The organism is Nostoc sp. ChiSLP03a (assembly GCF_034531215.2).
Classification (GTDB): Bacteria; Cyanobacteriota; Cyanobacteriia; order Cyanobacteriales; family Nostocaceae; genus Nostoc.
This window is the reverse complement of the sequence record NZ_JAVRBQ020000192.1, coordinates 1-41286: the sequence shown is the minus strand read 5'-3', so window position 1 is coordinate 41286 and position 41286 is coordinate 1. Positions and strand designations below refer to the sequence as shown.

Genomic DNA, 41286 nt, shown 5'->3' with positions numbered 1-41286 from the left:
AAGCAAGATTGCTTGGATCACTTTTTGCCGGAGGTCATAACTATAAGGTTTGGGCATCAGTTTCCCAGAGGTTCTACTGGAGCTTTCATCAAGGTCTACTTCCAGTTTATGGCTTAACCGCCTTGGCGGTTGCTATATCGCTATTTTCGTTGGGAACTGCAACGATAAAGCCTCGGTAATTTGGGAGGTTATTGATAATGATGTTACCGCCATTGCCACCTAATTTGTCTGTACCTGCGTTGGTGGAGATTTGACTGTTGCGACGGAGTAAAAGTAAGTCGCTATTGATGTTGATGTTACCGCCGTTACCGGATGCAGATTCGGCGTTGAGTTTACCTTGGTTGTCTAAAATAATTTTAGGTGAGTTGATTTCGATGTCGCCTGCGGTTCCTGAACCAGTAGAACTGACAAATAAGCCACTGCTAAAGCCGATATTTTCTACCCGATCGCTAAAGTTATTAACTAGGTCATCATAATTAAAATCACTACCACTAATTATTACTTTATCAGTAGCATTGACAGTTTTTTTACCTGCATCTCCTTGCCCTGAAGTACTAGCTGTCAGTGCAGCACCATCAGTGATTTCTAAGAAATTGGTGTATAAATTAATATCGCCGCCTTTTCCTGTTGAGTCTTTGCTGGTAGCAGTCGTTAACAGGCTCCGACCCACAACATCGTTGAGGTTGGAGCCTTCAAGTGAAGTTCCACTCAGTTTTATAGAAGTGGCATTAACAGTCAAGGAACCCGCATTCCCTTTCTCTACACTGGTTGTTGAAACTGATGCTTGTGCCCCATCTTGGATAAACAACTGTCCAGTCTTAATTACCAAGTTTCCAGCATTTCCTTGACCTGTAGTCCCTGTAATTATGCCACTAGGAAACGGACCATCCTTTACGACGTTAGAGACTAAGCCTCCACTAATTCCAATTAGTTGCTCTAAGACATCGGCGGACACTCCTTGCTTTGAGGTGCCGAGGAGTTCTACAGATTCGGAGGCGTTGATAGTTAAATCTCCGCCTTTTCCCAAGCTAGAAGTACCCGATGAGATGATTCCCCCATCACTGACTATTAACTTTTTAGTAGTAATAGCCATGCCGCCCGATTTTCCAGACCCCTGTGTTCCACTAGCTAAGACGCTAGGAACGTTATTGTCTCTGCCGATGCCTTTTATTTCTACTAACTTTGAAGCATTCACAGTTAATTTTCCTCCTGGCTTCTCTCCACCAGTACCTGCTGTCACCCAAGCCCCATCACGGACAATTAATCTTTCAGTATTAATAGTTAAGTCGCCTCCTGGCCCCAAACCTGTAGTTTCATTACGCAATCCACTGGGAACTCTATCGCCTATGGTGAACAGTCCTAGTCCTTGGGGAGCATCATTAGCTGAGGTGCCATTAAGTTCTATAGAGTCTTTTACGTTCACGAATAAATTTCCGGCTCGCCCTGGGGTAGTACTCCCTGCCGATATTACTGCCCCATTAGAGACAATTAACCGCCCAGTTTCAATGGTCAGGTTTCCGGCATTTCCACTTGCAGTAGGTAGAGAAGAAATTATAAAATTTTTTAAATAAGGAGGAGCATTACGAAGATTCTGGGCAAGAAGATTCTTGACATCCAAGGAAGCGGAAAACAAGCCAATTGGAACAGGAAAATTGGAAGAATTATCGGCGGAATTAATCGGAACATTGATGTCAATTGTACCGTTTGATGAGGAACTGCCAGTTAGTTCTATTGAGTCAGAGGCTTTCACAACTAGATTCCCAGCACTACCACTAGAAGTAGTAGCAGTCGCTACTATTCCATCTTGAATAATCAATTTTCCTGTGTCAACAAGTAAATCACCGCCATTCCCCCTATCAAAAACAGCATTGTAAACAAAGCTATTTTTACCGTTAATGCTCCTTTTGCACTAAGCATAATATCTCCTGCTTGAGCGTCATCGATACCTGCAAGTAGGCTGATGCCAGCACGCAGGCTACTTCTGTCTAAAATATCTATATTCTGAGCGTGGATAGCAATACTACCGCCACCGTTAGAGGCGACATTAACTTCAGCACCATTGGTGAGCGACACATCTGCTGGCGCTATGTGAGCCGGAAAATTTAAGCTGAAATTATCATCACTGATATTGAGATCAACTGTCCCCTCTTGTGCTAATCCTCCTAACTCCACTCGCCCACCAAAGGCATTCAAGGAGCCACCATCTATTCTCACGTTGCCACCCATTAGCAGCAAACTACGATTATTTTTGACCTTTAGGTTAGCTGAGTTATTTTGAATTGGGGCAGCAATTTGATTGAAAAAAAATGCAGAAGGATTTACATTCAACAGTCCGGTTGGCAGGTTTTTAACCGGATTTGCACTGAAAATGTCACCATTAGCCAACCCGATGGCATTTGCTGTTGTTCCTACAAACGAACCGTTGAGACTCAGGCTGGCATTTGGCCCAAAGATGATCCCATTGGGATTAATCAAAAACAGGTTAGCATTTCCCAATACTCCCAGAGTTCCTAGAATTTCAGAGCCTTTATCTCCTGTAACTCGACTCAAAATGTTCTTAATGCCCATAGGATTAATGAAATAGACTCCTTCTTTTTCTCCAATATTAAATTCCTTAAAACTATGCAAAAGATTAGCTCCTCTACGGACTCCGCCATCGATCAAAATACTAGATACATCTTTGTTTAACGGAATGATACTAGGTTTAACAATAGAATTTTTAGCTAAGGTATCATCAGCTATGGGTTGGGCAAGAGCACAATTGATAGAGGCTGAGATTGCACCATCAATAATTAACAAACTCCCTAACGCCAACAACCAGTTCCAATCTTTCCAGCTAATAAACATTCAGTAAACTTAACTCCATAAAGCAACAACACCTAGTGAACTACAGATGATTAGCACTAAGGATAAATGAGGAGCTAACACTGCTGAATTACTCATGATATGTTAAGAATAATCGTGATGCGATGGTTCGTGTTACTCCATCCTGGAAGTCATTGTGCGATTAGGCACACGCCGCCCAACCTTGTTGTGTTAAGCTGGCTTTGCTTCGGTATTGGAGGAAGCGAAGAGCATTGTAATACTTAAAAACTGTTACAGTTTGACAATCTCGCCGCAAAGGAAGTCGTACATTGCATTACAAAAAAACAGAAAACTGTCCAATAGCATTAAATGGAATGTTGAATTGTGTAATGTCAATAAAATCACCCGGAACCTGTCTTAAAAAAGTAACCCCCTCCACAATACCAACTAAGTCTCCCGATAATGTAGAGATGTTTAAACTTCCGTTTATTACTTGAGTGGTGTAGTTCTGTGCTGCTCCTTCTAGCACAATCTTGTCAATGCCTGGCTCAAAGTTCTGGATTAGAGCATAATCTGTATTACCGCCACCAACGTAAAATTGTTGAGGCGTGGAGGTTAATGAAGACAATGTAGGATGGCCAAGGAGGAATACATCTTGTGCTTGGGTGCCAATTAGGGTATCAATCTGACCGACTCCTGCAACTGTTGCTCCATTTGATAAAACGTCAAAACCAAGTCCAGCAATGAGTTTGTTACCTTCACCAAAGCCAGTTACGGTGTCATTCCCGTTGGTTCCAAAAAAAAAGCCAAAGCGATCGTTCTCAAATTGTCCAAACTGTTCATACTGTTGTAATCCTGAGGTAAAAGAGCTAGCATTAACAGCCGCTGCTACATCAGGGTATGCTAGCAAGTAAGCTTGTTCATTGAACATAGCAATAGCCTCCAGATAATAATGGGAATATTAATGAAAAAATACTATTTGATCGGAGTCTGGCAGTTACTTTCATGAAGTTAGAAGTTTAGAAATATTAGAAAAAGTGCTATCTGGAGTCAATTGAGCAAGCGCACAATTCCTAGCCAAAGCACTCTAAGGAGCAAAATCCAAATCACCGGACATTGTACCCTCCACCAAATAACAGCACTAAACTTCAGTCAACTAGGAATAAAGTTATTAGCTGTTTCCTATTTCATAATAAAACTGCAATGATTATTGGGTTGCTAAAAAATTTCTTATTCTTTACAAAGTTTATAACTAAACGCAATATCTGAACTATCTCCCCTGCTCCTTGTTCCCTTGCCTCTTTTTCAACCATTTAGTCTATGTTGCATCCAAAGGAGAACTGCTATATTTATTCAGCAATTTTCTTTACGGCAGATTGCACTTGCAGCACAACTTTTTTTGATAAAGGAATATATCCAAGTTCCAAACTGGATTTTTGCCCGTCAATCACAGCCCAATTTACAAAGTTTTTTAGTGCTTGAGCTTTGACTCGATTTGGATATTGGTGATAAGTTAAAAGCCAGCTGTAAGTGACGATGGGATAAGACTGGGTACCTGTAGGATCGGTGATAAAAGCAATCAAATTATCACCTGGTAATTTTACTGCTTCTAAAGTTTGTGCTACAGATTCTGGTGTCGGCGTAATATAATTACCAGATTTATTTTCTAAAGCAGCCACAGGAAGTTTATTTTGTTTGGCATAAATGTATTCTACATAGCCAATAGCTCCTGGTATCTGTTGAATCAGGGCGGTAACACCTTCGTTACCCTTTCCACCAATTCCTACTCGCCATGCTACAGATTTACCAGCCCCAATTTTGCTTTTCCATTCTGCACTTATGGCGCTTAGGTGTTGCGTGAATACGCTTGTAGTTCCACTACCATCAGTTCGGTTTACAACTTGAATTGGTAAATCGGGCAAACTTACACCTGGATTAGCTGCACCTATTCTAGGATGATTCCAATTCTTAATTTTTCCGAGAAAGATATCTACGTAAACTTGGCGTGGTAGCCTGAGAGTGGGTGGCACATTCACTTGAGGCGACTGCCCTATAGATGGTGTCAGGTTATAAGCTAACACAATAGAACCGGCAGTTATTGGCAAAGCAATGACTCCCCGTTTTACCTTGGCTGCTTGTTCCCTTGTAATTCCCACATCACTAGCTGCAAAATCTACAGTGCCGTCGATGAGCTGTTGCACTCCAGCACTGCTTCCGATAGCTTGATAGTTAATTTCTATATTGGGATTTTGCTGGTTGTAATCTGAAAGCCAACGCTCATACAAAGGTGCGGGAAAACTTGCTCCAGTACCAACAAGGGAAACACGCTTGATGTTTTTTTGCTCGGCAGTGCAAGAAGCAATACTCAACAAGATAGTGATTAAAGGTAGAAGGCAAACCCGTCCCTGAGATTGAAGTTTGGCAGACATAGAAATTTTTTGTTCCAATGTTTAATAAATACCTCTAGTAATTTCAATGTTTGTAGGCGTGTGGGTGTAATTAGTTGTAAATAATTTTGAAACGCAAAGGGACGCAAAGGTTAACGCAAAGGTACGCAAAGTAATCTTCTGCGTCTGCGTTCCTCTGCGATTTCCTTCTTTAAGAGACGCTGCGCGAACGCTAATGCGAATGCGCCTTTTTGTGTTTAAACTTCAATCGCTGTCTCTTTCTCTTCACCTTTTGGCTGTGAACTCAGCCGATCTAAAATCTCTAAAACTTCTTGTTCAAAAGCAACTTGGGCGCGATTAGTTTTGCCACCAATATATAAGCGATCGCCTTTTTGCAATGCCCAAATTTGCGAGTGTGAAAAGTAACTCATCACCACACCCAGCATGAGCAAACCAAACCCTGTGTAAACAATTGGGATGCCTGGATCGGCTTTAATTTGTAAGCCAGTGCTACCAATAACATCCAAAATTTTCAGCTTCACGCCATTAACTTCGGTGAACATCCCCGCGCGAACTGTATCAACAAGTTTGCCAGTGGCATCATAAATTAATACCATCCCTTGCAAGTCTTTCGCTAACAAAGAGACACCCTCGCTCAAATCTGGTTTAGTCGGAACCCAGGTTCCCCAAATGCGTCCGTTACCGTTGGTGTTCAATTGCGCCATTGGCAGCTGAAAAATCGGGCTGTTGTTAAATTGGACGCGAACACCTGCAATTCCCCAATCAGTTTGATAAAAAGTTATGCCATGATAGCGTAGAGGCTCGTTGACAAAAATCTTCTTATGGTCAACTTCCTCTCCCTGATTATTCAAGACAGACATATCCGAATAAAATTGATCGATGCCACCAGATGGAGTGTAGTCAATCCAAAAACGATTGACGCGCACAGACCAATCTTTCGGGACTTGCGCTGCGGCTAAAGGCCCAGCATCGACAATATTTGTCACTTGAAATGTATCGCCACTAGCAACCATTTCCTGAGCCAAAAACCCAGTCATCGCCCCCCAAATTCCCCCTAGCAAAATAGCAACGATCCCAATATGAACAATAATTGGGCCGATGCGTCCGACTATTCCTTTGCGGGCGTAAAGAAGATTTGCTTTTTCTGGATTTGGAAAAATTTTATAGCGGTGTTTTTGTAAGATTTCGCTGAGGGAATTTAGGGAACCAGTATCTAGTTCTGCACTTAAAGCTAATTTTTGAAATTGTCGTGGTTCTTCGTAATATTTCCAGCGCTGGGCAGCTTTTAAGGCTGGTAACTGACGAGTAAATGAACAAGCAGTTAAGCTAGTGCCAAATAAGATGAGTAATGCTAGAAACCACCAAGTTCGATATACGTGGTCTAATCCAACTACTTGAATTACTTTCCAAGTTAAGAAACCAAATAAAGCTGGATGTTCTGGGTAATTGGCTTGGTAAAATGCGGGTGATTGACCTTGCTCAATAACAGTACCAGTAGAGCTAAAGATGGCAATCAATAGCAGTAGTGCGATCGCTAATTTTAAGTTAGTCAGTACGGGCAAAAGCTCTTGGCGTAAGAACTGCCCAGGTAATGCCCACCATTTTATTTCTTTGGACGCTGAATCTTCTAAAGTCATTAGGTATAAAATCTAATACAACGTATTGATATTAAAAACTGCCAAGGGGAATCCGAGAAATTAAGGAAAATACACCGAATCCTACCAATAGTGCCCCACTAACTGGGTTAATCCAGCCAGACCAGCGACGCAATTCTAGTAATTTTTTAATTGAAGCTGTAAAAGTACCCGCCAAAATCAACGGTGCTACATAACCGGCTGTATAAGAAAGTAGCAAAACAGCGCCTAAAATTAAGTCTTGTGTACTAGCAATCCAACTTAACAAGCTCGCTAAAACAGGCGTGCTACAAGGAGATGCGACTAAACCGAAAGTCAGCCCCAGCAAATAAGAACGCAATCCTGCTGGCAAGTCTGGCGAAATCCAATTGGTTTCATTCAAGGATGGAAATTGTAGAGGCAGTGCTTCTAATAAGTTCAGCCCCATGAGAATGGCGATAATGCTGACGATAATCGGCAAACCAATTCCCACTTGACCGTAGACTTTTCCAACTAAACCTGCTATTATCCCTAGCCCTGCGAGTGTAGTTGCTAAACCTAAAGCAAACCAAGTTGATTGGGCAGCTGCTTGCAAGCGGCTTTTAGCTTCATAACCACCAATGTAACCAATGGTAATTGGCAGCATCGAAAGCATACAGGGTGTAAGACTGGTAAGCAAGCCAGCAACAAAGATGATGCCAACGCTTACCCCGCTAAGGTGTGTCAGTTGGTTAGAAACAAGGCTGTTGGCAAATTGTTCTAGTTGGTAAATTTGGGTTTGCAGGTTATCAAACATGGGGAGTCTCTGAGCGGGAAATGCTTACTCTGCTTGAATTGTAGCTTAGTTATTCCGTTAACGATATAGCCAAACACGCAATAGCGACAGCAATTGTTCAGTATCTACGGGTTTGGTGATGTAATCTGATGCGCCCGCTTCAATACACTTCTCGCGATCGCCTTGCATGGCTTTAGCGGTCAGTGCAATAATCGGCAAAGATTTAAATTGCTCGTTTTGGCGGATTAAGCGTGTTGTTTCGTAACCGTCCATTTCTGGCATCATTACGTCCATCAAAACAACATCAATATCTGGTGTAGTTTCCAACAGGGTAATCCCCTCTCTGCCGTTTTCAGCGTATAAAACCTGGATTTGATAGCGCTCCAGCATACTTGTCAGCGCAAAGATATTCCGCATATCGTCGTCTACAATTAGCGCTTTTTTGCCAGCGAGTAAGTAGTCTATAGAATGCAGTTGTTCGAGTATTTCTCGTTTGGGTGCTGGTAAATTTGCTTGGACTCGGTGTAAAAATAATGCTGTTTCATCGAGGAGACGTTCGGGCGATCGCACATCTTTAATGATGATTGTTTCGGCAATTCGTCTGAGTTCCGTTTCTTGAGCTTTGCTAATTTCTCTACCTGTGTAGACAATAATTGGTAAAGTTTTACCGTGAGGTAGAAGCTTTATTTGCTCGATCAGTTCAAACCCAGTCATATCGGGTAGCCCTAAATCGAGAACGAGGCAATCAAAATGCTGGGCGCGAATAGCTTCTAAAGCTGCTGCACCAGTACCCACTGCTGTGGTAGAAACATCGCTGTTACCAATCAACTCAACAATACTCAGCCGTTGAGTGTCGTCGTCTTCGACTACTAGCAAATTTTTCACTTGGCGCTCCACAAAACCTTTAATTTTGGTCAACGCCTCGGATATTGTCTCGCTGGTTAAGGGCTTTTGCAGATATGCGATCGCACCTAATTGCAAACCGCGTTGTCTTCCTTCCTCAACGGTCATGATATGTACAGGAATGTGGCGGGTATTTGGGTCATGCTTGAGACGATCTAATACCGTCCAACCATCCATTTCTGGCAACCTGATATCTAGCAAAATGGCTGAAGGTAAGAATTGCTGCGCTAGCATCAAACCTGTAGTGCCTGTTTGGGCAGCGATCGCCTTGAATCCTTGCTGTTGTGCCATCTCTAGCAGGATACGCGCAAAATTAACGTCATCCTCAACAATTAGTAACACGCGATCGTCTACGCCGATAGTAGTGCGATCGTCATTTAGGAGTGCTGAGTGCTGAGTGCTGAGTGCTGAGTGAGGAGTGAGGAGTGGGGAGTGGGGAGTGGGGAGTGGTTTTGATGTTGGCTCAGGACTCAAAACTCGGAACTCTGGACTTAATTGGGGGAAGTAGAATGTAAAGGTGCTGCCTTGACCGGGGTGACTGATTAGTTTAATTTCGCCGCCAAAGAGACGGGCGATTTCACGGCTAATTGATAAGCCCAATCCGGTACCGCCATATCTCCGACTGGTAGAGCCATCGGCTTGCTGAAATGCCTCGAAAATAACTTTCTGCTTGTCGGGAGCAATGCCAATGCCTGTATCGCTAACTGAGAAGGCGATGACATTTTGAGCGCGATTCAATGTTTCTTGGTCTTTGCTCCATCCCTGCTTCGCCACCGCAATCTGTAAGCGTACTTCTCCTTTTTCTGTAAATTTAAAAGCATTGGAGAGGAGATTTTTTAAGACTTGTTGTAAGCGTTTGACATCTGTATAGATGGTTGTGGGCAATTCGGGAGCCAATTCAATTGTGAAACCAAGTCCTTTGCTCTGAGCGATTTGTCGGAAGGTGCGCTCAATCTGATCGCCCAATTCTGTCAATGGCATTTGAGTTATGTCAATCGACATAGTTCCAGATTCAATTTTGGCCAGATCCAGAATGTCATTGATTAACGCCAGCAAATCAGTCCCGGCTGAGTAAATTGTCTGGCTGTATTCGACTTGTTTGGCGGTGAGGTTGCGATCGATGTTATCTGACAACAATTTCGCCAAAATCAACAAGCTGTTCAACGGTGTCCGCAGTTCGTGGGACATATTGGCGAGAAATTCTGATTTGTATTTTGAAGAAAGGGCGAGTTGTTCGGCTTTGTCTTCCAAAGAAAGTCTTGCTTGTTCAATTTCCCGATTTTTGCGCTCGACTTCTTTCTTTTGCATTGCCAACAACTCTGCCTTTTCTTCTAACTCAGCGTTGGTTTGTTGCAGTTCTTCTTGCTGTCCTTTGAGTAAATCTTCAGAGGCTTTGAGTGATTGGGCTTGTTGTTCTAAGCGCTTGTTAGTTTCCCTGAGTTCGCTTTGCTGGGTTTGGAGTTCTTCAGCCAAAGATTGCGATTGCTTGAGTAATTCTTCAGTTCGCATCGATGCGGCGATCGTGTTGAGGACGATCGCGATACTTTCGGTAAGCTGGTCGAAGAATGTCAGATGAATTTCGCTAAAGCGGCGGAAGGATGCTAATTCTATGACTGCTGTCACTTGTCCTTCAAAAAGTACAGGTAAGACCACGGCATTCAGGGGCGTGGCTTCTCCTAACCCAGAGGCAATTCTGACATAATCGCTGGGTACTTCCGTCAACAGTATTCGCTCTTTTTCTAAAGCGCATTGTCCCACCAAACCTTCACCCAAGTGGAAGCGGTTAGCTAGATGTCTGCGTTCGCGGTAAGCGTAACTACTAATTAATTTCAAATACGGTGTATGTTCAGCAGACTCCATCAAAAAGAATACGCCGTGTTGCGCTCCTACCAGGGGTGCAAGTTCTGAGAGAATTAGTTTCGATACGGTTTCCAAATCTCGCTGCCCTTGCAGCATTCGGGTAAATTTGGCGAGGTTAGTTTTCAACCAGTCTTGTTCGGTATTTTTCTGCGTTGTCTCGCGCAGATTAGCAATCATCTGGTTGATGTTGTCTTTGAGGATTGCGACTTCCCCTAGTGCTTCGACGGCAATTGAACGAGTTAAATCACCTTTAGTTACAGCTGTAGCAACTTCGGCGATCGCTCGCAACTGAGTTGTTAGTGTCGCAGCAAGTTCGTTCACATTATCCGTCAAATCTTTCCAAGTTCCAGCCGCGCCAGGGACTCTCGCTTGTCCGCCTAACTTCCCTTCAATTCCCACTTCTCGCGCTACTGTAGTTACCTGATTGGCAAATGTTGCTAGGGTATCAATCATCTCGTTGATTGTCTCTGCCAAGGTTTCGATTTCTCCTTTGGCATCTAACATCAGTTTCCGTTTCAAGTCACCGTTCGCAACTGCGGTTACAACTCTGGCGATACCGCGCACTTGTGCCGTTAAGTTCCCCGCCATCGAGTTCACGTTATCTGTTAAATCCTTCCAAGTCCCGGCAACACCTTGGACTTGGGCTTGTCCGCCTAACTTCCCTTCAGTTCCCACTTCCCGCGCTACCCGCGTTACTTCACTTGCAAAGGAACTGAGTTGATCCACCATTGTATTGGTGGTGTTCTTCAAGTCTAAAATTTCGCCTCTGGCATCGACGGTAATTTTCTTAGATAAGTCGCCATTTGCTACCGCCTTGGTAACTTCGGCGATGTTGCGAACTTGTCCGGTGAGGTTCCCCGCCATTGAGTTAACGTTGTCTGTTAAATCTTTCCAAGTGCCTGCAACGCCTCTGACGTAAGCTTGCACGCCCAATTTACCTTCGGTTCCCACCTCACGGGCAACCCTTGTTACTTCTGATGCAAAAGAATTTAGCTGATCCACCATTGTATTAATGGTGTTTTTGAGTTCCTGGATTTCACCTTTGACATCAACGGTGATTTTCTTGGATAAGTCGCCGTTTGCTACCGCCGTGGTAACTTCGGCAATGTTCCGCACCTGTGCCGTCAAGCTTCCCGCCATGAAGTTTACACTTTCGGTCAAGTCTTTCCAAGTACCTGCCACTCCTTTAACTTCTGCTTGTACGCCCAATTTACCCTCGGTTCCTACCTCCCGCGCCACCCGCGTCACTTCACTTGCAAAGGAATTGAGTTGATCCACCATTGTGTTAATGGTGTTTTTGAGTTCCAAAATTTCACCTTTGACATCAACGGAGATTTTTTTAGATAAGTCGCCATTTGCCACCGCCGTGGTGACTGTAGCAATATTTCGCACCTGTGCCGTTAAACTTCCCGCCATGAAGTTTACGCTGTCGGTTAAATCTTTCCAAGTGCCAGCTACGCCGCGCACATCTGCTTGTACGCCTAGTTTACCTTCGCTTCCCACTTCCCGCGCCACCCGCGTTACTTCACTGGCAAAGGAGTTGAGTTGATCCACCATTATATTGATGGTATTCTTGAGTTCGAGAATTTCGCCTTTGACGGCAACAGTAATTTTCTTCGATAAGTCACCATTGGCGATCGCAGTTGTCACTTCGGCAATGTTCCGCACTTGTGCCGTCAAGCTTCCCGCCATGAAGTTTACGCTATCGGTTAAATCTTTCCAAGTTCCGGCAACGTCTTTCACTTCCGCTTGTACGCCAAGTTTACCTTCAGTTCCCACCTCACGGGCGACTCGCGTCACTTCACTTGCAAAAGAACTGAGTTGATCCACCATTGTATTAATGGTATTTTTCAACTCCAGAATTTCACCTTTGACATCAACAGTGATTTTCTTGGATAAGTCGCCTGTTGCAACCGCCGTTGTCACTTCCGCGATGTTCCGCACCTGCGCCGTTAAGCTTCCCGCCATGAAATTCACGCTGTCGGTTAAATCTTTCCAAGTGCCAGCTACGCCGCGCACTTCTGCTTGCACGCCCAGTTTCCCCTCGCTTCCCACTTCACGCGCAACCCTCGTTACTTCTGATGCAAAGGAATTCAGTTGATCCACCATTGTGTTAATGGTGTTTTTGAGTTCCAGAATTTCACCTTTGACATCGACAGTGATTTTCTTGGATAAATCGCCGGTTGCAACCGCCGTAGTCACTTCGGCAATATTTCGCACCTGTGCCGTTAAACTTCCCGCCATGAAGTTTACGCTGTCGGTTAAATCTTTCCAAGTACCCGCGACACCGCGCACATCGGCTTGCACGCCCAATTTACCTTCACTTCCCACCTCACGCGCAACTCGTGTTACTTCACTTGCAAAGGAACTGAGTTGATCTACCATGATATTGATGGTGTTTTTGAGTTCCAGAATTTCACCTTTAACATCGACGGTGATTTTCTTCGATAAATCGCCATTGGCGATCGCAGTGGCAACTTCGGCAATATTTCGCACCTGTCCGGTGAGATTACCCGCCATTAAGTTAACGTTATCAGTTAAATCTTTCCAAGTCCCTGCAACTCCCCGCACTTCTGCTTGTACGCCTAACTTCCCTTCAGTTCCCACTTCACGCGCCACTCTTGTTACTTCTGATGCAAAGGAATTTAGTTGATCCACCATTGTATTAATGGTGTTTTTCAACTCCAGAATTTCGCCTTTGACATCCACAGTGATTTTCTTGGATAAATCGCCATTTGCTACCGCCGTGGTCACTTCCGCAATATTCCGCACTTGTGCCGTCAAGCTTCCCGCCATGAAATTCACACTATCGGTCAAGTCTTTCCACGTACCCGCTACCCCCCGGACTTCTGCTTGACCGCCTAATTTTCCTTCTGCACCCACTTCACGCGCAACTCTTGTTACTTCCGATGCAAAGGAATTTAGTTGATCCACCATGATGTTGACGGTGTTTTTCAACTCTAAAATTTCGCCTTTGACATCAACAGTAATTTTCTTGGATAAGTCGCCATTCGCTACCGCCGTTGTTACTTCCGCAATGTTACGCACTTGGGCAGTCAAATTTCCTGCCATCAAGTTAACATTGTCAGTTAAATCCTTCCAAGTTCCTGCTACTCCTTTAACCTCGGCTTGCACGCCCAATTTACCTTCAGTTCCCACCTCACGCGCCACCCGCGTTACTTCCGATGCAAAAGAATTAAGCTGATCCACCATCGTGTTGACGGTGTTTTTGAGTTCCAGAATTTCGCCTTTAACATTGACAGTGATTTTTTTCGATAAGTCACCATTGGCGATCGCAGTGGCAACTTCGGCAATGTTGCGAACTTGTGCGGTGAGATTACCCGCCATCAAGTTAACGTTATCAGTCAAATCTTTCCAAGTGCCAGCTACACCTTGCACTTCGGCTTGAACGCCTAATTTTCCTTCGGTTCCCACCTCACGCGCCACCCGCGTTACTTCCGAGGCAAAAGAACCGAGACGATCTACCATTGTGTTAACGATATTCGCAGTTTGGAGAAACTCACCTTGCAGAGGTCGGCCATCAATTTCTGTAGCGATCGTTTGCGATAAGTCACCATTAGCAACTGAGCGAATTACCCGCGTAGTTTCAGCTGTTGGTTGAACTAAATCTGTAATTAGAGTATTGACAGAAGTAACGCAATCTGACCAAGAACCACGAACATCTCCGAGAGAGGCACGTTCAGCAATTTTTCCTTCTTTGCCAACAACGTTACCAATCCGTTGTAGTTCGGCCGCCATCCGCTCATTCTGGTTAATAATATCATTGAGCGTATCAGCTATTTTCCCCGCCACACCAGTATGATCTATGGGCATCCGAGCAGAGAAGTCACCCTGTTTAACAGCATTCAGCGTTCTTAGTAGCTGATTTAAATCTAGATTGTCGCTGTCTCTAGTTAACTGTTCGGTTGCCATAGCCGTATCCTTAATCTTGAATCTTGAGGAATTTTTTATATTTTTTGCACTTCGTACTTATTTAGAGTACTTTTAGCCAATGCGTATCACAATAGAGAGCAGGGAATAAAAAGTGGATCGAACTAATTTTTATGGGTGCGAGTGTAAGCAGTTAAGAAAGACTGCTAACTAAATGGTATTGCCGTCGATATATCTGGCATACCACTTAGCTAATGATAGCTAGTTGGAATCTGTTATGCAGCATTAATTGTCGGCGATGCCTAACTTGAGCGAGTAAGCGATCGCACGTAGAACAGACTTCTTGGCATAAGTCGGGAAAAGGGTAAAGGGTAAGGGGCAAAGGAATAACAAAAAACCTTTAACCTTTAACCTTTCCCCTTTACCCACGAGAATGCAAAAATGACTTTTGCAAGAGGTCTAATACACTATGACAATTAACAGTACGTTTTATGATTTTTGGAATTTGAGGAAAACAGCAAATCAATAAATTCTAACTGATAACTGAGGTTTGCTAAAGTCAAAAATATCCGGCAACTCCAAGGATTGGCAAATGGTTAGAGAATACTCAGCCCAGAGACATCTGCCTCCGCTTGAAAGTGGCGATCGCCTAACTCGCCCTGAATTTGAACGGCGTTATGCGGCTGCACCCCATATCAAGAAAGCAGAACTGATTGAAGGAATCGTTTACATCGCATCTCCTGTAAGACACGAGCTACACGGTAAACCTCACAGTCGGGTGATAACTTGGTTAGGAGTCTATCAATCATTTACTCCCGGCGTTGATTTGAGTAATGCCGCAACAGTCAGACTAGATTTAGACAATGAACCCCAGCCAGATGCAGCGTTGTTTATTGAACCAGACGCAGGCGGACAAACCCGTTTAAGCAGCGACGGTTACATTGAGGGATCTCCCGAATTGATTGTTGAAATTGCTGCGAGTAGCGTTGCAATTGATACTGGCAGCAAAAAGCAAGTTTATCGCCGTAATGGGGTGTTGGAGTACGTAATTTGGCAATCTTACGAGAATAAAATTGAATGGTTTTGCCTAATTGACGGCGACTATCGATTGCTATCTCCCGGTGCAGATGGAATTATTCGCTCTGGGGTGTTTCCGGGTTTGTGGTTGGCGGTGGAGGCGCTGTTAAACAATCAGATGGTGCGGGTGTTGGAGGTGGTGCAAGCGGGGTTGAAGTCACCGGAACATGATGCGTTTGTGCAGCAGTTGCAGAAATAGAAAGTTGTTTTAAAAGTGGTTAGCTGTATCTTTGCACTTAACTGATCCCCCCTAACCCCCCTTAAAAAGGGGGGAACCGGAATCAAAGTCCCCCTTTTGAAGGGGGATTTAGGGGGATCTAGAACTTTTGATACCGACAAAAGGACTTTTCAAACATTCTCTAAGCTCGACTTTATCAATTTTTACAAAACCCAAAACCTAGCCATGAAACCCTTGTATAAAGCTAGTTTTAGTTTTTGGACTTGAGCGATAATCTGTGATAAAGAAAAAGTATTTGCCAAAAAGCCAGGGTTTTTGCCGAATAAAGAAAACCAAGTTCTTAATTTTGGATAAAGTGGAGCTAAGAAGGCACATCTAGCTATCTTCATTCCAAGCCCTAATCGCTTCAATCGCAATACCAGCAGGAGCAAATAAAATCTTTACAGTCTCAATACCTGCTGCTGTCACTGCTCTTTGCAAACGTACTTTGAGGATTGGATTATTTTTGATAACTTGCTCAATTGCTTGCCTATTTTTAAGTACTGGATGACTCTCAACAGCTTGAGCAATAATAGGTTGAGCATCGATTACAGTCGGTTTATCCTGCTCTATTTTCTCAAGCAACTGCTGAAGCACAGTTTCTAAATTAGCAATATCTTCTGTAGACGGGTAATTGTTTTGAGTGCCAATGTTATCACCGTGGATATTTCCTGTAACACTGCCTACGATGTTGCCAAAGGTAGCACCTGTGAAATCATTTTTAGGAATTTCTGACATAGTTATGAGTGTTTTATCAAGTTTGCTTAGAACACTAGTTAAAGGATCGGCGTTGTTTGTTTCCTCATTTAAGACAGAATAATAAATTTCATGGTTATAAAATTTGCACCGCTCTTGAATTTTAGAAATTGCATTGCTTCGATACCATGATGGAGTTTTTAATTGTAACTCCCAGAGATGATGCAACACTTCAGAGCCAGCAATTTCTTTTAAGGTATCTGCGGCACTCTTATGACCATTAAAATCTTTATGCTGCAAAACTTTAATTAAGGGAGACACTGCTGCTTTATTGGCGATTTTTCCTAACGCATCTGCGGCACTCCCACGAACATCAGAATCTTCATGCTGCAAAGCTTTAATTAAGGCAGATACCGCTGCTTCATTGCCGATTTTTCCTAACGCATCTACGGCTCTCCAACGAACAAAGGAATCTTTGTGCTGCAAAGCTTTAATTAAGGGAGATACCGCTGCTTCATTGCCGATTTTTCCTAACGCATCTGCGGCACTCTCACAAACACCAGAATCTTTATGCTGCAAAGCTTTAATTAAGGCAGATACCGCTGCTTCATTGCCGATTTTTCCTAACGCATCTGCGGCACTCCCACAAACATCAGAATCTTCATCCTGCAAAGCTTTAATTAAGGGAGATACCGCTGCTTCATTGCCGATTTCTCCTAACGCGTATGCAGCTCTACTCTGAACATCAGAATCTTCATCCTGCAAAGCTTTAATTAAGGGAGATACCGCTGCTTCATTGCCGATTTATCCTAACGCATATGCGGCTCTACTCTGAACATCAGAATCTTCATCCTGCAAAGCTTTAATTAAGGCAGATACCGCTACTTCATTGCCAATTTTTCCTAACGCTAACGCATCTACGGCTCTCCAACGAAGCAAGGAATCTTTGTTCTGCAAAGAAGCTTGAATTAAGGCAGATACCGCTGCTTTATTGTCGATTTTTCCTAACGCATTTGCAGCTCTCCTAAGAACATCGTAATCTTCATCTTGCAAAGCTTGAATTAAGGCAAATATCGCTGCTTTATTGCCGATTTATCCTAATACATCTGCGGCTCTACCACGAACAAAGGAATCTTTATCCTGCAACAAATTACTTAAAAAAGTAATGGCATCTTCTGAGTGAGTGATACCCCAAAACTCAACTTTCAGTAATTTATGAATATCTAACTTTAAAATTAAATCTACTGTTTCTTTCTGATACTCCCGCTTTACCTCTCCTGCCAACCTTGCCCCTAACTTTAAATCCACATCTAAGGCTAACTTCACTACTCGTAAAGCCTGCTCTTCATCATCCATCAACCCCAACATCAAAGCTACGGGTTCTGTCCACTTCAAATAATTCAGATAATCTTTTTTCAGCTTTTCATCACCAATCTTGTTAAGCTGTAAGAGTATAAATTCTGCGGCGTAGTATTCTTGAATCAACTGGTGGCGAAATTCAATCTGGTCGTCTGTTCGCAATTGAATTAAGTGATACTTGAGCAAATCTTCTAGCCAGTCTCTTGCACAATTCTCACTAAAAGCTACTTTGTTCTGTAAAAATGTCGCTAAAACATTCCTCGCTAGCTGTTTAGAAATAGTTAATCGCAACTCAGTCGAATTATCGCCTTGCATCATGACAAATGCTAGATGCTGCAATAAATCAGATTGCCAGTTACGTAACCCTTCAGCAATTGGTACATCTCCCTTGAGTTTGTGATACTCTCCAGAGAACCAACGAAACAGCGCACCTAAACTAGTAGGAATCTGTTTAGCATCATTGAATACTTCACACAGCATCCACAATAACAGCGGCGTTTCCCCCAATTCTCGCAAGCGTCCAGCCAACTGTCGCAGCATTTCATCACCCACTTCTGGCGAATAGGCGCGGACAAAATGCTGCATCTGTACTTCTGTGAGGGGTTGCATTTCCAGTTTTTTTTCAATACCTAAATCACCACCCACCCCCAAATACCGCGTAGTAAAAATCATCGGCGTGACTTGGCGGTATTTGTGCCGAAATCCGTCTAAATCTCGCCTAGCTTCGTCGTTGGGTAATTCATTCAAACCGTCTACAAGTAACAAAAATCGCCCTGTAAACAGTAGATTTTCAATCTCTTCGCTGTTGAGGTGTAACTGATAGCGAGTCAAAAAGTCCTGAATTAAATCCAGCACTGAAGTTTTGTAGCGCCTTAACTCCACTAGCACGGGAATCCTTGTCAGCTTTTCTGCTTCTCCTCTGCTTCTCTGCTCCTCGGTCACTGAGCGTTGGTCATTGAGCGTAGCCGAAATGAGCCGAAGTGCTGCTCCCCTGCACTTTTCCGCTTCTTCCCACAACAAACGTTCTAAAGCTGTAGATTTGCCTGAACCCGGTCTTCCTACTAGCAACACATGGACGGGTGCATACTTCCGTAACCCTTCGAGGATATTCAACCGTTCAATTTTTTCTCTGTCTGGTGCTTCACCTTCTGGTTGCTGTGGTACTGTTTGCACCATCAAACTCAAATCTAAGCGTCTGCGCGATTTTTTGGGTTCAAGTCTTTGACGGTCTATGGCATCAGTTGGCGTGTATAAATCTTGCCATTCTCTATATGTGTCATCCTCGCTCAGAGATTCTAGATACGTTTGAAAATCTATGCTGTGGTCTGCAACCATAGTAGTCAATTGACCGAGGACTTTTAAGCGCTCTTTTATATACTACACAATCAAACGCTCAATCTTTTGTATGGTGTCCGTCCTACAAAGGTAAAATTGATATCCCGCAAGGAACTGAAGTTCCTTGCTAATAGCAAAAGTCATCTGAAGATGACTAAATATACTCAAAAATATTTAGTCTACTTTAGTAGACTTTAGCTGTTAGCCTGGGAATTGATTCCCAGGCGGGTGAGGAAGCTAACAGATAAGCTATTTCTAGCTTAAGTTGACACTAATGGGCAGTGCCCATAAGCGTCAATTTAACGTATAACTAAACTCTATTGGATTTTACTCAACTGACGATCGCACCCTACACCCGATTCATAGATCCATTTGCAGAAGAAAGCTTCACAGAATCGGCTGTTAAAGAATTGGTGACTTTGGAATTGTCTAGTACGCTTCGCTTCTTCTTGGTATTACCTCGTCTAGCACCACCCGCCATCTCGTATTCTCGGCTGGTTTTACCGTAACGGCTGCCAACTCCTAATAACATTTTTTCTGACATCGCTATTACAACCTTTTCGGCGTTATTCACGTCATCTGTAAGTTTGTCAATGGTAGATAATGCAGTGTTGTAGGCAGCAAGCTTAGACCGGAGATCGTTAATTGTCGTGGTGTAAGCTTGTATAGTCAATCCTTCACCAAAGTCAAGTTTTACATTAATAGATTGCAAACTTTCAATCCGGCGATCGGCTCGTTCTAAAGCGGTGGAATTTCTTTTACGACGTGCCATAATACATCTCTGCTCCTAAGTAATTAGTACTGTTTTATACCAAAAAGTTTTTAATTGTCATGGGAAAATATCGCAAATCAGTTGCAATTACATTTCTCAAAATTTAGTTAATTTCACTTAGACTATGTTACATTTCCGGTATTAAATAGAGTCATAATTTCGTTACAACAATTGCTGCAATGATTTAAGCCTTTCTTATACATGGAAAAACATTTGTTGCACAGCATTAAACAATTGCAGCAACTACTTATACATTTGCAAGAAAAACTTAAGCCTTTCTTATACATGGAAAAGCATTTGTTGCAAAGTATTAAGCCTTTCCAGCAAGGGCTTATACATTTGCCAGAAAAACTTAAGCCTTTCTTATACATGAAGTAATCTTAGCTGCAAAGGTTTAAATTTTTACAGCTTCAAGCGTAATAGCGTAGGCGTAGCCCGTCGTAGACATCGCTTTCAATACGGTTTGATTAAGCAAAGACGCGATAAATCGCCGTCTCTACAATAATTTTTATTTGAACTTTTAACGCATCTACCTTCTAAACTGTCACACCTTCCAACTCTTCATCCGTTAACTCATACAACTGGCGCAATTTATCTAACTTATCACCATCAGCTTCCCAGAAACCCCGCCCATGCGCTTCTAACATTCTCCCTAAAATATTGCGAAAAGCTTCAGGATTTGCCTTGCGTAATTTATCCGCCATCTCTGCGTCTAACGCATAAGTATCAGCCGCTTGGTCATAAACCCAATCATCGCTAAAATCAGCAGTACCACCCCAACCAATCAACGCCGTCATCCGTTGGGAAATTTCAAACGCACCACCAGAACCTTGATTCGCCATTGCTTGCGCCCATTTGGGATTTACCAACTTAGTACGGTACTCCATTCTGAGTAAATCATCTAACTTGCGCGGTGTAGTATCCTTGGAGAAACTTTCTACAAAGCTAGTTGTCACCTTCTTCCCGCCTTGTTTTTCTGCTGCCTTTTTCAAACCGCCAGTATTGGCGTAATATTCTTGAATATCAGTTAAACCATATTCTACCGAATCGATTTCTTGAACAATGCGATCGCTAGTTTTTAACAACGTATTCAAAACTTCCGGTCTAGCTTGACCTTTATCTTCTCTCCCGTAGCTAAATACGTTGCGACTTTGCCAAGTATTGCCTAACTCCTCGCCAGATTCCCAGTTACCATCAACTACTTTATCGTTTACCAAAGAACCAAAATCACCCGCCGGATTAGAAAACAATCTCGCCGAGGCATTTTCCACACCTTGGGTTTTTAAAGCTAAAGCGTGTTTCCTAATAAAATTCCGATCTTCGGCTTCATCAGCATCAGCCGCCCGTTGAAATAAATCATCCAACAATTCGATGATATTGACAAAACTATCTCGGAAAATCCCAGACAAATTACCCAACACATCAATGCGGGGATGTCCAACCTCCGCCAACGGCTTCAACTCATAACGCACAACTCTACCAGTTCCTTCCTTAACAGGTTCAGCCCCCACCAATTCCAACAGAATCCCCAAAGATTCACCCTTAGTTTTAATCGCATCCAATCCCCATAACATCACCGCCACTGTTTCTGGATATTTCCCATGTTCATCCAAATGCTGGGCGATAATTTTTTGAGCAATTTCTCGTCCCCGTTCATATGCCGCAGGTGAAGGCATCCGATAAGGATCTAAAGCATGAATATTCCTCCCAGTCGGTAACACACCAGCCCCATCCCTTAACAAATCCCCACCAGGCGCAGGCGGAATATACTCCCCATTCAACCCCCTTAACAAATTCGTTAACTCATCCGTAGATTGCATCAACAAATCTTTTATTAGTTTTTCCTCTTCTTCTCTTTCTTTGTTTTTTCCTTCCTCCTCCCCAAAATATGCCTCCAAATAAGAAGCCAATTCCTCTTCATTCGGTGCTTCCCCCAAAGTATGCAACCCAGAAGAAAACAACCGATTTTCTAAAACCTGCAAATATTTATACAACTCCACCAAATAATCATCAAAAGCATGATTGCTAAACATCCGTACATTCTCAGGAGTAAACGCAAGTCCCAACTTTTTCGCATCCTCAAACGGACAATCGGCATCTAAACCAGAGTCTACAATTTTTTTACAAATCCCTTCCTTCAAAACATAATTCTTTTGCGCATCTTCCCGATACTCTGCAATCAAATCGCGTAACGCCACCAATTCCTTATACAAACCTGCACGTCCATAAGGTGGTACATTATGAGAAATCAACACACCATAACCGCGACGTTTTGCCAACATCGATTCAGACGGATTATTCGCCGCATATATATATAGATTAGGCAAATTTCCTAACAGAATATCCGACCAAGAATAACCAGTATTACCCAACGGAGAACCAGGCAACCATTCCACCGTCCCATGCATTCCAAAGTGAACTATAGCATCAGCTTCAAACTCATTTTGCAGCCATTTATAATAAGCAGCATATTGCGGATGAGGCGTTAAATCTCGTTCAAACATTAAGCGCATCGGGTCGCCTTGTATCCCTAATGGTGGTTGTACACCTATCCACACATTGCCTAATTGCACACCGCCAATTTGGAATTCTTCACCATAAGTTTTAATACCAGTTCCCGTGAGAGATTTCCATTGTTTTTCGATGCGGGAAGTTTGCAGATATCCCAACCATTTTTCGAGAGTGCGAACATTGACAGACGCAGGGATTTTTGTATCATCAAAAGATTCATCCGCTTCTTTCACCCAGCGAATTAATTCTTCGCCATCTTCTGGTAAATCTCCCACGCTATAACCTTGTTCTTTGAGTGCGTGGAGAAACTTCAGCAAACTACGCGGCACATTTAATAATGCAGCTGTGCCCACAGCACCATAACCTGGTGGGAAGCCATATAATATAATGGCAATTTTGCGTTCCGATGCAGGTTTTTGCCGCAAAGCCACCCAAGTTTTTACCCTACCAATTAATCGCTCCACCCGTTCGGGAACCAGATAAATATTTTCACCCACCAAACCACCAAGGGGAACGGTATCAATAGCGCCATCTAATTCTGGTAACGCGTACAATACGACACTTTGCAATCCGCCGATACCTTGGCGCGTCCATGAGTGAATATCTTGAATTAATAGTGGTGCAGCAACAATATAAGGTACATTCTTGGCAGTGAGGATGCGTTTTGCTACTTCTATTTGACGGCCAGCTTCCATTGAACCAGCCGGGCCACCCACCAGAGGAAAGCCAATTGTAGAAACGATCGCATCCACTTTTACTGCTTCACTTGATAATGAGGGAGTTTCTATATTACCTAGTTGTCGTTGCTGAATTTCATAGTCGGTTGTCATCAAATCTCGTACCGCCACATGTCCTTCTACGCCGTTGATGAAGATGGGCAAAGGAGTTAAACCAGCTGATTCAAAACTGCGAATCAGTTGGGGAATGTAGGGTTGTTTGGTGATGACGTGTTTTCGGTAGAGGAGAATTCCGACAACTGGTTTTGTAGCTTTAGATCCCCCCAACCCCCCTTGAAAAGGGGGGCTAATATTCCCCCCTTTGTAAGGGGGGCTAGGGGGGATCTTCTCATACCATTCTAGATATGCTTTTGGCGATTCAAAAAACCCTGGATAATCGGGGTGGAGTAATCCGATATTAGGGGTTTCAATTAGCGGGGGAATGTCGCCGACTTTTAAATCTAAGTATTTTTCTGCCAGTGTCCAGAATAATGAAGCGACGTTTTCTGGGCCGCCAGCATTCCAGTAACCATAGATAATTAACCAGTTGCGTAAGTCTTGGACTTTTTGCACTGGCACGTATTTCAGTAGTTTGGGGCCAATTTTTAAGAAGCTGATGTAACCAGCAAGTTTGTCTTCTTCTCGTCCATTGCTAAATTTGTCGAGGATAAATTTAACTGGTTTGGGCATTCCTTTGGGTTTGTCGCCAATGGCAAAATCACCCACCTTGGTTAAACTTATCAATTCCAAGGCTGACTCGAAAACTAGACGGATGGGAATTTGAGAAATGCGATCGCGCAACCACACAACTTGGTCATAATCAAATAGGAGGCTACCGAAAAACACATCAGCGCCATCGAGTGCTGTTTCTACCTCGGCGCGTTTGGTTGTAAGATCGCGATCGCTAAATACCCGAATATCCAACTCAGGACAGCGAGAGTTAGCCAAAAAGGCTGCTTTTCTGTACAAGTCAGCGTTGAATGATTCAAACCCAGCAACCAAGACGATGCGTTTCATGCCTGTAAGCTACGAAATATTTCTTTACTTAAATTTTAAACGTGCTTTCAGGCTGATTATTAAATATCTATCCACAGATTCCGGTCAGTAGTTCCTTGAAGGGATGAGGACTTCACTATCACTACTACCTTTAGGACATTTTGATTGCAAAAAAGTTGTAATATGTTGAGTCAAATTCAGCGCATCATTGAACTCTTTTGACTGCTGTAGCGCTTCGTATAGCAAACGAATTTCTTGTGCTGACAAGTTTGTAAATGTACGCAACTCGGTAATATCTAATCTCCGGTTAAACTCATTGGCAGTATGTCGCCATTGATGTATAAGCGAAAATAACTCTCTATCTTGACGTTCTGCAAACACATTAGATGCGATCGCTGTTTCGGTAACTGATATAATTAATCGCGGAAAAACTATCGGTCGTCCTGGTCTGTGTGAGTTTGGATTAAATCGTTCGTCAGATAAAATTACGTCATTCGATCTGCACTCATTCAGTAAGGCACGCAGAAATTCTATCCTCTTTTCGTTAGCTGATGCCCATCGTTCGCCAAAAATCCCGGTAATTGTGGCTAATAATCCCAGACCTGTTAGTATTGGTTCCAAATTTTTTTCATCTTTAGTCCACCAGACGGCAGCTAAAATAAATCCCAGAAGTAGAGGGAAAAACGTGATAAAACTCACTAGGTTTTTCATACTCATATCACATCTTACCTTTTAGACCATATATCATTTGCTACAGAAGGATTCTTGTTAATTCCTGAAGAGTCAGGGGCAATTAAGATTAAATCCATGCCAAATCCATTTTTTAAACGCGGTTCCAATACTGTGTGTAGCCTATCAACAAGCACCAGGTTGCAGTCTGATATAGTTTTTTGGATGCCATTAGAAGCATATTTCCGAGTCAGATATAAACGAATCGTATCTTGGTCTTCAAAATTCATTACTGACCGATCGGGTAACATTACTTCAATTTTGTTTTCAGTTAGATTGCGATACAGGATTTTTATTAAAATTCCTCTATCAGCTTCTACAGTACCTTCAAAAAACACACTATTTAAGTCGATATGTAAATCAGTATTTTGCAGCAACGCGCTGGTGACAAACTCTTTAAACGATTTAGTTTTTGCGTATTCTTTTGCAGCATTTTGTGCCGCTTCTTCGCTTAATTCTTCGGTGGTCGCTACTTCTAGGAGTAGTCTATCTTCAGGCCGCATTAGTTTAGAAATAGTTTGCAAAAGTTCTGTGTCTTGCTGAAAGTTAGCTAATGTGTTCCCCAGGAGCGAAAATAGCACAGGACTGTTATTGATAACTCTATCTAGTAGTTTTCGTAACTCGTCAACATTTCTCTCAATTGAGAAGTCAACTTGAATTGGCAATACATGGCTACCTTGCAATTGCGATCCTCTCGTTGCCTGTTGCACACCTAGTCTTAACATTTCCGAACTCATATCAACTGGAAAATAGAGGAGATCGGGATTTACGTTGAACAATAAACTTAAAATGTGTTGGTCTTTCTCACCGGTGCCGACACCTAAACTTACATAATGATATTGCCGATCTTTGATATTATTGAAATGAATTTGATGCCATCGATATCTAAAAGATTCTATACTCTCTTTCATTACAAGATAGAAGCGATCGTTGCAAGCACGATCCCAAGCGATGGTTGGGCCGATTCCCCAATAGGAAAAACCAGATAAAATCTCTTTTCCATCGCCTGTTGCAGAAAATTCCCCTCTCAATTCTTGCGTGAGTTCTGCAAGTTTGCTAGATTGATCTTCCCCTATGAAACAAAGAGTCCACCCTAAGCCGGGTTCATTGATGGAATTCTCCAGTAGCTTCACAAAATTTAAAGATCCCATATTGAGCCTCGTTTCTTGAGCAGTTTATTTGATAAATCTCGTACAGGTGTGTCTAGAAGCGATCGCGTATTCATTAATACTGTAAAGCATTATGTGTTAAGCTGCTCAGGGTTAACAAGAAGCCAAGGGTAGAGTCTGTCAAGGGTTTACGGCCTTATAAACCCAGGTTCACATCAGGGGGTGCGTTCGGTTTCGGGATTTGGGCATCTTAACTAAGTACTTTTGTCATGGCTTTCCAGTTTTACAAAGCGTTATTATCTAAATAATGGAGGCAATTACTAGATTTCAATTTATTGCAAAATTTTACTGGTTATTCTCGATATTGATAATTTATAATAGTTGTGTTTTTGGTTACAATATAGCTTGTAATTAATGGATTTTACCAAATCAAAGTTACTGCTCAGGTTCGCACAAAAACTTATTTGGTTTAATAGCATAGTCATGCTGAGAATAATGCAGCCATTGCTAACAAGTATTTTCACAAAGTTATTAACAAAACTTTGTCTATATAATTAGAAGAGTTTTGAATTAGTGTAAAAACAATTAACTTGAGGATGAAATAATGAAATTCGGAATCGATAGCGGGCACAATTGTCCACCAGATACAGGAGCTAGAGGGATTAAAATCGAGGATAATTTAACTTTAGATGTCGGTAATAGAGTTATAACCAAATTAAGAGCTTTAGGAAATGAAGTCGTAGTATGTAAACCAAGTAGTGCTAGTACAGTACGTGAATCACTCTCAAAAAGATGTTCTACAGCTAATGCGAGTAAAGTAGATATTTACGTCTCGATTCATTTTAACTCTTTTAACGGGCAAGCTAACGGCACAGAAGTATTTGCAACTAGCGATACAGGTAGAAAAATCGCTAAACCTGTATTAGATGAAATCATCAAGTTAGGATTTTTTAATCGTGGCGTTAAGAGTGGTTCCCACTTGTTTGTTCTGAAAAATACAGATATGCCTGCTATCTTGATAGAATGTTGCTTCCTCGATTCGCAAAAAGATATAAATCTTTTTAATCCTGAAGCAATGGCTAATGCAATTGTCAAAGGCTTAACTGGTAAAGTGCCAAGTGTTCCTGTTAACCCTGTACCAGATGAAGAAGATAATGTAGATACCACGATTCTCAGACTGCAAAAAGCCTTAAATCGACTAAAAATAACTGATAAAAATGGTAAAACATTAGTGGAAGATGGCTTCACAGGGGCTAACACCAAATCTGCTGTAGAAAAATTTCAGACTATTGTTGGGGTTCAGTCAACTGGAATTGCTAATGAAGCTACATGGAGTGCCATAAATCAAATTTTGGCAAAACGAATACTTAGACCAAACCATGCTGGTAATGCAGTTGTCAAATACTTGCAATACCGTTTAGGTGTGGATAATGATGGTGTCTACGGGCCGCAAACAGAGGTTGTAGTTAAAAACTTTCAAAAGCAAAATGGTTTAGATGCTGATGGAATTATCGGCCCTGCTAGTTGGCAGAAATTAATTGGTTAGACTGATGGGGACTAGAGACTAGAGACTGGGGTAGTAGTGCTGAGTAAAGAAGTTGGGAATCTAGCATCTTTACTCAGAACTGAGAACGGGTTAAACGCCGCGTTACTGCTAACAGAACTTTTTTGCCTAATCAATAAATGAAGAAGCTAATTTTAGCAAATTACAACCATATTTTGTTCATAACATCTTTGGCAAGTACACAAACTGCCAAAGCATTTAAGATAGCATTGATATTGCTTAAAGGCAGTGAGCTAAAATAATTAAAAGAAATAACCAGAGCGTAGGAAATCACCTATTCTGCTGACAAGAATCTGTTCAACTTAACCTTCGGCACTTTCAGCGCGCACGGGAATTATAATTCCTTCCTGTTGCAGTGCATTCGTAAAAATCTTCCGAAGAACGCGCTGAATCTGAAGATGTTTTCCTGGCTTTACTTTCGTCAATGTTCGTAGCAACAAGTTAGACTCTCCCAAACTTTCAACTCCATCCACTTGTGTGCTTTCTAGTACATCTGGATCTTCTGCTTTTAACTGCTGTCCCACCTCCTCAATTACTTTGTATACGTGCGCTAAGTTGGAATCATAAGGCACGCCAACTTCTACTACTGCAAAGATATACTGTTTGGAGTAATTAGTAATTGAGCCAATATCGCCATTGCGAATAATCTGCAATTGACCATTAGGATGTCTGACACGAGTGGTTCTGAGTTCAATCGCCTCAACAATACCTTCGACAACTTTCTCTTCGATTTTTCCAGCTTCAATATAGTCACCTACTAAGTAGTAGTTTTCAAATAGAATAAAGAAGCCGCAGACAATATCGTTAATTAGTGTTTGTGCCCCTAAACCTACAGCAATGCCGACAATACCAGCACCCGCAAGTATGGGAGTTGGATCGATACTCAAGGCATAAAGAATGAAAACTGTAGCACCGAAGTAAATTAAGTATTGTAAGAAACTACGAAACAGAGGAACGAGCGTTAGGCGTCTACTTCTTTGAATATCAGTTAGATTCTGCTCTTTGAACAGCACCTCTTCAATAAGTAAGTAAACTACCTCAAACAACACGCGACTAATGAAGATGATACCGATTATCTTGATAATTCGCGGGCCAAAAGTTGCGACATTGGCAATTAACTGCACCTGTTGAATCACCAATGTTGCCATGCAGACATAAATCACAAATTCCAAGCAGCGCTTTAAAAAGGGTATCAGATGCCGGAGGCGATCGTAGAATCTGAGCAGGTTATCAGGATTGGAGTATCTGATGCTGAGAGCATCTAGACTATCAACGATCGCAGCGACTGCTTTGAGTATAAGCAAGCCAACGGCAATGATTAGATAGATTCGCAGGGCGATGTACAAATATTCCGAAACCGTAGTTGGTAATTTGAGAAACTGGGCACACAAGATGACAGCCCAAAGCCAGATTCCACCACTGATTCTGTCATACAAAGCGTTAAAGAAAGCATCAATACTTTCATCGTCAGCAGTATTTTTTTCTAAGTTCTTGGCGCGAGTGCTGGCTACCTTCAGCCAATATTTGAGAAACTTCAGAGCGATCGCCGCTAAAATCAAAGTGCCAATACTCTGAGCTATGCCAATTCCTAGTGTCACCCAAAATCCTGATGGGATACGCTCAATCAACAAGAGTGTGTATTGCTGAAGGTTTTCGCCCCGATAAACTAGATAACCATTAGCAGCCACAATCAAAATGCACGACACCACGCAAGCAAGTAACAATAACCCTGTGATATTTCGGCGGAGGGTTTTGATACTTCTATTGTCGCTATTAGGTATAAAGGTTTTAGTAAATAGCTTGAATAATTTGCTGAAAACCCAGTTTAGTAATAAAAAAACAAAGATTATCAGGCTGACTTCAGCCAAAATAATTAATACATTCATATATGAACAGAAAACTGAATCAGTTTAACAGTTGTATATCAAAATCTATTGAGATCGTCAAAGTTTTTTTATACATAGATGATTATTATTTCATATAATCACAACTTGTCAAGCCATTAACATTTTATTCACACGTTTACTTTTCGTCTTATCTTCACCAACTCAACGTAAGTGAGAATAAATCGAAGTAAATTAAGTAATGTAAAAAATCTTGAGATTATTTTTTAGTGACGGCTTCAGCCTTCATTTGCTCTCACTACAAACTTTGCATTATTGATGCCACTTTACTTAAGCGATGCTGATAGATGATTACCCCTGAATTTATCCAATCGAGAAAAGATTTTTGTTCCATTGAAATTCATAAAAAGTCATTTCAGCAACGGCTAGCTGTGAAAAAGATTTACTGGCACTGTCAGGGGGAAATAACGATTCTTCCAACGAAAGCTGGTAGACGGGATGAAAGAGGATTATTTAGCATCAGCATTTTCGCAATCCATCTGCACGACACAATTTCTCCCTTGTGCTTTTGCCTGGTAGAGTCCTTGGTCAGCAGCAGCAATTAAGATTGCAGGAGATAATTGGCTATCAGGAGTGATGGTTGCCACACCAAGACTTAGAGTAATGAATTCACTCACCTGAGAACGGGGATGAGGCATTTGTAATGCACTAAGATTGATTTGAATATCTTTTGCAACTGCAATAGCCCCTTCAATATCAGTATTCGGCAAAATAACTGCAAACTCTTCTCCGCCATAACGAGCCACTAAATCAGCGGGGTGTTTAACTGTCTGAGAGATTGCCTTAGCAACCTGTCTAAGTGCATCATCTCCTGCCAGATGTCCATGTGTATCGTTGTAAAGCTTAAAGTAATCGACATCACACAAAATCAAAGATAGCGAACCTTGCTCTCGTGCCAACCATTGCCACTGGGTGTTTAACGTGTCATCAAAGCAGCGGCGATTTGCCACTTGGGTTAGACCATCGGAACAGGCAAGGCGCTGTAATTCCTGGTTTGCTTGTTGTAGTTGGTGGTAAAGTTGTGATTGCTGAATAGCGATCGCAGCTTGACCTGCTAACTGGTTAAACAAGTTAATCTCCGATTGCTGCCATTGTCTGGAATGACTGCATTGGTGAGCAATCAATAGTCCCCACAAACACCCTTGCTGCAAAATTGGTACGACAAGGTTTGCCCGGATTTGCAGACTTCTAAGGAGGTCAACATGGCAAGGTGATAATCCCGCAGTTTCAATGTCTTCGATCGCTCTGGTGTTACCTTGTTGATAGTAAGCTGCACGCGTGGATTGAAAGCAGGTATCCATGACGTGAAATCTCAAAATCGACATACACCCTTGTGCTAAGGATTCTACAGCGACTAATCCACTCCAGTCTGGCTTAAACTGATAAATCACCACTCGATCTACCTCAAACAGTTGTCGCACTTCGGCTACCGTGGTTTGCAAAATCTCGTCTAACTCCAACGACTGGCGAATGCGCTGCGTTACAGCCGCAACAATTCGCTCAGACTCGCTTTGGTGTTGGACACGCTGTTCAACTTGCTGAGAGTGTGCCGATGCTACAGTTAATGATGCGATTTGCTCAAAGTAAGGGGTTGTAGTGACAGGCGCTGCACTGGGTTTAGCAATCAAATAGCCTTGAGCAAAATTTGCACCTCGTTCTCGCAGCCAGTTCAGTTCCTCAATGCACTCAATTCCTTCAGCAACGGTTTGAATATTTAACTTTTGAGTAATCTCTAGAAGCTTCTCGGTAATCGAAGCTTTGTAAAGGTCTTGATGCACATCTCGAATTAACTCCATGTCCAGCTTGATAAAATCTGGACGTAACTGATGCAGCAAGTTTAGGCTGGAATAACCAGAACCAAGATCGTCAAGAGCGATTAAAAACCCAGCATTCCGGTAGTATTGAAGCACTGCTTTGAGGTGAGCTAAATCTTGAGGATTGTCTGACTCCACGACTTCAAAAACAACGCGATTGTGGGGAATTCCAGCAGTATCAATGGCTTCTACCGTACTACGTAGGCAAAAAGCTGGGTCATAAAGTGACGTTGGTGCAAAATTGATGAAAATGTGCCCATTCACTTGATGGCGGCTGAATTGAGTGATTGTGCTCAGACGAGCAACTTGGTCGAGTTGTGGTAGAAGTCCGGCTTCAGTTGCTAACTCCAGAATAGATGTCGGTAGTACTAAATTGCCTTCTTCATCTAGACCGCGCAAGAGCGATTCATATCCAAAAATTTGCGATGTATCGTTAATTGAAACAATTGGTTGAAAGTAACTGGTGAATCGTTCTGTTGCCAGCATATCAATCAACCAGTCGGATTGGTTTAACTTAATGAAGCGTTGTAATGAGGCTATGTCACTAAAATCATGGAGTTGAGGTTGGAAAGTGCCTTGCATGAAAAGGACTTGCGTCTCTTTTAATTCTCTTGGTGCAAGTAGTTTAGCCAGATTACGAGCAATTTCTAGAGACTGTCCGGGTCTACACTCCAAACTCAAACCTGGTCGCTCGTGCATCAGTTCATACTTAAGGGAAAACTGCTGTAGGTAAGAAGTGACTTTTATCAGGGTATGTGAAACGGGGAACCAGAGAAAGAGCTTACCTGCTTCCTTAGTCCGGCAGCGTGCAATATTGCGACAAGCACAGGTTTTGGAGATAGGACATATTTGGCTCATAGCTAAATAATTTGCTCAATCCGATTTATTCTATTATTCCCATTATTTTTACTGTAAAAGATAAACTACACTTCAAAAATATGAAGATTTGATGAGTTAAGTAAACTACATAATTTAGCTGAGTAAGTGACTTCGCAACACATACAAAAATTTATACTAAAAGTCCAAGTAATTGCCGATGTATTTTGTGCAATTAAGCAACAGAATGAGGAGTTATATTAATAATTTAAGCTGCAAAGTAAAGGTAAAATTAGCCAGATTAGTAACAGCGTTTAGTTAGATTAATTCAGAGTAAATATATCTTTTTTAAGAATGGATAGACCTCAATAAATAAGAAAATATTTGATATCATGTCCGCCAAATTACCCATAATAAAAGAACCCCACCCCCAACCCCTCCCCGCTCTTCGGGAGGGGAGACAAAGCACAGCTTTGGCGGGGTGGGGTTCTTCGGGTTTAATAAGCAATCAAGCGGACATGATATGAAACAAGTTAATAAATTAAGCCATGAATCAAAGAGCTTTCATCCTAAATCCCTTTCCTAAAATTGCGAGAGGGAGTTTGAAATTGGCTCCACTATAACTTAGACATGACCACTTCTAGCAATTAGAGTTGCAATTTCCTTGATTAATTCCTCTGGTTCGACGGGTTTAGACAGATGCTTTTGAAACCCTGATTCAAGTGCTTGTTGCTGATTGATTTCTCCAGCATAAGCAGTTAAAGCGATCGCCGGAATTTGTTTGGCTTGGTTTGCTTGCAATGCTTTAACTTGGCGCATTAGCATATAGCCATCCATCTCTGGCATTCCAATATCACTGAGCAGCATATCTGGTTCTGACTCTGCCAAAATTTGTAATGCTTCTTTTGCTGATGTCACTGCTGTCACCATTGCTCCAGCCTGTTCTAGTACAAATGTGTGGAAGTCACGGGTATCATCGTCATCATCTACAACTAAGATTTGGATGCCTCCCAGGATTTCAGTGGGAAGAGAAGGATTTAATGCAGCAACATTTATATTTGGTTTTGCAGGTAAATCTCTTTTGATTAGTGGTAGCCGGACTCGGAAAATAGCTCCTTGCCCTTCACCTAAACTTTCTGCTTGAATCGTGCCGCCATGTAATTCGGTCAAATGACGCACAATTGCTAACCCTAACCCCAATCCACCAAATTTTCGGGTTGTCGTGCCATCAGCCTGACGAAAATATTCAAACACATAAGGCAGAAACTCAGGGCTGATTCCCTTACCTGTGTCGCTGACGGTAATCTGAGCTTCAGCGCCAACGTACTCTAGTTGAATATCAATTTTTCCTCCTTCAGGAGTGAATTTAACGGCATTCGATAAGAGATTCCAAATAACTTGTTGTAAACGACCAGAATCACCCAAAACTTGCCCAAAAGAAGCATCCAACATCGTCTGAATTTGAATATTTTTAGCTTCTGCTGCCAAACGGACTGTTTCCAATCCTGCCTCAATCACCAGTACTAGGTTGACGGGTAACATCTTCAAGTTGAGCTTGCCTTGTAAGATCCGAGAGACATCGAGCAAATCTTCAATTAGTTGAGCTTGTAATTGAGCATTCCGCTCGATAGTTGCGATCGCTTTCTTTAGGGCTGCTGCCTCAAACTCACGAGTCTGCAAGAGTCTCGCCCAACCAAGAATCGGATTTAGAGGCGATCGCAATTCATGGGAAAGTACCGCCAGAAACTCATCTTTAATCCGGTTGGCTCTTTCGGCTTCAGTTCTAGCAGCTTGCTCAAGTTCCAAGAGGCGATCGCGTTCGGCTTCTGCAACTTTGCGTTCGGTAATGTCAATGACTGAGCCGATGTAACCTTTAAACTCACCGTCCACTCCAAACCACGGATTCGCAGCATCGATGCAAAAGCGATATTTGCCATCTTTGCGCCGCAAGCGGTACTCCAAACGGAAAGCCGAATAACTGCTACTAGCTTCCAGAAAAACATTCCTGGTGTCATTGCTGTCTTCTGGATGCACAGCATTTAACCAGCCAAATCCCAAACCCATTTCCTCGCTCTGACCTGTAAAATCGTACCAGCTTTGACTGAGATAGGTGCAGTAGCTATTGGTGTCTGTCACCCAAACCATGAAGGGGGCATTATCAGCCATGTTGCGGAACTTTTCTTCGCTTTCCCGAAGTGCTTTTTCTGCTTGTTTGCGATCGCTAATTTCTGTAACAAAAATGCTTACTCCTTCTGCAAAAGGGTAGACGCGGTTCTCAAACCAGCGCTGCCAAGCTGGATAAAAGTATTCAAATTGAACAACGGTGTTTTGGGCGATCGCCCGATGAACTTCAGTATCAAACTCGCTTTTAACTATATCGGGAAATACTTCCCAAAGGATCTTACCTAGCAATTCTTCCTTGGGGATGCCAACAACATCTGCTACGCGATCGTTGACAAAGCTATAACGCCACTCTCGATCCAATACAAAGAACTGGTCTTGAATCCCAGCGATAACAGTCTCTAGGTGTGCTTTAGCGACCTCAGCTTCAATTCGCAACCCTTGTTCGCGTTCCATTGCCTCTTGGCGAAGACGAGCCATTTTTAAGGCTGCTTCTACCCGCGCCAACAATTCGCGGGCAGAGAAAGGTTTAATCAGATAATCATCGGCTCCCGCTTCTAAGCCTTCTACCCGTGCCTCTTCCCCCGCCCGTGCCGACAACAGAATGATGGGAACTTTTTGCGTCAGCGGATCGGCTCGTAATGCTTGCAGCAGTCCAAAGCCATCTAATCCAGGCATCATCACATCTGTCAGTACCAAATCGGGGACACGTCCGCGAGCAGACTCCAAAGCAGTTAAACCATCCGGCACTGATTCCACCTCATACTGTTGACTTAATAACCGCTTAACATAATCGCGCATATCTGCGTTGTCGTCAGCCAAAAGAATCCGAGCAGAGGGTGCAGAAGAGCGGAGGGGCAGGGGGGCAGGGGAGGCAGGGGAGGCAGGGGAGGCAGGGCAAGAATCTATATATATGTTGTAGTCTTCTTGAACTAGTTCTTCTCCCCCTGCTTCTCTTCTCCCCCTGCTTCCCCTGCTCTCTTCTTCCGGTAGCCACCGCAGGGCTTCTTCTAAATAAGGTGTTGCACCTAATGCGGTTGAAGCTAAAGTTCGCGGGGCACTAATCCGGTCTGGAGGTAAATGAGCATATCCTGTTGGAATTGACACAGTAAAGCAACTGCCTACTCCAAGAAGACTGGTAACATCAACTGTTCCACCATGCATTTGCACCAATTCTTGCACCAGTGATAATCCAATTCCTGACCCTTCAAAAGTTCGTCCTTGCGCCCCTTTGACGCGGTGGAATCGTTCAAAAAGGTGGGGGATTTCTGCTGCTGGGATACCGATTCCTGTGTCTTTGACTGCAAACTCGATATGGTCATTTGACCACTGCAAACTGACTGCAATTTCTCCAGCCATCGTAAACTTGAAGGCATTCGAGAGCAGGTTAAGAACAATTTTTTCCCACATCTCTCGATCTACATAAACTGGTGCTGGCAGAGCAGGACAATTAACTGATAACTGCATCCCTGCCCGTTCTACTGCGGAACGAAATACACTAGCGAGTTCTGCGGTGAAGGTGGCAAGGTTGGTGGGTTCATAAGAGGCTTGAACCCTTCCGGCTTCAATGCGTGAAAAATCTAGCAAGCTGTTGACCAGTTTCAGCAGCCGAAGTCCGTTGCGTTGCACCATTTCTAGCTGCTCTCGTTCTTTGGCTGGAAGCAGAGTAGCACAAGTGGCTAAAGTGTCCTCTAATGGCCCCAACATCAGAGTAAGTGGGGTACGGAACTCGTGGCTGACGTTGCTGAAAAAGACGGTTTTGGCGCGATCGATTTCTGCCAAGGCTTCAGCGCGTTTGCGTTCTTCCTCGTAAGCTTGGGCGTTAGCGATGCTGGCGGCAATTTGAGCCGCAATTAAATCAATGAATCCTTGATAATTGTCGTCGAATAGCCTGAAGGGGTTCAAACCAGCAATTAATATACCAGCTTTTCCGCTTTGACCGGATGGGGCAATGGGTACTGCGATCGCTTGATGGGGCGATCGCTGCCAAACACCACAAGGTAGACTACTAAAAGACACTTCCAAATCGGAAATTAATTTTGGCCGATGTGTTTCGATCGTTTCCGCAAAGGGCCAAACCCCATCAGCATCGAGAGCAACTGTTTCTGGAACTGCTACGTGGTTTTGCTCGATGCGGCACGTTCCAGCCAGAAAAACTTCCTGCTTATCGGGATCGACCAGATAAATCATTGCGAAGGGGAGATCGTAAGGGTTGCTCTCCAGACAACTCGCACTTAGCGTACAGGCTTCATCGAATGTCCGCGCGTCTGCTGTCCTCGCCGCTAGTTCGCGCAAAAGTGCCAACTGACGCTCGCTGATAATTCGCTGCGTGTCTTCTGTGTTGGCGCAGATGATCCCACCTGTATCGCCCTGGTCATTAGGAACCGGACTATATGAAAAAGTATAATAGGTTTCTTCTGGGTAGCCGTTGCGCTCCATAATTAGCAGTAGCGCTTCGTCGTAAGTACCCTCATTCTTCAGCATTGCTGATTCGGCGCGAGGCCTAACCTGATCCCATATTTCTCGCCACACGTAAGAAGCCGGCTGCCCAAGTGCTTCTGGATGTTTGCCGCCGATAATAGTCTTATAAGCGTCATTGTAAAGGTTAATCAGTTCCTCACCCCACCAAACAAACATGGGTTGACGGGAAGTTAGCATAATTCGCACGGCAGTCTTCAAACTCTGCGGCCACTGCTGTGTTGGGCCAAGGGACGTTTTTGACCAATCCTGTTCTCGCATCCTAGCACCCATTTCGCCTCCACCGATAAGGAAATTTACGTTGGCATTGCTTGCTAACGTTGATTCGTTCTTCATCAATTCCTCTCGATTGGTCATGTGCGGTTACAGGCTACATCGGTGGTTGTCTTTTAGAAAAAATCCTCTATAAATTAGACTAGACCTTTACGCTTCTAAACACTTATTTTAGAGGATATTCAAAGGCAGATACAGGGTGAGATACCAATGCTGTGACTTTTCAAAGCATTAAAATTGCCTTTTTGAGGCAAGCTTCTACTTTGGCTATTTTTATTGTCTCCTTTATATCATCGATATTTCAAGCTAGCTACCAAGGGCAATTCTCATTAGACAATAGACTTCTTGACATTTGTGGGGAAAAGGGGAAGGGTTAAAGGGTAAAGGTATGGAATTTTCCCAAACCCAGTAACCTTTAACCATTCTCCAACCGGAAAGCAAAAGCTACTTTTGCAAGATGTTTAGTCTAATCATGTTGTAACGGCGATCGCTAGCCACAAGTGTTTGGCACGCTGTAGGTTAAGCAAACGGGTTTTAATAATGGGTTGCGCTAAAATTCCCCTGCCGAAAAAACTTTGAAGGAGGGGAATTAAAGCATTCCTAAATATTTAAATTGTTTCTGTAAACATACCGGTTCGGGCAAACTCTTCTTCTTCAGGGGTGAAGAGTGGAGGTTTATCCACAAGGCTCGGTTCAAAGTAGTATGTTTCTTGGAGAAACTGCCCGCTAATGACAGCTTCCTCTAAATCCTTGATGTGATTGTGTGCAACTATACACGCTTCCTTGAGATTATTCGCATCGCCCTTCTCTAGCAGCTTTGGAAATTCTGTTTTTACCCCTGTCAGCCGTGCCAATGGCTTGAGAATTCCGTAGATGTTGTAGATGCGAGCAGTTTCTATGCTGGTGTATTTGAGTGCATTGGCTCTTGCTAACTCAGAGTCAAGGCTGGGCCAAAAACGGGTGGTGTAGAACGCTTTCTCATCCTTGTGATACCATTCTTCCGATCGCGCAATGGAAGAAGAAACGGTGTTATGCAGTTTCCAGAAGAATAAGCGCAGAGAGGAACCATCTACGACGGTAGATAATTTTGCCTCCAATGACACCTCAAAGTCAGTCAGGTTAGGATCGCGTCCAAGCACGAGGTATTCTACAGGATACATATCCACTTCCTTATTTTGGACAACGTACATATTCAGGTGGTGTCGGCAGTAAGGACAGGGGTACATTGTGGCAAACAGTTGGAAGAAATCTTTGAAAATTACGACTGCGGCTTTTTGCTGTTCTGGTGTCTTGGTACAGACAATCTCTGCTGTAGTATGGAAGAAGCGCCACACTGCCGGGCCAATGTAGTAGGGGAAACTGACTCGCATTTGGGAATCCTTCACCTCAGTCCGATCTAGATAGACATCAATGAATGCAACATACTGCGATAGCGCCCCTGATTCGCGCCCAAACTCTAGACGTTCGCGGCGTTTCTGGACTCCATTCAGGTAGTGATGCGTTAACCGCCATGCTTGTTTGAGGATCAATTTCTGTTTGGGAGTGCAACGGGGAAAATTTTCGGCAACATCCGCCCCGTAGCGATTAAATTCTCCTGAGTTTTTTGTACACTGATACCATTCATCCAAAGCCGCTTCGTCGGGTACGGTGTTACTTTGGATATCTGCTGTGCTAGAAACACTAAAGGCTGCCAATAACTTCGGCATAAAGTCCTCATACCAGTATGCTACTGGCATGATTGCACCATCTATTTCCTCGGTTGCTTGCGAGAGAATGACGCGGTTCCACTTGTGCAAATAGTCTTTTGGATTTGCCTGAGATTTAGCTGGTGGTGGAGCCATTTCTTCGTTCAGTTCTATTCCCCTGAGACGATTGAGTTCGTTAATCGCCAGCACACCTTCGACGATATCACCCAAGCTGAGACTTTTCTTTTTGATCGTAATTGCAAACTCGACTCCGGCAGCAAACTTTTCTTTGACATTGGCAAATTTACTCCGCGCTTCTAAAATCGCTTGCTGTTCTGCCAACATTTCTGGTGTCTTTGCCACTGTTTGCCAGTTCTCGATCCGCTCCTGCAATTGGGCATATTCATCGGTAATTGATTTCACCACTGCATCTAGAACGGGGTAGCAATCCTCGGATACTATACCTAATGCTTTGTACAGTGCGATCGCCTGTTTAACAAACTCCACAAAATCAGTAATTCTGTATGGCAAGTTTTTCACCCGCAAGTGAGTTTCGTGATTTGCAGAGAAACTCTCACGGAAGCTGCGGTAGGCTGCTCCTTGAATCAAACGAAACAAACCTATCTGCATTTGTAAGGGAGATGTACCACTTTTTTTCTGATTCGGTGAGTTTGGGTGTTGCGCTAACTGTTCTTTTAGCTGTGCCAACTCTGGAGTCGTTGCTTCTTGCGTCGGCTGAGTACTGGCTGCTGCGGCTTCATTGGAAGTAGCAACTGTCTTGAGCGAACTGTTAAGGGAAATCGGTGAATCTTGATAACCAGTTTTGCTTTCTGACTCCTCCGGTACTAGCTGACAGAATTCCTCAAAGTCAATTGAGCCATCGCCATCATGATCTACTTCCTGCAACATCTCTTTCAATTCAGCGTCTGTCAGCCCAAACTGACTCATGACTGTCCGCAGTTCAACGGCAGTAATTTCACCGCTACCGTCCTCATCAAAGGCACTGAAAGCTAACTTCAGGCGACTTTGGCGATCGCCTACTTTTGCAATCATCAGCGTTTTAAATTCTTCAAAATCGATAGTGCCTGATAAGTCAACGTCAATCTCCTTAATCAAGTCACGCAGCCCCGCTTCTGTGGGATTTTGCCCTAGCGATCGCATTACCTCTCCTAGTTCCTCGGTTGAGATCGCGCCGTTGCCGTCTACGTCTAATACTTTGAAAGCTTGCCACAATTTTTCTATTTCTTGTTCATCAATCATGGTTTTGTTCCAATTCTATATCTGTCACTGATAAATTTCTTACCATGTTTTATAACAGCTACTTCAATGGTGTTTAATTATATTAAGTAAGTAGGTTCAGCGCTTGGCAGATTGTTAGTCGTGAAGCAATACTACTCGCTTTGTGCATTTTGAACTAAGAATTTGGTTTGGGGAAAAGGTTAAAGGGGAAGGGTTAAAGGTTTTTTCTTTCCCTTTTCCCCAAAACCCGACAAGTATTGAGTCGTGAAGATGATGCCACATATCGTCCAGAAAGTTCAAACATTCGTCTACAAAGTTCAAACATTCGTCCAGAAAGTTCAAACATTCGTCTACAAAGTTCAAACATTTGTCCAGAAAGTTCAAACATTTGTCCAGAAAGTTCAAACATTTGTCCAGAAAGTTCAAACATTCGTCCAGAAAGTTCAAACATTCGTCCAGAAAGTTCAAACATTCATGCAAGAGCATAATTTACTAGATGCAAGAGTCTCATACCCGATTGGGCATAACCACAGCCAACAAAAAATCTCTCTGTATTTAGTGCCCCATACCCCATGCCAATTCCCTGTCTTTTGTATTTGCGATCGCAAACTAACTTAACCTAAATATATGCCTTTAGCAGAGGTAAATTCAAAAACTATGTTCGATATTTAAGTAAATAGTAAGTATCAAGAACAACGGAACTCAGTTTTAACCCTACTTGCGATCGCCTTGTAAATTTGTCATTTGCTTATTTTTACAACAAATCTGGCTTTACAGGATTGATTGCAAAAGCCCCTAGATAAAGTATCAAAAGTTTTATGTCTCCGCTTATAAAAGCTCCTTTGCCTTTGCCTCATTTCAACTTTTAGAAATGAGGCAATTTTCTATGTTGCCATATACCCACGCGTAATTTTGTCATCGAGAATAGAGGTAAAATATTAGTGTTGAAATATATTTAGCCTATCTTAGTACTATTTATTACAAATTGAGTTACATTTGCGAACTTGCGCTTTCACTCTAATGTAAGGCGAATTTTTTACAATCTTTGAGAAACGCTCTACTTTCAAGATAACTAGCTTTTCTCCTTTTTTAAATTTAACGATTGTTTTTCCAGATAAAGATTTTTCCTTTATTAGATTGACTTCATGTTTAACAGTTACGATTGTTCCTGATGATGGAATGACAGGAGGCTCAATACTAGGAAATTGTTTAGGATTTGATGGTTGAAGAACTAGTTTTTGTCCAACAGATAAACTACCTGAAGTTTTATTAACCATACCTATCCATATCCAGCCAGTAGGATTTACTGATTTTGTTGAGTTTACAGTTGGTTTGGGTGTTAATAAAGGAATCTCTAATATATTAAGCTTTTGATAAATGAAGCTTATAAATGTACCACTTACTACAAAGAAAATAACTAGTCTCACAGGGATGTTGCTGACTCTATTCCGGCGACGATACCTGGATGGTTTAAATAAGTAACCCAAGTTGCGGGTTATCAAGCTGTGGGTACTTTGCACTTGAATAGTCGTGCGCTCGTTCAGGACGAAGTGGCGGTTGCACGTCGCGCAACCGCCACCTCAATTAACTCAAAAATACAGATACTGAATTAGATTAAAG

General features: G+C 42.8%; 22 protein-coding genes. 2 read left to right on the top strand and 20 right to left on the bottom strand.

Annotated features, from left to right (window positions below):
• Positions 1–106: 106 nt before the first annotated feature.
• From RMY32_RS31990 to RMY32_RS31960, 7 genes are all read right to left on the bottom strand, one after another.
• Complete coding sequence (locus tag RMY32_RS31990) at positions 107–1816, bottom strand: hypothetical protein (protein WP_322710076.1); 1710 nt, start codon at positions 1814–1816, stop codon at positions 107–109.
• Positions 1813–2847 carry a filamentous hemagglutinin N-terminal domain-containing protein gene (locus RMY32_RS31985; protein ID WP_322710074.1) on the bottom strand — a complete coding sequence of 345 codons (1035 nt, stop codon included), beginning with the start codon at positions 2845–2847 and terminating at the stop codon, positions 1813–1815. Before RMY32_RS31985 ends, RMY32_RS31990 begins: the two co-directional genes overlap by 4 nt.
• 292 nt (positions 2848–3139) lie before the next feature.
• On the bottom strand, positions 3140–3736 hold the full coding sequence (locus RMY32_RS31980) for a hypothetical protein (protein WP_322710073.1): 597 nt from the start codon (positions 3734–3736) through the stop codon (positions 3140–3142).
• Between the two features lie 418 nt (positions 3737–4154).
• The gene (pstS, locus tag RMY32_RS31975; protein WP_322710071.1) at positions 4155–5234 is read right to left on the bottom strand and encodes a phosphate ABC transporter substrate-binding protein PstS; all 1080 of its coding nucleotides are present in this window, start codon (positions 5232–5234) and stop codon (positions 4155–4157) included.
• A 215-nt stretch (positions 5235–5449) separates the two neighbouring features.
• Entirely contained in the window at positions 5450–6850 is a 1401-nt protein-coding gene (locus RMY32_RS31970; RefSeq protein ID WP_322710069.1) for a cytochrome c biogenesis protein, read from the bottom strand.
• A 31-nt stretch (positions 6851–6881) separates the two neighbouring features.
• Positions 6882–7622 carry a cytochrome c biogenesis protein CcdA gene (locus RMY32_RS31965; protein WP_322674274.1) on the bottom strand — a complete coding sequence of 247 codons (741 nt, stop codon included), beginning with the start codon at positions 7620–7622 and terminating at the stop codon, positions 6882–6884.
• Between the two features lie 57 nt (positions 7623–7679).
• Entirely contained in the window at positions 7680–14297 is a 6618-nt protein-coding gene (locus RMY32_RS31960; protein ID WP_322710067.1) for a HAMP domain-containing protein, read from the bottom strand.
• Between the two features lie 550 nt (positions 14298–14847).
• Between RMY32_RS31960 and RMY32_RS31955 the strand changes: the two genes are divergently transcribed.
• Positions 14848–15531: a Uma2 family endonuclease gene (locus tag RMY32_RS31955; protein WP_322710065.1), complete on the top strand. Its 684-nt coding sequence runs from the start codon at positions 14848–14850 to the stop codon at positions 15529–15531.
• Positions 15532–15885: 354 nt separating this feature from the next.
• Here RMY32_RS31955 and RMY32_RS31950 read toward each other — a convergent pair whose 3' ends face one another.
• From RMY32_RS31950 to RMY32_RS31920, 7 genes are all read right to left on the bottom strand, one after another.
• Positions 15886–17019 carry a HEAT repeat domain-containing protein gene (locus RMY32_RS31950; RefSeq protein WP_322710078.1) on the bottom strand — a complete coding sequence of 378 codons (1134 nt, stop codon included), beginning with the start codon at positions 17017–17019 and terminating at the stop codon, positions 15886–15888.
• Positions 17020–17049: 30 nt separating this feature from the next.
• On the bottom strand, positions 17050–17307 hold the full coding sequence (locus RMY32_RS31945) for a HEAT repeat domain-containing protein (RefSeq protein WP_409884506.1): 258 nt from the start codon (positions 17305–17307) through the stop codon (positions 17050–17052).
• A gap of 30 nt (positions 17308–17337) precedes the next feature.
• On the bottom strand, positions 17338–18939 hold the full coding sequence (locus tag RMY32_RS31940; RefSeq protein ID WP_409884502.1) for an NACHT domain-containing protein: 1602 nt from the start codon (positions 18937–18939) through the stop codon (positions 17338–17340).
• 349 nt (positions 18940–19288) lie between these two features.
• Positions 19289–19711, bottom strand: a complete 423-nt coding sequence (locus RMY32_RS31935; protein WP_322710062.1) for a hypothetical protein — start codon at positions 19709–19711, stop codon at positions 19289–19291.
• A 536-nt stretch (positions 19712–20247) separates the two neighbouring features.
• Positions 20248–23955: a magnesium chelatase subunit H gene (gene bchH / locus RMY32_RS31930; protein ID WP_322710061.1), complete on the bottom strand. Its 3708-nt coding sequence runs from the start codon at positions 23953–23955 to the stop codon at positions 20248–20250.
• A gap of 84 nt (positions 23956–24039) precedes the next feature.
• Positions 24040–24645, bottom strand: coding sequence for a hypothetical protein (locus tag RMY32_RS31925; protein WP_409884499.1), 606 nt, complete (start codon positions 24643–24645; stop codon positions 24040–24042).
• A 14-nt stretch (positions 24646–24659) separates the two neighbouring features.
• On the bottom strand, positions 24660–25814 hold the full coding sequence (locus RMY32_RS31920; protein WP_322703785.1) for an L-histidine N(alpha)-methyltransferase: 1155 nt from the start codon (positions 25812–25814) through the stop codon (positions 24660–24662).
• Between the two features lie 562 nt (positions 25815–26376).
• Here RMY32_RS31920 and RMY32_RS31915 point away from each other — a divergent pair.
• Positions 26377–27318, top strand: coding sequence for an N-acetylmuramoyl-L-alanine amidase (locus RMY32_RS31915; RefSeq protein ID WP_322710058.1), 942 nt, complete (start codon positions 26377–26379; stop codon positions 27316–27318).
• Between the two features lie 320 nt (positions 27319–27638).
• Here RMY32_RS31915 and RMY32_RS31910 read toward each other — a convergent pair whose 3' ends face one another.
• The 6 genes from RMY32_RS31910 to RMY32_RS31885 all read right to left on the bottom strand — a co-directional run bounded on the left by RMY32_RS31910 (position 27639) and on the right by RMY32_RS31885 (position 41093).
• Complete coding sequence (locus RMY32_RS31910; protein WP_322710057.1) at positions 27639–29222, bottom strand: mechanosensitive ion channel family protein; 1584 nt, start codon at positions 29220–29222, stop codon at positions 27639–27641.
• Between the two features lie 467 nt (positions 29223–29689).
• A complete protein-coding gene (locus RMY32_RS31905; protein WP_322710056.1) occupies positions 29690–31912 on the bottom strand; it encodes an EAL domain-containing protein in 2223 nt (740 codons plus the stop codon).
• A gap of 582 nt (positions 31913–32494) precedes the next feature.
• Positions 32495–36805: an ATP-binding protein gene (locus tag RMY32_RS31900; RefSeq protein WP_322710055.1), complete on the bottom strand. Its 4311-nt coding sequence runs from the start codon at positions 36803–36805 to the stop codon at positions 32495–32497.
• A gap of 545 nt (positions 36806–37350) precedes the next feature.
• Complete coding sequence (locus RMY32_RS31895; RefSeq protein WP_322710054.1) at positions 37351–39687, bottom strand: EF-hand domain-containing protein; 2337 nt, start codon at positions 39685–39687, stop codon at positions 37351–37353.
• Positions 39688–39880: 193 nt separating this feature from the next.
• Positions 39881–40138 (bottom strand): hypothetical protein, encoded by a 258-nt coding sequence (locus tag RMY32_RS31890; protein ID WP_322710053.1) that lies wholly within the window; start codon positions 40136–40138, stop codon positions 39881–39883.
• Between the two features lie 499 nt (positions 40139–40637).
• A complete protein-coding gene (locus RMY32_RS31885) occupies positions 40638–41093 on the bottom strand; it encodes a hypothetical protein (RefSeq protein ID WP_322710052.1) in 456 nt (151 codons plus the stop codon).
• Positions 41094–41286 lie beyond the last annotated feature (193 nt).

Bases quoted from the DNA above. Each gene is read 5' to 3' on its own strand.
- RMY32_RS31955 (WP_322710065.1), top strand. From the start codon at position 14,848: ATGGTTAGAGAATACTCAGCCCAGAGACATCTGCCTCCGCTTGAAAGT.
- RMY32_RS31980 (WP_322710073.1), bottom strand. From the start codon at position 3,736: ATGTTCAATGAACAAGCTTACTTGCTAGCATACCCTGATGTAGCAGCG.
- RMY32_RS31940 (WP_409884502.1), bottom strand. From the start codon at position 18,939: ATGGTTGCAGACCACAGCATAGATTTTCAAACGTATCTAGAATCTCTG.
- RMY32_RS31900 (WP_322710055.1), bottom strand. From the start codon at position 36,805: ATGAAGAACGAATCAACGTTAGCAAGCAATGCCAACGTAAATTTCCTT.
- RMY32_RS31895 (WP_322710054.1), bottom strand. From the start codon at position 39,687: ATGATTGATGAACAAGAAATAGAAAAATTGTGGCAAGCTTTCAAAGTA.
- RMY32_RS31920 (WP_322703785.1), bottom strand. From the start codon at position 25,814: ATGGGATCTTTAAATTTTGTGAAGCTACTGGAGAATTCCATCAATGAA.
- RMY32_RS31985 (WP_322710074.1), bottom strand. From the start codon at position 2,847: ATGTTTATTAGCTGGAAAGATTGGAACTGGTTGTTGGCGTTAGGGAGT.
- RMY32_RS31970 (WP_322710069.1), bottom strand. From the start codon at position 6,850: ATGACTTTAGAAGATTCAGCGTCCAAAGAAATAAAATGGTGGGCATTA.
- RMY32_RS31925 (WP_409884499.1), bottom strand. From the start codon at position 24,645: ATGAAAAACCTAGTGAGTTTTATCACGTTTTTCCCTCTACTTCTGGGA.
- RMY32_RS31965 (WP_322674274.1), bottom strand. From the start codon at position 7,622: ATGTTTGATAACCTGCAAACCCAAATTTACCAACTAGAACAATTTGCC.
- RMY32_RS31935 (WP_322710062.1), bottom strand. From the start codon at position 19,711: ATGGCACGTCGTAAAAGAAATTCCACCGCTTTAGAACGAGCCGATCGC.
- RMY32_RS31905 (WP_322710056.1), bottom strand. From the start codon at position 31,912: ATGAGCCAAATATGTCCTATCTCCAAAACCTGTGCTTGTCGCAATATT.
- RMY32_RS31915 (WP_322710058.1), top strand. From the start codon at position 26,377: ATGAAATTCGGAATCGATAGCGGGCACAATTGTCCACCAGATACAGGA.
- RMY32_RS31890 (WP_322710053.1), bottom strand. From the start codon at position 40,138: ATGTTTGAACTTTCTGGACGAATGTTTGAACTTTCTGGACGAATGTTT.
- pstS (WP_322710071.1), bottom strand. From the start codon at position 5,234: ATGTCTGCCAAACTTCAATCTCAGGGACGGGTTTGCCTTCTACCTTTA.
- RMY32_RS31960 (WP_322710067.1), bottom strand. From the start codon at position 14,297: ATGGCAACCGAACAGTTAACTAGAGACAGCGACAATCTAGATTTAAAT.
- bchH (WP_322710061.1), bottom strand. From the start codon at position 23,955: ATGAAACGCATCGTCTTGGTTGCTGGGTTTGAATCATTCAACGCTGAC.
- RMY32_RS31910 (WP_322710057.1), bottom strand. From the start codon at position 29,222: ATGAATGTATTAATTATTTTGGCTGAAGTCAGCCTGATAATCTTTGTT.